Here is a 54,737-nt window from a genome sequence, read left to right on the forward strand (position 1 = left end):
CCGCATTTGAAAAGATCACTGAAACGGAGGCCTTCGCGTCCTGACCGCCTTTCATTGGTCGTGACGATTTGGGGACCCGGACCCTTGAAGCGCGGGGACCGCAGGAGACGCCGCAAGACGGGGCGGAGTTTACCAATCGGGCAATGCTGAAATGTGCCTGCCAGAACGGCGTCACACTTGACTTCTCACGATCCGGCAAGCCGACCAACAACGCCTTTACCAAAGCGTTCAACTCCAAGTTCCGGGCCGCGTGCCTGAACGCGCAATGGTTCCTGTCGCTGTGGGATGCTTGCGAAAAGATGGAGATCTGGCGTAGATACTACAACGAGGAAAGACCGCACAGCGCGGTCGGGAATATCCCACCGATCCAGAAGACAAACTCAGTTGGCGATACCAGCCTGCCACGCTGAGACAGGGCGGAAAACTCCGGCCCTCGGCGGCAGAAGGCCGGGGAGCAGAGCAGGAGTACATTGTACCGCTGCCCTTGTTCTCCAACCGTCCGGCTATGTGTCTGCTATGTTTTTAACCTGTGGTTCTGCCGATGTCAGGGAAATCGCTCTTCGTCAAACGCCGTGCGACCCTTCCCCATATCCGTGGTCTTGAGGCCCCGCGTGCGGCGAGGATGCCTGCGCCGGAGAGCAAGGCGCCTGCCATGCCGCCGGTCAGGCCACCTACAAAGGCACCGTGGAGGCGGTCGAGCACGTCACCTTCGTCTTGACCTGCGCCCGAGAGCGCACCCGTTGCAACCCCGGTCGCCCCACCTACGATCTCGCTGCCGATGAAGTGGCCGGGGGTGGCGATGCGCCGCGCCTCCATGATCTGGCGATGGGCGGCAACGGCCTCCTCATAAGACCGGCCCGAGAACCAGCTGTCGAGCTGCGCCATGCCCTCTTCGCCAAAGCCGAAGGAGGCACCTTGCCCCGCGCCACCGCCGAGACTTTCCCATCTGGAGGCGTCGCGCGCGCAGGTCATCAGTTCGTAGTCGTGGAAACTGCGGGCGCGCTCTTCGAGATAGAATTCCCGCTGGGCCGCATCGCCATCGAAGCCGGAGAAGACATAGTCGAAAATACCCTGCCACCCGGCCCGCGTGCGTGCTGTCGCAGATTTTCTGTCAGAACTGGTCCACCGCAATGCAGCGAGCCTCGCAGGCTCTCGGCTGCACCCGTTGGACGACTGAAATGGACTGATATCATCAAACAAAAAGCAGTCCCTCGTTATAGGGTGGTCACGGGTCGCGCCATCGGCAGGCGCGCCAGAATTCTTGCGGGTGTTGCTTGGCCGCAAACAAAGAACCGTTTCCGCGGGGTCGTTCAACATCCGTCGTCGTATCATGCGGATTGGCTAATGTCGTGGTAACGTAGTTTTTCAGATCAAGTGGCGTTGCGGGGATTGGGCAAAACCCGGGGTTTATCGGTTAGGGTTTAACAGTTCAACGATTTTGGGGGATTGCTATGGATGGTCGGATGATCGTCGAAACGGCCTTTGAGAATGGAAACACCCGGATCCATGAGCTTGGCGGTTTCCGCCGATCCGTCGAAAATCCCAATCCCGAATTCTGGGCTCTTGCTCAAGGATGGCGGAGCCCTGCTGGGGCAGCTCCAGCGGGCCATGCTGCTCGACCAGATCGAAGAAATCTCTCACACAAGCCCTATCCTGTTCGATCAGCAAGGCGCGGATCTGACTGATCGCCGCTGTTCCGCGCGACACGGGGCGTGAACGAACGCGATGGGGCGCCGACAGGCCAAAATGATCCTGGCTCTTCTCGGAAACGGTTTGCAGGTTCGGGCGCAGAGCGACTGCGGCAATCGCTTCCGCGTCATTGCAGTCGTTCTTTGGCCCTTGGTGCAGCTCATAAAATGGGCGCCCAAGCAGGCCTCCATACCCACAATGCGGCGGGGCCGCTCTTCAAATGTTGCAACATGCGCAAATCGTTTGATTTGCTTGCGCAGAAATAGGCAGAGCCTAACCTGCTGGGTGAAGCAGCCGGTACATCCAATTACCAGACCTTGAGCTTGGTCTTCGGAGTGACATCCGCTTCGCAGACGTACTTTCACCCAGCAACCGACACTTTAATATAGCTCTTTCCAGTCATTTGCTGGACAGTCCGTTTACTTGAAGTGTTTGGGGTCGATACCGAGCGACTTGATCTTGGAATACGCCGTCGTTGGCGCAATGCCGAGCATGGCGGCTGCCCCTTTTTGCCCGGCAACCTTGCCACCGGCCCGGCGCAAGGCGTTCTGGAGATTTTCGCGCTCGAGATTGCGCAATTCTTCATGGGTCAGCACCACATCGGCCCCGGTGCCAAAGCTGCTGTCGGGGCGCTGAAAGTCGAACTTCAGCCGCCCCCCCTGCGCCAGAATCGCGGCGCGTTCGATCACGTTTTCAAGCTCCCGCACGTTTCCGGGCCAGTCATACTGCATGAGCGCATCGATGTTTGACTTGGACAGCCGCGTCGCAGGCAGACGCAGGCGGCGCGTCGTCCGGTCGAGGAAATGCTTGGCCAGATAGGGGATGTCTTCGGATCGGTCATGCAAAGGTTCGCAGGTGATCGAAAACACGTTGAGAGCAAAATAGAGGTCTTGCCGAAAGCGCCCAGACCGCAATTCGGCCATCAAGTCGCGCGAGGTGGTCGCAACCACGGTCAGGGAGACGGGTGTCTGGCTGCTGTCGCCCAGCCGCTGGAAATGGCCCCGTTGCAGCACGTCGTGCAGCTTGGCCTGCACGACCTTGGGCAGCTCCGCCACCTCATCAAGATGCAGCGTGCCATTGTGCGCCATGATCAGCTTGCCCGTGGTGTCGCGGGTGGCGCCCGCGAAGGCCCCGCGCCGATAGCCGAACAGCTCCGCCTCCAACTCCGATGCGGACATCTGGTCACAGCTGATGCGCACAAGCGGGCGGCGCTGGCGGTCGCTGGCCTCGTGGATGGCCGAGACGGTCAGGCTCTTGCCTGAGCCGGGCGGGCCGGAGACCAGCACATGCGCCTTGTTGCGCGCGGCCAGATCGATACGCGCGTTCAGCGATTTGATCGCAGGCGAGACGCCAACCACCCCGGTGTGCGAGCGGGCCGAGCGGATTTCGGTGAGCAGGTAGTCATTCTCCTGCTCCAGCTTGACCTTCAGCTCTTCGACCTGCGCCAGGGCTTCACGCAGCTTGCGTTCGTTTTCCTTACGCTCTGTCACATCGCGAAAGATCACCACCGCGCCCGCCAGCACGCCATGATCGTAAATCGGCGTCGAGACATATTCGACCAGAATGGGTTTGCCGTCCTTGCGCCAGAAGACGTCATCTTCCACGCGCATGGTCTCCTCGCGCCGGAAGGAGGCGTAGATGGGGCAGGTGTGGGCCGGGAAGTGCTCGCCGTTCAGATGTTTGTGGTGGATGGTGGCGTGCAGGTCACGGCCAATCAGATCGTCCGAGGACCAGCCCAGCATTTCCTGTGCGGCCCGGTTCACGAAGGTGGCCTGGCCCATGGCGTTGATGCCATAAATGCCTTCGCCTGCGGCTTCGAGGATCAGATGGTTTTGCGCCTCGACCTCGCGGAAGAAGCCATAGATGTTCTGCCATTGCGACAGACCCGCCCGTTGGTGCGCCTCCTGCTCTGCCATGCGAGTGCGATGGTCATGCTCGTCCAGATCCAGAAAGCTGAGCAAGACGAGATCGGGCCTGTACTGCACGCCATAACTCTGCAGCCGCAATGCTGTGCCATCTGTTCGGGAGAGCGACAGGCCACGGTCGATGTAGTTTCCGAAATGGGCCACGGCGTCGAAAAAAACCGCAGCGATTGAGAGATCGCACTGCAGCAGGTCCGAGAACGCAGCACCAAGGGCCTCCGGCCCAAGCAGGTGGTTTGCCGCCTGGTTTGCGGTGACCACGCGGTCCGTGCGCGTGTTGACGAGCACCGTGGGAAGCGGGTGATGGCAAACCAGCCGGTCAGAATCGAGAAGATCAAGCATCGCAGGCAGTCTGGCAGCTTCGGGCCGCATGCCCCTTATGAAAATTCGTAATTTACGAAAATTCGTGAGAAACGCACAGAAATTCATCAGTAAATTCAGCGTGGTGACCGTTTTCAGGCGATTGTCAGACCGCATTTTCAAGGCCTGTGCGCCATGGGACAGTTTTTCAAACGCTGACAGGAGATGGACATGACAATCAAAAGCCTAGGTAATCCGTTTTCGGAAAAGACCGATCTGAGGCATGGCGCGGATTGCGGTTGTGAGGGTTGCATGGCCGGTCACGGGCATGATCAGGATCATGTCGAGCCGCATCATATGTCCTCGGAGCAGATGATGGAGCGTGCGGTGGAAAGCGCCATTGTCCGCTCGGTCTTTGGTCAGAACGACATCGGGCGCAGGTCCTTCATGGGCATGATTGGTGGCACAACGGCGGCTGCGGCGCTCGCCTCTGTCTTCCCGCTGGAACAGGCCAAGGCGGCGCTGCTGGATGAGCTTGGACCGCCGGAGAAAACCGATCTGAACATCGGGTTCGTGCCGATCACCTGTGCGACGCCGATCATCATGGCGCAGCCTTTGGGCTTCTACGAGCGCTACGGGCTGAATGCCGAGGTGATCAAGACCGCGGGTTGGGCCGTGGCGCGCGACAAGTCGCTGTCAGGTGAGTATGACGCGAGCCACATGCTGACGCCGATGCCGCTGGCGATGACACTGGGCGCGGGGTCGGTGGCGGAGCCGTACATCATGCCCGCTGTGGAAAACATCAACGGGCAGGCGATTGTCCTTTCGAACGAGCACCTCGACAAGCGCGACCCGAAGCAGTGGAAGGGCTTTACCTTCGGCGTGCCATTTGAATACTCCATGCACAACTTCCTGCTGCGCTATTACGTGGCAGAGTTTGGTCTGGACCCCGACAAGGACATCCAGATCCGCGTTGTGCCGCCGCCGGAGATGGTGGCCAACCTGCGCGCAGGCAATCTCGACGGCTATCTCTCGCCTGACCCGTTCAACCAACGTGCGGTCTATGAGGGCATTGGCTTTATTCACATCCTGACCAAGGAGATCTGGGAGGGGCACCCCTGCTGCGCCTTTGCCGCTCCGTTGAGTTTTGCGCAGGAGCTGCCCAACACCTATGGCGCGCTGCTGAAATCGATCATCGATGCGACGCAATACGCCTCAAACCCGGACAACCGAGTGGAGATTGCCGCGGCGATTTCGCCCACCAACTACCTCAACCAACCGGTCACGGTGGTGCAGCAGGTGCTGACCGGGACCTATGCGGATGGTCTGGGCGAGGTGCAGCGCGTGCCTGACCGGATCGATTTTGACCCTTTCCCCTGGCATTCCATGGGCGTGTGGATCCTGACGCAGATGAAGCGTTGGGGCTATATCGAGGGGGATATCGATTACAAAGCGGTGGCCGAGCAGGTGTACCTCGCCTCCGACGCCAAGAAGGTCATGACCGATCTGGGCTATGACGCGCCGGATATCACCTACAAATCGCACACGATCATGGGCAAGACCTTCGACCCCGAGACGCCCGAGGCCTATGTCGACAGCTTTGCGATCAAGGCGGGCTGATGAAGGCACTCTCCGAAAACCGCAAGGCAGCCCTGCTCTCGATCCTGATCCTGGTCGTGGGCTGCCTGATCTGGGAAGCGTCGATCCCCGCGCAAAAGGCGGTGGGCGAGTTGACGGAATACGAATTGCTCACCGGCGGCGGACAGCCGAAAGCCGGTGTGCCGCCGCCAAGCCAGGTGCTGGTCAAAGCGTGGGAGCAGCTGTCGAACCCGTTCTATGATGCAGGCCCGAATGACAAGGGGATCGGCATTCAGATCGGTTATTCGATCTACCGGGTGCTGACGGGGTATCTGCTGGCGGCGGCTGTTGCGATCCCGCTGGGCTTTCTGATCGGGATGTCCTCTGTCGCCTACAAGGCGTTGAACCCGTTCATCCAGGTGCTGCGGCCCATCTCGCCGCTCGCATGGATGCCGCTTGCGCTGTTTGTCATTCAGGACAGCGAGATGAGTGCGATCTTCGTGATCTTCATTTGCTCGATCTGGCCGATGCTGATCAACACGGCCTTTGGCGTCGCCGGGGTGCGAGAGGATTGGGTCAATGTCGCCCGCACGCATGAACTGGGGCCGTTCAAGACGGCCTTCACCGTGATCCTGCCTGCCGCCGCGCCGACGATCGTGACTGGCATGCGCATCTCCATCGGGATCGCCTGGCTGGTGATTGTCGCGGCCGAGATGCTCGTGGGGGGCACAGGCATTGGCTATTACGTGTGGAACGAGTGGAACAATCTCGACCTGACCTCTGTCATCTTTTCCATCCTCATGATCGGCGTCGTTGGCATGCTGCTGGACTCTCTGTTCGGCCTGCTGCAGCGCACCGTCGCCTACACGGAATAGGAGCTTTTCGTGGCCAAACCTTTTCTGAGTATCGAGCAACTCACGCAGCGCTATCCCGACGGGCAGGGTGGGGAGTTTACCGTCTTCGAGAACGCCAGCTTCGGCATCGAGAAGGGCGAGTTCGTCTGCATCCTGGGCCATTCGGGCTGTGGCAAATCGACGATCATGAACATCCTGGCGGGGCTGGCTGAGCCCACCAGCGGGGTGGTCAAGATGGACGGGCAGCATGTCTCCGGCCCCAGTCTCGACCGGGGCGTGGTGTTCCAGAACTACTCGCTGCTGCCCTGGCTGACGGCACTCAAGAACGTGACCTTTGGCGTCTCGGCGCGCTTTCCGGCGTGGAGCAAGGAGAAGGTGATCGAGCATTCCACAGCCTTTCTCGCCAAGGTCGGCCTGACCGGCGATGCAATCCACCGCAAGCCCAGCCAGCTCTCGGGTGGTATGCGCCAACGCGTCTCCATCGCCCGGGCCTTTGCCAATGAGCCCAAGCTCTTGCTGCTGGACGAACCCTTCGGCGCGCTAGACGCGCTGACCCGAGGCACCATTCAGGATGAGCTGATCAAGGTCTGGAGCGACACGGATCAGACCGTCTTCATGATCACCCACGATATTGACGAGGCGATCCTGCTGGCGGACCGTATCCTGCTGATGACCAATGGGCCGATGGCGCAGGTGGCCGAAAGCGTGGAAATCACGATCCCGAGACCGCGCAACCGCACCACCATCGTGGAGCATCCGAACTACTACGCCATTCGCAACCATCTGGTGCATTTTCTTGGGCAGCGGTCCGAAGACCTCTCTGGCCAGCCCGGCGATGGTGTCAGTCGCCCCGAAACCGTCCGCATTGATCTGACAGACGCGCAGGAGAGCGAAGAGCCCGAGCCTGCCGCGCCGATCCTGCGCGCTGTGGAAGGCTGAGGCGATGGCTGGCACGCTGCCCCGCCCACCTCTGCCGCCGTTTTCCTATGAGGAGGCGGTGGCCAAGGTGCGCATGGCCGAAAACGCCTGGAACACGCGCGACCCCGCGAAGGTGGCGCAGGCCTATACGCCCGACACGCGCTGGCGCAACCGCTCGGTGTTTCCGCGTGGGCGGGCCGAGGTCGAAGATTTCCTGACCCGCAAATGGGCGACCGAGACCGGCTATCGCCTGATCAAGGAGATCTGGGCGCACGAAGGCCGCCGCATCGCTGTGCGCTTTTGCTACGAATGGCACGACGAGGCGGGCCAGTGGTACCGCGCCCATGGCAATGAGAACTGGGAGTTCGATGACCTGGGGTACATGGCCGTGCGCCACGCCTCGATAAATGATGTGCCCATCGCGGAACACGACCGCTTGTTTCACTGGCCGAAGGGCACCCCCCGGCCCGACAACCACCCCGGACTGACAGAGTTAGGATTATAAGATGAAGGATACGATCCCAATGACCGAGATGACCAAAGAGGACGTCACCGCGATGATCCTGTCTGCCAAGAAGCAGGCAGGCCTGACATGGGAAGAGATCGCGGAAAAGATCGACATGTCCCCGATCTGGACCCATTCTGCGGCGATGGGCATGAACGCCTTCCCGCCCGACAAGGCAGAGTTGATGGTCACCACCATGGGTCTGCCGCAGGAGGCCGCATCGGTGCTGGCGGAAAGCCCCACGAAGATCTGGGAACAGGCGGTGCCGACCGACCCTTGCATCTATCGGTTCTATGAGATCGTCGGCGTTTATGGTCCGACGCTCAAGGCGATCATTCAGGAGAAGTTCGGCGACGGCATCATGTCGGCCATCGATTTCGACATGTCTGTGACCCGGGTCGAGCATCCCAAGGGCGACCGCGTGAAGGTCGAGATGTCAGGTAAGTTTCTCGGTTACAACAGCTGGTGAGCTGACGCAATCCGCTCCAACATTATGGATTGGTTGCTGCTATCGCCGACGGCTTAATTCGACTGCTTCTGGACCATCATATTGGTGCGCTTGTGGCGAAAGAAGATCACAAGGCCACCCACTCAAAGCCGCACGAACAAAGATACGGTCCTTTGAGTGGATTTGCTCATAGACGAGAAAGCTTGGCCCAATGCCCGTGGATTTTGCCGCTTAGGCGCACCCCGGAAGTGTTGAGCGCCCAAACGAACTGACAAATCTGAAGATCCGCGATGTCTCTCACAATGGTGGAAAAGCCCTTGTCGATGGCAAAGGCAGCAAGGAGCGGATCGTCGTGAACCGACCTGGCTCGGGCGCAGTTGGGCAGATAGGGCTTGTGTCAGAGATTTCTCCGATCTGGTCGAGCAGCATGCCCCGCTGGAGCTGCCCCAGCAGGGCTCCGCCATCCTTGAGCAAGAGCTCAAAACTTTCGGGATTGGGATTTTCGACGGAGCGGCGGAGACCGCCAAGCTCATGGATACGGATGTTTCCATTCCCAAAGGCCGTTTCGACGATCATCCGACCATCCATAGCAATCCCCCAAAATCGTTGAACTGCTAAACCCTGGCCGATATCGCCGCCGGGGTTGCGCCTCCGCGACCAACATGCCCTGGCGCAGCTGGGCCGGGCTGTGCGGATAATCTGGCTCCGTCAGGCAAATCCTTCTTAAAACCCGGACATCCGGTCACACAGGTCATCGGTGGATGTCGCGTCTTCGACGATCCGCCGCAAGCGTCTCAGGAGCGGATCGTCGAACCAGTAGATGCCATGCACCAGCGCCGCCCCGACATAGGCGATCCGCTGTTGGGGATCGCGCAAAGCGTAGCCGCCCGCGTGCGCCAGGCTGGCGTCGGAAAAGGCCGCCCGGCGCGCAGGCGTGACGCCGAGGGCTGTCATATGTTTGAGGTAGAGATCGAAAAGGTCCTGACCCGTCTGCCGATCCCGGTCAGTGGCCGCCTTTGGTTCGATCCCAGTAAAGCGAAGGATAGCAGGACGGTGCTGCGTGCAAAAACAGGCTGGGAATTCCTTCCGCAGCCCGTCAGCTCACCCTCCGCGAAAGGCATAAAACTGTGGGCTGAATAGACCAACTTGGAAGTAATCGCTCAAAAAGACTGTCTCTTCCAAGCCGTGCCTGAAAGCAAAGCTTGCAGCGACAGACGCAAACACCAATTCTGTCCCGCGCAGCGCACGCTCCGCGGGCTTGTCAGGTCGGGATGTTACCGCAGGCGGACGGTCTTGGTGTTTGGATTCCAGCCGCCGGGCTTGTCACGGGCCTGCACCTGCACCTCCGTCGTGCCCTCAGGCACCCTCACCCCGGAGAGGGAGCGGGTAAAAGGTTGCTCCTGCACGTGCGGATGGGCCAGTTCGCGGATGCCCAGTTGATTGCCCTGCATGTCCAGCACCCGCCACGCATCGGCATAATGATCCCAGCCGGTGTCGGGGTGAGAGATCGTCACGTCGAACCGCCATGTCCCATTGGATAGCCGCTGGGCGGAAACATGATCTACGACAGGTGGCTCCGCAAGGGCTGGCGTCACCATGAGAACGAGGGAAAGACAGAGTTTTTTTAACATGATTGATCTTTAGATTGTGGTCTGCAACGAACGTAATCTAGGCGTTCAGGAGAACTTTGCGAGAGTGGGACGCGAACTCGCGGCGCCAGATGACTGTAAAGGTGATCAGAGCGGCCAGCGCAAGAGCCCAGGCGCCCACCAGCCAGGCGGCCGCCGCAAGCGCGAAATAGATGGACCGCAACCCCCGGTTAAAGCTGCGTGCCGCCGCGATGTTGATCTCGGCCGCTTGCTCGGCACGGTGATAGGCCTTGGGGTCATCGATATTGTTGGGTACGGCTGCCATCAAGACCGAGCAATAGCCAAAGAGCCTGTTTGCCCAGACAAATTTCAAAAACGCGTTTGTCAACAACAGCGCAAGCACCATCAGCTTGATCTGCCACACGATCGCAGGGCGGTCCGACTGGGTGATATCCTCGGCAACACCCGCCACACGATCCGCATTGCCAATCAGCGCGAGCGTTCCTCCCAGCGCAATAACGCAGGTCGACGCGAAAAAGGCCGTCCCTTGCCGCAGAGTTCCGAGGATCTGCGCGTCGAAGATACGCGGTTGCCGGGTGACCATCTCGCGCATCCACGCCTTGCGATACCCCGCGATCAGCATGGAGGTTGAGGGATGCCGGGCCGAGGGATGTTCGATCCGCCAGCCGATTCCCATCCACAGCAGGAAAAGCAAGGCGAGTGCGGCCAGATCAAAACTCGAAAAAAGCGTGATGCGGTCTATAATAATCATACCGTTACGCATGGCAGGTCGGATTATTCTTGCCAATGGGCGAAATTGGTAATATTACTTTACCAAATGGAGGCGATCACATGGAAATGCCAACTCCCGATGCAGGTATCATGGCGCGCAAAGGGCGTGTGGTAGAGCGGTTGCAAGCCGTTTTGCCAAAGGACGCGGTCATCCATGACGAACGACAGACCCGAGCCTATGAATGTGATGCGCTGACGGCGTACAAATGTCCTCCGATGGCGGCGGTGCTGCCCGCTTCGACCCGCGAGGTGGCGGATGTTTTGCGCATTTGCCATGAGGAAGGCGTGCCGGTCGTGCCGCGCGGGTCCGGAACGTCGCTGGCAGGAGGTGCCCTGCCCACGGCCGATAGCGTTATCCTTGGCATCGCGCGCATGAACGACGTGCTGGAGACCGATTACGAGAACCGCACCATCCGGGTGCAAAGCGGGCGCACCAATCTCAGCGTCACTGGCGCCGTCGAGGAAAATGGTTTTTTCTATGCGCCCGATCCGTCAAGCCAGCTGGCCTGCGCCATCGCGGGCAACATTGCGATGAACTCGGGTGGCGCGCATTGCCTCAAATACGGGGTAACGACAAACAATCTGATGGGCGTCACGATGGTAATGATGGACGGCGAGATTATCGAGATCGGCGGCGCGTACATGGATGCGGGTGGGCTGGACCTTTTGGGGTTGATCTGCGGCTCAGAAGGCCAGTTGGGTGTCGTGACCGAAGCGACCCTGCGTATTCTGCCCAAACCCGAAGGCGCGCGTCCCGTGCTCATGGGCTTTGACGACAATGAGGTGGCTGGGGCCTGTGTCAGTGATATCATCAAAGCAGGCGTCCTGCCCGTTGCCATTGAATTCATGGACCGTCCCTGCATCGAGGCCACCGAAGCCTTCGCCAAGGCGGGCTATCCGATGTGCGAGGCCCTGCTGATCGTGGAAGTGGAGGGCTCGGAAGCCGAGATCGATCACCAGCTGTCGCTCATCATGAAGATCGCGCGCCGTCACAACCCGGTGGAACTGCGGGAAAGCAAATCGGCCGAGGAAAGCGCTGCGATCTGGCTGGGTCGCAAATCCGCCTTTGGGGCGATGGGCCAGATCAACGACTACATGTGTCTCGACGGGACCATTCCTGTCTCTTCCCTGCCGATGGTGTTGCGGCGGATTGGTGAGATGTCGGAGCAGTTTGGCCTCAAGGTGGGCAATGTCTTTCACGCCGGTGACGGGAATATGCACCCGCTGATCCTTTTTGACGCCAACAAGCCCGGCGATCTGGAGCTATGCGAAGAGTTCGGAGCGGAAATCCTCAAGCTCTGCGTCGAGGCGGGCGGGTGTCTGACAGGAGAACACGGTGTCGGCATCGAAAAGCGCGACCTGATGGGATATCAGTACGCGCCTCAGGATCTTGAGGCGCAAATGGCGGTCAAGGATGTCTTTGATCCCGGCTGGCTGCTGAATCCGGCCAAGGTTTTTCCCTTGTCGGCGTCCGAGAGCCGCCGCCGCCTGCCGATGGCTGCAGAATGACAGGGGTGCTTGCATTTCCGTGCCACCTGCGCCCCTTTCGAAAGTAACGGCCAGACATCATGATCAAACCTGAGACAGAAGCGGCCCTGGCCGACGCCGTTAAATCCGCAACGGCCCCCTTGTGCATTCAGGGTGGTGGGACGCGTGGATTTGAGGTGGCGGGCGAGACGCTGAGCACGGCCGGTCTGTCGGGAATAACCCTCTATGAACCGGGGGCGTTGACCATCGTGGCCCAGGCGGGCACGCCGGTGTCGCAAATCGAAAAGGCGCTTGCCGCCGAAGGGCAGCGTCTCGCCTTTGAGCCGATGGATCACCGCCCGCTGCTGGGCACCGAAGGCGAGCCGACCATTGGCGGTGTTGTGGCGGCAAACGTCAGCGGGCCGCGCCGCATCCAGGGCGGTGCCGCGCGCGACTACGCCCTTGGCGTGCGGTTCGTGGATGGGGCCGGGAACATCGTCAAAAACGGGGGCCGGGTGATGAAGAACGTGACCGGCTACGATCTGGTCAAGCTGATGTCCGGTGCCTACGGCACGCTTGGCGTGCTGACCGAGGTGTCGCTCAAGGTTCTGCCGGTGCCGGAGACCGAGGGCACGTTGATGCTGCGCGGTCTGGATGACACGGCGGCGGTCGCGGCGATGGCGCGCGCGATGGGGTCTCCCTTTGAGGTGACGGGGGCCGCTCATTGCGCCAAAATCCTGGATGATGATCCGATCACGGCCCTGCGGGTCGAAGGGTTCGAAGCCTCCGTCGCCTACCGGCTGGAGCAGCTCAAGGGGCTCTTTGCGGAACAGGGCGTCGATATGCTGGTGGCAAGTGACGAGATGTCACTGTGGTTCTGGCAAGGGGTCCGGGACGCGGGCAAGTTTTCGGAGGTGGCGGGGGATGTCTGGCGCGTCTCTTGCAAACCCACCGACGGGCCGCGTCTGGTGGCCGCAAGCGATGCAGAGGAATGCTACTGCGATTGGGGGGGCGGGCTGATCTGGTTCCTGACGGCACCCGGTGTCGATTTGAGGGCGCGTCTGGGCCGGTATGACGGGCATGCGACGCTGGTGCGGGGCCGCTCCGAAGGCATCGCGCAGTTTGAACCGCAAGCACCGGGTGTGGAACGGATTTCAGAAGGGTTGCGGGCGCGGTTTGACCCGCGCGGAATTCTGAACCGCGGCCTCATGGGCGCTGCGTCCCGAGAGGTTGCGTAATGCAGACGACATTCACCGAAGCGCAGCTCAAGGACCCTGGCATTCAACGCAGCAACGAAATCCTGCGCTCTTGCGTGCATTGCGGGTTTTGCACCGCAACCTGCCCGACCTATCAGGTTTTGGGCGACGAACTCGACAGCCCGCGCGGGCGCATCTATCTCATCAAAGACATGCTGGAGAACGACCGTGAGCCAGATACGAAAACGGTCAAGCACATTGATCGCTGTCTTTCCTGTCTGGCTTGCATGACCACGTGCCCTTCGGGCGTGCACTACATGCATCTGGTGGATCATGCGCGGGACTACATAGAACGACGGTACAAGCGTCCCTTCAGCGACCGGGCCCTGCGCTGGATTCTGGCGCGCATTCTGCCCTATCCGATGCGGTTCCGGTTGGCTCTGCTGGCCGCCAAGATTGGCAAGCCCCTCGCCCCGCTGATGCCGGATGCGCGTTTGCGGGCCATGCTGGAGATGGCGCCAAAGGTGATCCCGCCTGTGAGCCGCAACGACGATCCGCAAAGCTTTGCGCCCCTGACGGCGCGCAAGATGCGCGTGGCGCTTATGACAGGCTGCGCGCAAAAGGCGCTTAACACGGATATCAACGATGCAACCATCCGCCTTTTGACACGGTTGGGGTGTGAGGTGGTCGTGGCCGAAGGGGCTGGCTGTTGTGGGGCACTGACCCACCACATGGGCAAAACCACCGAGAGCCACGAGACGGCGGCAAAGAATATCCGCGCCTGGGTGACGGAGATGGATGGCGACGGGCTTGATGCCATTGTCATCAACACCTCTGGGTGCGGGACCACGGTCAAGGACTACGGTCACATGTTCCGCAATGAGACCCTGGCGGCGGACGCCGCACGGGTGTCGGCGATCGCGATGGATGTCTCCGAGATTCTGATGAAGCTTGACCTGCCCGAAAGCGATGACAAGGAGATGGTCGTGGCCTATCACGCCGCCTGTTCCTTGCAGCACGGCCAGCAGATCAAAACCTATCCAAAAGAGCTGCTAAGGCGTGCAGGCTTCACCATCGTCGAGCCAAGCGATCCGCATCTGTGCTGCGGGTCTGCGGGGACCTATAACCTGATGCAGCCGGAGATTTCCAGGCAGCTCAAAGATCGCAAGGTCCGGACGCTGGAGGCCAAAAACCCCGACATCATCGCCGCAGGCAATATCGGCTGCATGATCCAGATCGGGTCCGGGACGGCGATTCCAATTGTGCACAGCGTGGAGCTGCTCGATTGGGCCACGGGCGGGCCAAAGCCGCCTGCTTTGGATGCAGAATTCAACCCCAGGTCTGAAATTCCGCAGTTGCGTTGACGAAATGGCGACGGTCTGTTCCCAAAACAGGCCCCAATAAGGTCAGGAAAGCCGCATTTCTGCCGCATCCTCTCGATATGTTGCTGAGAACTGAGCAGGGGATCACTGGTGCGAATTGGGTTACTGGCGACATATGTCATTGGTTTGCTGGCAAGCGGGGCCTTTGCGCAGGATGCAGGTTTGAAGTCGTTGCAAACCGGCGTGGATGCCAGCCCGTGGGAAGCGGTCGGGCGCCTTGATATTGGCGGCAACGGGTTTTGCACGGGGGCGCTGATCGCGCCAGATCTTGTTTTGACCGCCGCCCATTGTCTGTTTGACAAGACCTCCGGGGAACGTATCGACCACAATACCGTCGAATTTCTGGCCGGGTGGCGCAACGGGCGCGCTTCTGCCTACCGACAGGTGCGACGTGCGGTCGTGCATAAAAAATACACCTACAATCGCGATGTTTCCTCTGAACGGGTGCGCAATGATGTGGCGCTGCTCGAACTCGCGCACCCCATCCGCAACACCCGGATCGAGCCCTTTCACACCGCAGCGCAGCCTGAACAGGGGGACCGGGTCGGGGTTGTCAGCTATGCCCGCGACCGTGCCGAAGCGCCTTCGCTGCAAGAAGTCTGCGAAGTGCTCGGATTGCAGGATGGTGTGCTGGTGACCTCCTGTTCCGTTGATTTCGGCTCTTCCGGGGCCCCTATCTTCACCTTTTCCAACGGGATGGCGCATATCGTTTCGGTGGTCTCCGCCAAGGCCGAAATAGATGGGCACAAGGTCTCGCTGGGGACGGAGTTGAGCACCCCGCTGAGTGATTTGCGGGCCGAGCTTGAGAGCGGTGGCGGCGTTTTCCTCAAGTCGCTTCCAAAGACCAACCGTGTGTCGGTCGGGGAGGTCAGACGCGACACCGGCGCCAAGTTTATTCGTCCGGAGAATTGAGGATGAAGATTGTCTTTGTCACCGCTTTCATCGCGGCCTTAACGGCGACCGTCGCGTCCGCACAGCAGACGACGACGCTGCGCGGCATGGCGGGCGAAAATGATGCTCTGGCCTGGCAATCGGTAGGTCGGTTGGATGCCAAGGGGTCGGGTTTCTGCACCGCCACCCTCATTTCACCGGAGCTGGTTCTGACGGCGGCGCATTGCGTGTACGACCGCGATACAGGCAGTCTGTTCAAACCAGAAGACCTGACGTTTCGCGCAGGATTGCGGAAGGGGCGGGTGGCCGCCGCACGCCCGATCACTCAGATTGAGGCCCATTCCAAGTATAAGCCCGGTGCCGGGATGAGTATTCAGAACGTCCGGCATGATGTTGCTCTGCTTCGGCTGGCCAAACCCATTCCGACCAGCGAGCTTGATCCCTTTGTGCTCAAAAGCACAACCGTCTCCAGGGGGCCGGTCAGTGTTGTCTCTTATGGTCGTGACCGGGAAACCCTGCCCTCCCGGCAAGACGTCTGTCAGGTCGCGGCGACACAACAGGATATCATGCTGATGGACTGTGACATCACGTTCGGATCGTCCGGTGCCCCGGTTTTCAGTCATGAGAATGGCCGGGGACAGATCGTTTCGGTCATTTCGGGCATGGCGACTATCAATGGCCAAAAGCGCGCGCTCGGCATGACGCTGCCGGACATTGTCGCCGAATTACGCCATCGCATGTGGGCAAACAAGGAAAAGCCCGTCGCGCAGATCCGGCGCATCACGGTTGGGTGCGGTGCTGCAGGAACCACTGGCGGTGGCGCAAAATTCGTCCGGCCTTGAAGGTCTTGAAAGCATAAGAACTGTCCCCACATTAGCACTGTCAGGGTGCCTCATTCGGGCTCTGATGATCTAAAACGGGTGTGTCCAGACCAGGAGCATCCATAACAGTATCGCTCAATGAAAGAGGATAATGCTATGCGTACATATGACTTTGCACCACTTTACCGCGCCACCGTCGGCTTTGACCAGATTGCTGACCTGATGGACCGGGTGCTGACCACCGAAGGCTCGCAGCCTTCCTATCCGCCCTACAACATCGAAAAGCTGGAGGATGATTCTTACCGGATTTCGATTGCTGTTGCAGGTTTTTCCGAGCAGGATCTGAGTGTTGAGGTGCGGGAAAACGCGCTGATCGTCTCCGCCCGGAAGTCCGAGGAAAATGCCAAGCATGTCTATCTGCACCGCGGTATCGCGACCCGAGCGTTCGAGCGCCGCTTCCATCTGGCCGATCACGTGCATGTCACAGGCGCGAGCCATGTCGATGGCATGCTGCACATTGACCTGGTGCGCGAAGTGCCCGAAGCGCTGAAACCGCGCCAGATTTCCATCAGCTCGACCAAGCGCATCGAAAAAGACGTGGTTGACGCGAAATCCGTCAACTAAGGCGTATTGCGTGTTCGTTATGCAGGGCGCGGCCGTAGGGTCGCGCCTTTTTTGCTGTCTTGCGTGTGGGGAGGCGTTCGTTCCGCTCAGCTCTTCGGCGCCGTTTCGGGGAAATTCCGAAAGGCAGCGGCGATCAGATCAAGCATATGGCTCCGGGCCACATCGGGGCTGATCATCACGATGCTTGGGCGGCACGCCAGCGATACCAGCCCATGCACCGAGGCCCAGAGCAGCAGAAAGAACTGCCGGTGCTGTTGGTTGCCGGGATCGCCGTCGCCGGCGCGGATCAGCATTTCCAGCAGACCCTCCTGCAATTCGGCTGTCTTGACGTCCAACTCCAGATCACTGTCGCGTTCGAAAAGCATGTACCAGCGCCGCGGCTCCGAACGGGCAAAGTCGAAGTAGGCTTCTCCGATCGCAATGACCCGCGCCCGCGCGTCAGCGGGGGCAGCTTCCAGGGCCGCGCGCAGGGCCTTGGCCAACCGGTCAGAGCAGCGCGTATTCACCGCCCGCACCACCCCGTCGAGATCGCCAAACGCGTTGTAAAGAGACCCCACGGAGATCCCCAGTTCCTTGGCCAACCCGCGCGCGTTCAGCGCACCGCCCCCTTGTTCAAGAACGATGCGCTCTGCCACGGTCGTTGCGCGTTCGCGGATATCAGCGAGATTTCGGTCGCGGCGTGACAGGGTTTCATTGGTGTTCATATGACCATGTCATGTGGGACTGGTTTCGCTTTGTCAATTTCAGAAGGGCTGCGCGCCTCCCGGCGCAGAGCGGCAGACCCGATCCAAGTGGTCATTTGACGGCGTGAAGCGCGCGATTGCGCCAAAGATGGCGGTCCTGATCCGCGGTGGTGGGGACTAGGGAGGCTGCAGGAGCCCGCAGGCGGTTCATGCCACCGGTCCTAATCGGCGGGAGGTCAAAATGCGAGCCGATGTTCGCCTTGATTGACCCCTGATTGGCGGTGCTACAGAAGCTGGCCACCTCAGAATATCTACGATGGCCCGTTGGGTCTGGCTGTTCTTGGGCGTCAGACAGACATACAGACGTATTTCATCTCGAGGAAATCTTCGATCCCGTGGTGTGAACCTTCGCGCCCAAGACCGGATTGCTTCACACCGCCAAAGGGGCCGAGCTCCGTCGATATGATGCCGGTGTTGACCCCAACGATCCCGTATTCGAGCGCCTCCGCCACTTTGTAGACCCGGCTGAGGTCCTTGGCGTAGAAATAGGAAGCCAGGCCAAAGATCGTGTCGTTGGCCATCGCGATGACCTCATCCTCGTCGTCGAACTTGAAAAGCGGGGCAAGCGGGCCAAAGGTTTCCTCCTGCGCGACCTGCATGTCTTGCGTCACACCTGTCAGGATCGTGGGGGCGAAAAAGGTACCGTCCATGTCGTTCTGTGCGGAACCGAGGATCGCTTCGGCGCCTTTGCCGATGGCATCCTTGATATGTTCCTGCACCTTCGTGGCCGCATCCGTACTGATGAGCGGGCCCAGATCGGTGCCGTCTTCGAGGCCATCACCGACTTTCATCTCGGCCACACGGACTTTGAGCTTGTCCGCGAAGGCGTCGTAGACACCGGCCTGCACATAGATGCGATTGGCGCAGACGCAGGTCTGACCATTGTTGCGGAACTTGCACAGGATTGCGCCCTCGACGGCGGCATCGAGATCGGCGTCGTCAAAGACGATGAAGGGCGCATTGCCGCCGAGCTCCATGGAGCATTTCATCACCTGATCGGCCGCCTGTTTGAGCAGGATGCGCCCAACCTCCGTCGACCCTGTAAAGGTCAGCTTCCGCACGGTGGGGTTTTCGCAGAACTCCTTGCCGACTTCGGAGGCGGAGGCGGAGGGCACCACGTTGAAGACCCCGGCCGGGATACCCGCACGTTCCGCCAATACCCCCATGACGAGCGCTGAGAGCGGCGTTTCCATCGCCGGGCGGGCCACAAAGGAGCATCCGACCGCCAGCGCCGGTGCCGCCTTGCGCGTGATCATGGCGTTGGGGAAATTCCACGGTGTGATGGAGGCGGCCACCCCGATGGGCTGCTTGAGAACAGTGATCCGCTTATCGCGTTGGTGGCCCGGAATGGTCTCGCCGTAGACCCGCTTGGCCTGTTCGCCCATAAACTCGATGAAGCTCGCCCCATAGGTGATTTCGCCCTTGGCCTCGGCCAGCGGCTTGCCTTGTTCTGCGGTCAGGATGGTTGCCAGATCATCGGCATTTTCCATCATCAGGTCGAACCATTTGCGCAACACGCCGGCGCGCTCCTTGCCGGTCCAGCTGGCCCAGTCCTTCTGGGCGCTTTCCGCCTGTGCGATGGCCCCTGCCACTTGCGCGCGGCTGACGTTTGCCACCTGTGCGATGACGTCGCCACGGGCCGGGTTGGTCACATCAAAGGTGCCATCCTCGCCGTCGACCCAAGCGCCACCAATGTAGGCGCGGGTTTCCAGCAGGCTGGGATCCTTGAGCAGGGATTTGAGGTTGGTTGCCGGAAAATCTTTCATGCCATGTCCTTTGCAAAAACACTTCTGTCTGAATTTCAACTCTGGCCCTGTTTGTCCAGTTCCATCGCGGGGGGGAAGATTGATGATGCTTTTGCGGATGAAACCTACTCCCAAATCGGGCTGCGGCGGCGGGGGCTTGTCGGGCAGGGCACGCCGCCAGTGCGGTGCCGGGTTTTTTATGCGCCAAACCCGCGCCTCAGACGACCGTGTCTTTGGGCGGGGGTAAACGGGCACCCCGCCTTCCTGCAACGCGCAGAGGCCTTGGGTCATGTCTCAAGCGTCCAGAAGTGGCGGCGCCTCTTTGACGTCCTTGACGCGTTTCAGGACCCCAAGAGCGCTTCGGTCCGTTTTCTCATCCACCAATAAGGCTTGATTGGTCGGCCACTTTGGGCCAAGAGGCGGGTAGGCTGCGGGCGATGGCGTCGCCCGTGCATGCTGGCCTTGATTGTCCTGAACGCCGGGACCTTTCTGCAAAGGAGGGTCTGACATGACCGCCCCATCCAACGACGCCCGCCCTGACATGTACCGCTATCATAATGGCGAAAAGTCTCCGCTGCCCTTCGAGGCGGTGGAATACGAATCCCGGCTCACCGAGCTGCGCGAGCGGATGCAGGCAGCAGGTGCCACCGCTGCCGTGTTCACATCGATGCATAACACCGCCTATTATTCGGGGTTTCTCTATTGTGCGTTCGGGCGGCCTTACGGGTTGGTCGTGACGGAAACCGATGCCGTGACCATCAGTGCCGGCATTGACGCAGGCCAGCCCTGGCGGCGCAGCTTTGCGGACAATATCACCTATACCGACTGGCAGCGGGATAACTTCTGGCGGGCGGTGGCCAGCGTGACGGGCAAGAACCAGATCGTGGGCTATGAGGGGGATCACCTGACATGTATGCAGCGCGACAAGCTGGAGGATTTTCTGAGCCCGCTGACCATGGTCGACCTGTTCGAGACAACGATGCGCCAGAGGATGCATAAATCCGAGGCCGAGATCGCGCTCATCCGGCAGGGCGCAGAGGTGGCGGATGTGGGCGGTTACGCCATCCGCGAGGCGATCAGACCGGGCGTGCGCGAGATTGATGTCGCGATGGCCGGGCGCGACGCGATGGAGCTGGAGATTGCAAAGCGGTTTCCCGATGCCGAATACCGTGACACCTGGGTCTGGTTCCAGTCGGGCCTGAACACGGACGGCGCGCATAACCCCGTCACTGCGCGGGCTTTGGAGCGGGGCGATATCCTCAGTCTCAACGCCTTTCCGATGATTTCAGGGTATTACACGGCACTGGAACGGACGCTTTTCGTGCAGGAGTGCGATACTGCCAGTCTGAAGATCTGGGAAGCCAATGTCGCGGCGCATGAATATGGGATGCGCCTGCTGAAACCGGGGTCTTCCTGCGCGCAGATCACCCACAAGATCAACAGCTTCTTCGAAGAACGGGACCTGCTTCAGTACCGCACCTTCGGATACGGCCATTCCTTTGGCGTGCTGAGCCACTACTACGGGCGCGAGGCCGGGCTGGAGCTGCGCGAGGATATCGACACGGTGCTCGAGCCCGGCATGGTCATCTCGATGGAGCCGATGCTGACCATTGCCCAAGGCCAGCCCGGTGCCGGGGGGTACCGTGAACACGATATTCTGGTCATCATCGAAGAGGGGGCCGAAAACATCACCGGTTACCCTTACGGTCCGGCGTTCAACATCATAGGCTAGGGCGGTGCCGCCGGGGGCAGGATTAATCCTGCCCCGCGCTGATGCAAGCGCGCGCAATCTTCCTATATCAAGTCCTGCACGGGCAGAAGAAAGGCTTCGGATATGGTACTTGCGCGTATAATGGCACTGGCCCTGGTGGCGCTGTCAGTTGTTTTTGTCTCCCTGTGGTTTTACGCTCGTGCGGCGCGGCGCGAGAAGCTCGAAGCGCAGTGGGATGAAAATCAGGGCCCGGGGCGGCGTGAAAGCTTTGTCAAAGCGGAGCTGCACGCGTATGAAGGTCCCCTGAAGCGCAAGCTGATCTGGGGTGTCTATGTGATCCCGCTCTGTCTGATCGCGCTGCTGATCTATGTGACCAACACCGTCTGAAGGGGTTGAGAGATGTTTTACGTAAAGTGGTTTTTCATCCTGAGTTTCTGGCTGCTGATCGGCGGCTTCTTTCACTATACCCTGCCGCAGGTCGATATCGCGCGGATCACGGATACCTATGAAAAACGCGAAAATCCGGGCGCGAACAGCATCTTCTGGGCGCGTGGTGATGCGGGCAGTGCCTCGGATGTCACGGGCCGGGATGTGTTCTTCATCCAGACCCGTCTCGCGAACGACCGGGTGATGGTCTACCGCAACGAGGATACCGGCTGGGGCTGGCCGCCCTATTTCAAGTTCGATACGTCAAATTTGCAGGCCGAGGCGGCCGATTTGCGGTCCACTGCGGCAACCCCGGAGTATGTGGCGATCAAGCATTACGGCTGGCGCCTGGAATTCCTGTCGATCTTTCCCAACGCGCTTTCTGTCTGGCCGGTCGAGGGGCCGGAAGCAAGCAAGCCCGTTCCTTGGGTCAATATCCTCATCCTGACGCTTTTTGCTGCGGTCTTCTATGGGCTTTGGGTGCGCTGGCGGCGATTCCGCGAAGCCCGGATCGACCCGAAGCTTGAAGAGATACAGGACAGCTGGGAAGCGACCGAGGACGCCATGGCGGAAAAGCGGGGCAAGCTGCGCCGGTGGTGGGCCAGACAGCGCAGTTAGGCGCTTAATCCGCCTTGGGCACCATCCGGCCCATGGGGCGTCCGCCCAGGATGTGGACATGCAGATGCGGTACCTCCTGCACCCCGTGCTCGCCTGCGTTCGAGATCAGCCGGAAGCCGTCTCCGGCAGGCAGGTCGACCCCCTCGCAGCGGCAAACCTCGCCGATGGCGCGGGTGTAATCCACGATCTCGGCCTCAGAGGCTTCGGCGGCAAAGTGATCGTAGCTCACATAAGGTCCCTTCGGGATCACCAGCACATGGGTCGGGGCCTTGGGGTAGAGATCGCGAAAGGCAAGGCTGTGTTCCGTTTCCAACACCGTGGTGTTGGGAATTTCACCGCGCAGGATTTTGGCAAATATGTTCTGGTCGTCGTACGAATAGCCCATCGGACTTCCCCTTTTAGTCTGAAAACAGGTCTTCACTGGTGGCGATATCCAAAGCCGTCGATTGAGGAACGGAGAGGAACGCCGCGAGCGCATGCGCATTCTCTGCCGGGTCCGAGTGCTGCCGGATGCGCGCGTAATGTTCAAATCCGGCGTCCCGCAGCCGGTCACTTTCAAATAGCATGTCATTGCGGATGGTGGGCAGCAGCCGGTCAAAGGTTTCTGCCGCGGTCTGCTCACCGGCCAGCCCGACGCGCATCGCGTGACCTTTGAGGTCGTCATCGGTGAAGCTGCAATCCACTTCGAGAACCCGTGTCACCGAGCGGTCCGCCGCAAAGTCCTGCAAAAGCTCAAAGTTCGACGGGTCCATGCAGACAATCATGCGGTCGGTCTCGTAGTAGTCAAACAGCATTCGCATCAGGGCGCGACGATGGCGCGTACGCTTTTCCAGCGAGGTCTGGATGCCCCCCAGATCGGGCAGTGGCGTGTTTTCCTCGTTAAAGAGGTACTCGACAGAGGGCAGGTTTGTGCGTTGCCGCATCCGGTCCAGCAATCGTTTGGCCACATGCCACTTTTTACACACGATCACCATCAGTTCCCGCTCGCGGCCCAGGGTCGATTCAGCCTCCCAGAACCGGGTGGCAAAACGACGCCCGATGCGGCCCTGCCCGGTGAGAAACTTGAACAGCGCGGGCCCTTCGGCAGAGATGGTAAACGACACATCCGAGGCAGAATAAAGCAGGCCGAGGCGGCGTTTGAGCTCCAATGCTGCGGGGCTTATCTTGCGGGCAAAGAGATAATCCTGATTGAGCAGCATATCATAGTGGTCATTGTAGAAAGTGACCGGCATGCCGTAGTCCGTGAACATCAGAAAGGTCAGCGTTCGGCTGCGGATCTCGGTATCCGGGATGAGGTGCGGGACAATCGTTTGAAAGAATGTCTCATCCGGGATCCATGTTGTGGAAAAGAACCGTATGACGTCGCGGCGCTCCCGGATGAAAGCCAGCACCTTTTCCACCGTCTGGCGGCGCAAGCACCACCACTGGCTGCCGATCCTGATCTCGATATCCTGCGGGAGCTGCCGTTTCAGCCCCAGTTTCTGTTGCAGTCCCAGCGCGCCGTAGAACAGGGCCTTGTTCTTGCGCTCGTTGAAGTAATGGCGGTAGATCAACCGCTCTTCCTTCATGCCGGTCTTGATCCAATTGCTTTGGAAATAATCGAAAACTTCGATGAAATCCGCGTCATTCTCATCCAGGTAGGCGTGAGTGTACTCAGCCGATTTGATGGCCATGCAATCGCCGGACAGCATGTAGAAATGTGTGGCGCGTGGGTAGGCCTCCAGCGCCGCATCGACCGCGTTGAGGGTCGCCTGCACAAGCGACCACTCCCCCCAGCCGCATTTCACCCGCTTTGCGGCAAACGTCACATTGGGGTTGTCGGCCAGCGCTGCGCGTATCCGGGCGTGGTGGTCGGCATCCGCGTTGGCATCAAAATGGATCGCCATGTAATCGCCGGCGGCGGTCAACCGCTCCGCCTGCTGAATGATGGCGTCGGGGTCCTTGTGGCACAGCAGGATATAGGCGATTTTGGCCAAGGCGGTCTCTACTGCTCTTTGTTGTTGCCGATCTCTCGTTGATAGGCGCGATGGTTCATTGAATAAACCTCAATTATTTGCTTTTTAGGGTGGGACGGCACCCCAAGGCCGCAATTGAGGCAAGAGCAGGAGAGCGCCCGAATGGGTTTTCCCGGAACATGGATGACCGAGAGTGAAAGCGCGGTCTATCGCGTGGTGCCGAAATGTGCCTGCTCCACCATTGGTCAGATCCTGTATTATTCCGACCACGGGCAGTTCTTTGACGGCGACATCCATGATGCGAAACACGGGTTGCACAAATGGGCGCTGGAGCAAAGCCAGACCCCAATCACGGACAACGTGCGGCAGCATAAATCCTACGCCTTCACCTGCGTGCGAAACCCCTACACGCGGATTCTAAGCTCTTTTTTTGACAAGATTTGCGGCATTCAGCGCAATGGCAATCGGTATCGCGGCAATCTGGTGCCACAGCTTGTGCAAAAATACGGGATCGAGGTGGGCGGTGACGATGGTCAGGAGGCCTTCGACCAGATCGCCTCGTTCCGGCGGTTCCTGCTTTTTGCACGCGACACCATCAAATTCCGCAAGCCCATGGACCCTGACATCCACTGGTCGGCCATGTCCGGCCATGTGAGCACCTTCATCGTAAACGGCGGCAGCTACGACAGCATTTTCTGGACCGAAAACTTTAATGACGGCATGCAGAGCGTACTCGATGCGATTGAGACACCGCATGAGATCACCTTGACAGAGGTACCGCGGTTCAACGAAAGCGAGGGGCATGGCCCCAAACGCGCGCATCCGGTCGAGGCCTATTTCGACGATCTGTCGATGCATCTGGTTTACGAGATCTACAAGCGTGATTTCGAGCTTTTCAAATACGACTTTGAAAACCCGGGGAACAAGATGCCGCTCGCAGAGATTGATCTGGACGAAGTACACGCCAAACTTGGCGACTAGTCACGCTTGCTTGTCACCGCCCGTGAAACTGCCTACATCACGCAGATGGCCCAGGTGAAATCATCCTCCAAATCGGACCCCAATTACAAGGTGGTCGCTGAAAACCGCCGCGCGCGGTTTGACTACGCGATCGAGGAAGACGTGGAATGCGGCATCATCCTCGAAGGTTCCGAGGTGAAATCCCTGCGCGAGGGGGGAGCCAATATCGCGGAAAGCTATGCGGCTGTAGAGGACGGCGAACTTTGGCTGGTGAACAGCTACATCGCGCCCTACAAACAGGCCAAAACCTTTCAGCATGAGGAGCGCCGCCGCCGCAAGTTGCTGGTGAGCAAAAAGCAGCTCTCTGATTTTTGGAATGCGACGCAGCGCAAGGGCATGACGCTGGTGCCGCTGGTGCTCTATTTCAACCACCGGGGCATGGCCAAAATCAAGATCGGTGTGGCCAAAGGTAAAAAGCTGCATGACAAGCGCGAGACCGCCGCCAAGCGCGACTGGTCGCGGCAGAAGTCGCGCCTGATGAAAGATCACGGCTGACCCAAGCGGGCTTGCCAGCCCTGGCCAGTGGCGTTACCCAGAGATGGCTCTACACCGCAGGGAAAATATGATGTCTGACGATCCCAAAACACTTGTGTCCACTGATTGGCTTGTACAGCATCTCAAAGACCCAGATCTGCGGATACTGGATGCCTCGTGGTATCTGCCCGAAGCGGGGCGCAACGCCAGGCAGGAGTATGAGGCAGCCCATATCCGGGGGGCGCGCTTCTTTGATATCGACGAGATTTCCGATAGCCGGTCCGACCTGCCGCATATGGCCCCCCCGATTGAAAAGTTCATGTCGCGGATGCGGGCCATGGGCGTGGGCGATGGCCACCAGATCGTGGTCTACGACGGGGCAGGGCTTTTGTCGGCCGCCCGCGTCTGGTGGCTTTTCAAGCTGATGGGCCAGGAAAACATCGCCGTACTGGACGGTGGCCTGCCCAAGTGGCAGGCCGAGGGGCATGAGACCGAAGATATGCCCCCCGTGATCCGGGATCGACACATGACGGTGCGGTTCCAGAACCATCTGGTACGGGATGTCACACAGGTCTCGGCGGCCTCGAAACTCAAGGACCATGTGGTGGTTGATGCGCGCGCGGCCAACCGTTTCCGCGGTGATGCGCCCGAGCCACGTGAGGGGCTGCGGTCGGGTCATATTCCGGGCGCGCGCTCCGTGCCGTTCAGTACCCTACTGCACGAAGACAAAACCATGAAATCGCCGGAGGAGTGCCGGACTGTGTTCGAAGCCGCAGGCGTGGACCTTTCCAAACCGATTATCACCTCCTGTGGTTCTGGCGTAACGGCCGCTATTCTGACGCTGGCACTGGAACGCATGGGGCACCACCGATGGTCCCTCTATGATGGGTCTTGGGCCGAGTGGGGGATGTTCCCAACCGTGCCTGTTGCAACAGGAGAAGCCTAGTGTTTGAAAGACTCCAAACCCGCCCCGCTGACGCCATTCTGGCGCTGGCACAGATGTACCGCGCCGACCCGCGCAGCACCAAGATCGACCTTGGCGTAGGCGTCTACAAGGATGCCAATGGCCATACACCTGTGATGCGAGCGGTCAAATCGGCGGAACACAAGCTGTGGGAGACGCAGGACACCAAGGTCTATACCAGCCTCGCGGGGGACCCGGCTTTCTCTGACGCCATGATCGCGCTGGTTCTGGGCGATGCCGTTGCCCGCGACAGCGTCGCATCGGTGGCCACACCGGGGGGCACCGGTGCCGTCCGTCAGGCCTTCGAGTTGATCCGGATGGCGCAACCCGGCGCCCGGTTTTTCGTCTCAGATCCCACCTGGCCGAACCACATCTCGATCCTGAACTATCTTGAGATGAACGTGGAACGCTATCGCTATTTCAGCGAAGAGACGCGCGGTGTGGATTTCGATGGGATGCTGGCGGACCTCAAGACCGCTCGCGCCGGCGATGTCGTCTTGCTGCACGGATGCTGTCACAATCCGACCGGGGCAAACCTGAACCTGACCGAATGGCAGGCAGTGATCGATGTGCTGCTGGAAACCGGTGCTGTGCCGATGATCGACATTGCGTATCAAGGCTTTGGCGATGGGCTGGAGGAAGACGCAGCCGCCACCCGACTGGTCGCCGCCTCGGTGCCGGAATGTATAATCGCGGCGAGTTGCTCCAAGAACTTTGGCATCTACCGCGAGCGGACGGGCATTCTGATGGCCATCAGCCACAATACCGAAGCGCGCAAGCTGCATCAGGACACGCTGGCGTTTCTCAACCGGCAGAACTACAGCTTTCCGCCCGATCATGGGGCGCGTCTGGTGACGATGATCCTGACGGATGATGAGCTGCGGGCCGATTGGAAGGCCGAGCTTGAAGCGGTGCGCACCAGCATGCTGGACCTGCGCCAGCAGTTGGCGGATGAACTGCAACGCCTCTCCGGCTCTGACCGCTTTGGGTTTCTGGCGCAACACCGGGGCATGTTCTCGCGGCTTGGTACGACACCGGACAAGGTCGAAACCATGCGCGAGAAAAACGGGATTTACATGATCGGCGACAGCCGGATGAATATTGCCGGGTTGAACGCAGAAACCGTGCCGGTGCTCGCCAAAGCGATTGTGGATGCTGGGGTCTAGGTAAGGAACATGGTTTCCAGTGAAAAGATACGTCACCAATACAACATATGAGTGCGTTTATTATTCAAAATTCCCTGTTTCAACTTCTGAGTTGCTCGCTCAACACAGGTTAACTGTTAATCCACCGTTTTTGATGTTCATTTTACCAAGGAAATAAAAGTGTTTTTGACCAATTCTCTTTCGAAAAAAAGAGCGAAATTGCTAGTGCTGTGCTGCACTGTGTTGGCTGCCTGCACAGATGCTAAAGAAGTTTCGGGAAGTCAGTCGTATCTGGATACGATGGCTGGAAAAGAGTTCCAATTGCGCGAAGGGCTTGCACTTCTGGAGGACGCATGTTTGCGCAGACCGGTCACATTCGACAATGCCGAAGAATTGGCGCATGAAAAGCTGATCGACTACGATGAGGTAAGAGCCGGTCCGACCGGTGGATTGCGTTATAAACCCTACGTGCCATTGCTTAAGGTCGAGACAGTTCCAAGATCTCTGACCTACAGCCAGCGGGCAGAGCTTCCGGTTTCGCCCAAGGGGACTGAGTACAAACAGTATCTTTGCGAGATGTCGTTTCGTGGCACATGGGCTGATCAAATGGTTGGCGATGTGCGGGCTCTTTTTGCAGATAACAGTTTTGACGTGGTCAGGCCGCTCGAAAGACGAGATGGCGTATCTCGGGCAGGTACAGCTGCAGTCGGATACTCCGGTGTCTACCGTCGTGACGGAATTAACTTTTTGGTCTTAGTGGAGCATGCTGGAGGAGATGTTCAGCGGTCAAGAAATATCGAGACGCACTACATATCTGGAACACGCATCACGCTCGATGGATTTCGTTTGGAGTAACTTAGGGCTCTAATGGGCGCTTCGCGTTCGACTGGCTTACCAAGGTACCATTCGGCAATCCAATAAGAAGGGCGATATCAGCTAAAGAAAAACCCGGGCGCGAACGCCCGGGCCAGTCAAACCCCTTGGGAGGAAAGGGATTATCCTTTGGAGAACTCGGGGTAGGCTTCCATCCCCAGTTCTGATGTATCGAGGCCGTTGATTTCGTCCTCTTCGCTCACACGGATACCGATGACTGCCTTGAGGATGAACCAGACCACCAGCGAGCCGACGAAGGTGAACACACCGTAAGCCACGATCCCTGTGATTTGAGCGCCCAGTGTGGCACTGCCGCTGAAGGTGACCGCGATGGTGCCCCAGATCCCTGCAAAGAGGTGTACCGGGATCGCACCAACAACGTCGTCGATCTTGAGCTTGTCGAGCAGGGGCACGGTGAACACAACAATCACACCACCAACAGCACCGATCAGCAGCGCGCCAAGGAGGGACGGTGCCAGCGGTTCTGCCGTGATCGACACCAGCCCAGCCAGCGCGCCGTTCAGCACCATGGTGAGGTCAGGTTTCTTGTAGACCAATTGTGTCAGGATCAGCGCGGTGACCGCGCCGGCTGCCGCCGCCATGTTGGTGTTGGCAAAGATGCGCGAGACGTCAGAGACATCGCCAACCGTGCCCATCGCCAGCTGCGAGCCACCGTTGAAACCGAACCAACCGAGCCACAGGATGAATGTCCCCAGAGTGGCCAGCGCAAGGTTGGAGCCCGGCATCGGGTTTACTTTGCCATCCTTGTATTTGCCCAGACGTGGCCCAAGCACGATGGCGCCTGCCAGAGCGGCCCAGCCACCGACCGAATGCACCACGGTGGAGCCTGCGAAGTCGGAGAAGCCTGCCTGTGCCAACCAGCCCGTTCCCCACTGCCAGGAGCCGGAGATCGGGTACATCACGCCGGTCAGAACGATGACGAAGAACAGGAACGGCCAAAGCTTGATCCGCTCTGCCAGCGCGCCCGAGACGATTGATGCCGTGGCAGCCACAAAGACCAACTGGAAGAAGAAATCCGACCCGATGGACGCATAATCCAGCGCCGCATCAGCCGCCGCCACACCCACAGGATCAAGCGTCGTGGTAGAGAAAAACGGCCCGACCCAGCCTGGAATGATCCAGCCATCGGGGTAGGCCATCAGTTCTTCGTCAAAGGCGCCCGGATACATCAGGTTGAAGCCGATGAGCCAATACATGATCGCCGCGAAGGAATAGAGCGCGATGTTCTTGGTCATCTGCATGGTGACGTTCTTGGACCGCACCAGCCCGCCTTCGAGCATCGCAAAGCCTGCCGCCATGAAGAAGACGAGGAAACCTGCCATGCAGAACAGCAGTGTCGTCATGATATAAGGGCCGATTTCGTCAAACCCCGGTGCCGCATCTTGTGCGAACGCCAGCGACGGCAGCGCGATTAGCGCCGCTGCGGTGGCGAATGTCTTTAAGTGTGTCATAATGAGTATCCCTAAGTTATCGCAGCTTCAGAGCGCGTCTTCGTTGGTTTCGCCGGTGCGTACGCGCACCGCTTGATCGACGCTCAGGACAAAAATCTTGCCGTCGCCGATTTTGCCGGTCTGCGCGGTTTTTGTGATTGTGTCGACGATCTGGTCCACGGCCGCTTCGGGCACGACGATCTCGATTTTGACTTTTGGCACAAAATTCACGGCGTATTCCGCACCGCGATAAATCTCAGTGTGGCCGGATTGAGAGCCGAAACCCTTGATCTCCGTGACCATCATGCCGCGAACACCGGCTTCGGTCAGCGCTTCGCGGACCTCTTCCAGTTTGAAGGGCTTGATTGTTGCAATGATGAGTTTCACCTCGTGTCCCCTTAACTTTTGGCAGGTTGCCCTGCGATGGTTGCGGAGGCAGATAACGACAGAGCCTTCGGGCTTTGGAAGTTTCCGCCCCGGCAATGCAGCGGTTAATGACCGATTAAGATTAAAAATTATGCATATAGTGAAAAATGACTAAATAATGTGCAAATAATAGATGGTTATGATGTGCCGCAGCGGCTCAACAATCCTGAAAAAGGCAGGTAGAGTACCCAAAACAACATCGGGCCGGGCAGGTTCTTCATGAGTGATTCATCCAAAGGTAAAAAGCCCTTGGTCGCCGAAAGGCGCTATGCGGCGAATAAGACAAAACCGGCGAAGCCGAAGCCAAAACCGCGCGCGCGCAAGAAAGCGCCGCGCAAGGCCAGAAAGGCGCGCGGTGGGATCATCGGGTTTTTTCAGCGGATTATCCGGTGGGTGCTGCGCCTGATCTGGCGGATCACCTGGCGTTTGGGTTTTGTTGCGGGTGTCGCGGTGGCACTTATGGTGGGCTATTACTACACGACTTTGCCGCCGGTGGATGATCTGCTCGACGCGCGGGCACGGGGGTCCGTGACGCTGCTGGACCGGGACGCGCAGGTGTTCGCCTGGCGTGGGGACCAATTTGGCGGCGTTGTGACCGCCCAGACGGTCTCTCCCCATCTCAAGAACGCGATTGTCGCGACAGAGGACCGACGGTTCTATAGTCACTTTGGTCTGAGCCCCCGGGGTATTGCAAGTGCCATGCGGATCAATCTGAGCGAAGGGCGCGGGCCGCTGTCCGGTCATGGTGGTTCGACCATCACCCAGCAGGTTGCAAAGCTCTTGTGCCTTGGCGTGCCCTTTGATCCCGAGGTTCAGACCGAGGAAGAGTACGAGCGCGAGTGCCGCCGCGGCACGATCCAGCGCAAGGCCAAGGAAGCGATCTACGCAATGGCCATGGAAGCGAAATACTCAAAGGACGAAATCCTTACCATTTATATGAACCGCGCCTTTCTGGGCGCGGGCGCGCGGGGGTTTGAGGCGGCCAGCGAGCGCTACTTTGGGAAATCGGCTGCGAATGTGACCCCGGCGGAGGCGGCAATGCTCGCCGGGCTTTTGGTGGCACCAACCCGCTTTGCGCCGACAAACGATCTGACGCGGTCGCAGGGCCGCGCGGCGACCATCGTGCGCCTGATGAACGAACAGGGGTATCTGAGTGATGCCGAAGCGCAGGCCGCGCAGGCCAACCCGGCAGAACTGTCAGTGGCAGCGGAAGCACGCGCAGGGGGATATTTCGCCGATTGGGTCATGTCATCGGGGCCGGAGTTTTTTACCCGCAAGACGACCGAGGATGTGATTATCAAAACCACCTTGGATCAGCGCATTCAGCGCGGTGCCGAAGAAGCGATGCAGTGGGTCTTTGCCAATAAAGTGCGCGAGGGCAGCACCGCGCAGGCTGCAATCGTGGTGATGTCTGCCGATGGGGCCGTGCGCGCGATGGTCGGTGGCCGTAACACGAAAGTGTCAGGTGCCTTCAACCGTGCGGTGCAGGCCAAACGGCAAACCGGGTCCGCGTTCAAGCCCTTTGTCTTTGCCGCCGCCCTTGATCTTGGCTATTCGCCGAATGACACGGTGACCGATGAGCCGTTGACCATCAACATTCCCGGATCGGGTCCATGGTCGCCGCGCAACTACACCAACAAGCATTACGGCAAGGTGACAATGACCCGCGCGCTGCGTGACAGCCTGAATATCCCGGCGGTTAAGATTTCAGAATTCGTGGGGCGCGAACTTGTCCGGCAGGTCGCCACCGATTTTGGGCTTGAAAGCGACCTTGCGGCAGGTCCGGCTCTGGCCCTTGGCGCGTCCGAAAGCACCCTGATCGAAATGACCGGTGCTTACGCCGGTATCCTGAATGGCGGCTCGTCGGTGGAACCTTACGGTCTGGTGGAGCTCAGGCTGATGGGGGATTCCGAACCCCTGATGGGGACGGGGGGCGGGATCGGCGAGCGCGTCATTCAGGAGAATGCCGCGCAGCAGCTGATCTACATGATGGAAAAAGTTGTGTCCGAAGGGACCGGGCAGCGCGCGCAATTCGGCGGCAGGCAGTTGGCAGGTAAAACCGGCACGACACAGGCGGCCCGGGATGCTTGGTTCGTGGGTTTCTCTGCGGACTACGTGGCGGGTGTCTGGATGGGCTACGATGACAATACACCGCTGACCGGTGTCACCGGTAGCGGCCTGCCGGCGGAAATCTGGCGCGAAACCATGGTGCGGGTGCATGAAGGCGTTCCGGCCAGACCCCTGCCCATGGCCCTGCCGGATAACAATGGTCGGGCGCGGCAAGAGGATGCTGCCGCCGGGCGCGGCGCGAGTGGTGGCGGTGCGGTTGGACTGCTTGAGGGGCTGCTGCGTGACATCCTAGGCGGCGGCGACGGCAGAGCCCCGCCGCCCAATGTCAGCGGATCAGACCGCTAGCAGGGGGAGGCGTCCGGTCCGGGTCTTTTGCCGTCAGCCCGCAGATTTCAAATCTGCCACAACCGCATTGATGTCACCGCCGCGACGATCCAGCATGGAGCCGATCTCGGTGCGTTCGGTCAGCAGCAGATTCACGCCTTCAATATAGATATTGAAGAACTTATTGGTGCCGGAGCGATCCGAGACGTGGAAATTCACCTCGTATGGGCTTTGCCCGCGCAGGTAGGCTGTTGTGCTGATCTCATAGCCGGAACGAATTGCGCGCGCTGAATTGACCTCGACACGGCCGCCGATAAAGTCGCGGAACTGTTTGCCGTATTTGCGTGCGATATAGCCTTTGAACGCCTCTGAAAACGCACGTTTTTCTGCCGCAGAAGCGCTGCGCCCATCATTGCCCAATGCATATTGCGCCATGATATTCACGTCGGCATAGCGCACAAAAAGGTTTTCCAAATCGCCCAGAATCGCGCTTTCCGATTTGCCGGAATTGATGACAACTTGAATCTCATCCACAACCTGATCCACCAACGCTCTGGCTGCGGATTCAGTCAAAGCGACAGCAGGAGAGGCCAACAGCGCGGCAGAAGCAGCCGAACCGATACCAAATGCACGGCGGGTTAATTTAAAAGGCATAACGTCCTCTTCGAATCTCTAGTTGTCGTATGGGTCAAGGAACGGGTCAACTTCATCAGATGCGTCACCACCTTCAAGCTCAAAGCGGCGGTTTTGCAAGTAAATGGATCGTGATAGCGCGTAGCTGTCGGCGCTTTCATACAAGATCGAATCGATTGTACCGCTGAGCCTGTCCCGATCATTCAGGACCGCCCCCGCCATGGCAGTGGGCGGAATGTACTGCTCCGGGCTGGTGTTCAGTGTCACAACAGTCAGCGGGTTGGTCAGCACATCCGTGACAAAACCAACCGCATCGCGTTGCGTCGAGGGGCCGATCACCGGAAGCTCTACATAGGCCCCCTCTCCGACACCCCAAACTGCAAGCGTCTCGCCAAAGTCGGTGTCGTGCTGGGGGATGTTTAGTTCCGTCGCCGCATCAACAAATCCGGCAAGGCCGATGGTCGTATTCATCACAAAGCGTGTGCTTGCAAGCCCCGCGCCGCGCAGATCGCCCTGCAGCAGGCTGTTCAGCGCCACCCCCGGCATTGACAGGTTGGTCGAGAAGTTATTGACGGTGTCGCGGATCTCGGGCGGTACAACCGCTGCATATCCTTTGGACACCGGGCGTACCAAGTTCCTGTCCAGGCCTTTGTTGAAGGCATGCACCTGGCGATTTTCAGCTTCATAAGGGTCATTGATCCCGGCGGTACGTGTGGCCGGGTCTTGATATGTGCTGCAAGCCGTCAGGACTGCAGCCGCAACAAGCGCCTGTGCAATCTTGGCGGACGACTGGAGGGAAGATATGAGGGGCAAAGGATTTATCCTGTCAAGCTGATCGGGTTCTAAGTAGGCTATTTCTCTGAGATGCCCATAGGGCAAATGTATTGAAAAACTGTGTTGTGGCAGCTGAGAGACAGATTGAGCACCGGCAGACGAGGATAGCGGATCACCAGCTATCTTTGTGAAACCTGAGCACTTGATCGCCATCGAGACGGCACAGGTGCAAAATGCCGATACCGATGTGAAACGTCAAGAACGGTGGCATAATATTGCTGGAATCCGCTTGCTTTCTGAAGGCACCGGTCGGGTTCTGCGCATCAAGGGATCTCGCGGAGCGCAAAACACCGCAGATCTGTCTGGCGCGCGGGCTAAAAAACTGCGCAAATCCGTGGTTGTCATTTCGCAAATGTCGGTAGAATGATGCGGCAACACTGCCGGCCCGGTCGTGCGGTCATTGGGATGTAAACCTCCAGATGTGATCGACGCTTTGTGGCTGGCGATGGATACAAAGGAGATTGAGATGACGATTACTGCCCGCCTTGCTGATCTTGGCGTCACCCTGCCGGACGCTCCCGCCCCTGCCGCCAACTATGTGCCCTTCGTAACAGTCGGCAACACCGTCTATGTCTCCGGTCAGATATCAAACGGCCCCGAGGGTTTCATTGTCGGCAAGCTGGGCGACACGATGGGTGTCGATGCCGGTGCTGCAGCTGCAAAGACCTGCGCGATCAGCCTGCTGGCACAGGTCAAAGCGGCCTGTGGCGGAGATATCGAACGGCTGGTCAAGGTGGTCAAGCTGACGGGGTTTGTAAACTCCACCCTTGATTTCACGGATCAGCCCAAGGTGATAAACGGTGCGTCGGATTTCCTGGTTGAGGCCTTGGGGGAAAAGGGCCGTCATGCGCGGTCTGCGGTTTCTGCAGCGTCCCTGCCCTTTGGTGTGGCGGTCGAAATCGAAGGCATTTTCGAGATCGCATGACGCCCTCGCTTGACCCCGCTTTTCTGAAAGCGCCCCTTGCCCATCGCGCCTTGCACGATGTGCGTGATGGGCGGCCCGAAAACAGCCGGGCCGCGATCCGGGCCGCGATTGCTGCAGGCTACGGGATAGAGATTGATGTGCAGGTCAGCGCAGATGGGCAGGCAATGGTGTTTCACGACTACGATCTGGCGCGGCTTACCCCTGCGGAGGGCCCTGTACAGGGCCGCTCTGCCAAAGCGCTGGCGAATATCCAATTGCGCGGCGGAGACGAGGGGGTGCCGGGCCTTCCCGAGGTGCTCGACCTGGTGGCAGGCCAGGTCCCGCTGCTGGTGGAGATCAAGGATCAGGATGGGGCCATGGGTCCGGCCATCGGCCCGCTCGAAGCAAGCGTTGCGGCAGCGCTGACCCCGTACCGGGGTGCTGTGGCGGTGATGTCCTTCAACCCCCACTCCGTGATGGAAATGGCCAGACTGGCTCCGACGGTCGCCCGTGGTCTCGTCACCGCTGCCTATGACCCGCAAAAGGTGCGCCTGCCAGATGCTGTCTGCGATCAGCTGCGTATGATCCCCGACTACGACCGTGCCGGGTGCAGCTTCATCAGCCATGAGGTCTCGGATCTGTCGCGGCCTCGGGTCGCCGAGCTGAAGGCGCAGGGAGCCCACATCCTGTGCTGGACCGTCAAATCGCCGCAACAAGAGGCAGAAGCCCGGACAATTGCGGATAATGTCACGTTCGAGCAGTATCTTGCTGCGGTTCCGGCTTGATCCCCCAGCACCCCGCCACAAGTAGCCTTTCATGAGCGAAGAGACGAACATGCAAGAACATGAAGTGGAAATCCGCGTGGTATCGTCCTTGCGGGATATCGACGCTGTGTCCTGGGACGCCTGCGCCTGCCCTGAGGCAACAGGTGGTGCGCGCGCCAACGATCCTTTCACCACCCATCGTTTTCTCAGCGCCCTGGAAAAGAGCGGGTCCGTTGGCACGGGCACCGGATGGCAGCCCCAGTATCTGACGGCACGCATCGGGGGTGATCTGATCGGCGTGGCCCCGATGTATGTCAAATCGCACAGCCAGGGCGAATATATCTTTGACCACAACTGGGCCCATGCCTTTGAACGCGCGGGCGGGCGATATTATCCCAAACTGCAAATCGCGGTGCCGCACACGCCTGCAACCGGACGCCGGTTTCTGGTCAGGCCGGGTTTTGAGGAAACGGGGACCGCCGCCTTGGCGCAGGGGGCGGTGCAGCTTGCCTCAAACAATCGCGTCTCCTCGCTGCATGTGACGTTTTGCACCCAAGAGGAAGCGCACTGCGGTGAGGCGTTGGGCCTCTTGCTGCGCAAGACCCAACAGTTTCACTGGCTCAACAACGGCTACGAGCATTTCGGTGATTTCCTGAACAGCCTGAGTTCGCGCAAACGCAAGAACATGCGCAAGGAGCGCGCGGCGGCGCAGGGTTTTGGCGGCACCATTCAGACCTTTTCCGGGGATGCGCTGCAACCCGAGCACTGGGATGCGTTTTGGACATTTTATCAGGACACCGGCGCGCGCAAATGGGGCACGCCCTACCTTACGCGGGCCTTTTTCGATATCGCCCAGGACACGCTGCGCGAGGACATGGCGCTGGTGCTGGCGGAACGCGAGGGGCGCTGGGTCGCGGGGGCTTTGAACTTCATCGGGGCCGAAACGCTTTATGGCCGGTACTGGGGCTGCAGTGAACATCATCCGTTTTTACACTTTGAACTTTGCTATTATCAGGCCATTGATATTGCGATCGCGCGGGGCCTGGCCCGTGTCGAAGCCGGCGCGCAGGGAGAACATAAGCTGGCTCGCGGATACTTGCCGACGCCAACTTGGTCATTGCATTGGATTGCAGACCGGGGTTTTAGAGATGCCATCGCCAGCTATCTGCGCGCCGAACGTGAAGCAGTAGAAGAAGAGATTGACGTGCTGACGGACTATGGTCCTTTTAGGCGCGTCGAGGTGGAGGAACAACAATGACCGAAAAGCTGAGCACTGAAACCCGTGGCCCCTTGCTGGAACCGCTTTTTGCAGACGGATGGGAAATGGTCGAAGACCGGGATGCGATTGTAAAGACTTTCGTCTTCGACAACTTCGTGGAGGCCTTTGGATGGATGACCCGCGTGGCCATCTGGGCCGAGAAATGGAACCACCACCCTGAGTGGGACAACGTTTACAAGACCGTGAAAGTCGTTCTGACGACACATGATGTGGGCGGGCTGAGCACGCTGGATGCGAAACTGGCCCGCAAGATGGACAGCTTGGCTGGGTCGTAGATGCAGGACCTCCTTCAAATCGAAATCTGGCAGGGCAAAACCGTTGCGGATGTTCTGACACTTGATTTTCTGATTTCGGCTGCGGGATCGGTCTTTGCGGCGGCCGGTATTCTTGTTCTTGGCTGGATCATTTCCGCATGGTTGCAGGGCCGGATACGCGCGCTTGGCCGCAAGCACAAAAACCTCGACGACATGCTCTTTGACTTTCTGTCAGCGGTTGTACGTTATGTTGTTCTGGGATTTGCCTTTCTCTTTGTTCTGAACACCTTCGGGGTGCAGACCACATCTGTTGTGGCGGTCATCGGTGCGGCGGGTCTGGCCATTGGTCTGGCGCTGCAGGGCACCTTGTCGAATATCGCTGCGGGGGTGATGCTGATCCTCTTTCGCCCGATCAAGCTGGGGGATTTCGTCGATGTCGGCGGCAAGATGGGCACGGTGAATTCCATCACGCTGAATTTCACCGAACTGGCAGATCTGAGCAACGCGCAGGTCATCATCCCCAACGCCGAAGTCTGGGGGAATGTCATCACCAACTATTCCGCCAATCCGACGCGACGCGCCGAATGGACCTTTGGCGTGGGCTACGGGGTCAACCTCGCCGCTGCCGAGAAGATCATCCGCGAGACGATCATGGCTGATCCCCGCTCCAAGAGCGACCCCGAACCCTTTGTCCAGGTGAACAACCTCGGCGACAGCTCGGTGGATTTTCTGGTGCGGGTCTGGGTCGAGGCCGGTGAATACTTCGTCTACCAGGCGGATATGAAGCGCAAGGTCAAAGAGGCGCTGGATGCGGGCGGTATCGACATTCCGTTTCCCACCACAACCATTGTCCAGGCCACGGCCTAGGCGCTCCCGGGATCACAAAGGCCCGGTCGCAGAACGCGCCGGGCCTTTTGTCAGATTTGAGCAGGCATCACATATTCGCCAGCAGCGCCTCTCCGGCGGAGACCTCGCAGGCACCGGGGCTTTCCTCTTCCTGCAGAAGCGTGACCTTGCCATCCTCAACCAGCATTGCATAGCGCTTGGACCGATCCGTCAGGCCCGCGGGTGGGGCGCTGAATTCCATCCCAAGCGCCTTGGTAAAGGCGCTGTCGGCGTCACCCAGCATGGTGATGCCCGCCGCCGTGGCCCCCGTGGCCTCGCCCCAGGCTTGCATCACGAAGGGGTCATTGACGGACACGCAGATGATCTCGTCGACGCCCTTGGCGTCAAACTGATCCTTGGTCCGCACAAAGCTGGGCACATGGGCGGAATGGCAGGTGGGCGTGTAGGCCCCGGGCACGGCAAAGATCACAACCTTGCGGCCTTTGGTTTTGTCTGTGATCGACACCGGTGCCGGGCCTTCCGCGCCCATTGCAACCAGGGTCGCTTCGGGGAGCTGGTCGCCTTGTGAAATCGTCATGTGCTGGGCCTTTCTTTTAATTGCGTTTGGTCTTGGCAGAGATATAGGGTGCGGTCTTGGAACAAACCACCATTTTCCAGCCGGGAGTGAACAAGAATGGGCCATGTGATCGTCGTGGGCGCAGGGCAGGCCGGAGCGTCCTGCGTGGCGAGATTGCGCAACGGCGGATTTGACGGGGCCGTCACGCTGATCGGGGCGGAGCCGGTGGCCCCTTACCAACGTCCGCCCTTGTCCAAAACCTACCTGATGGGCGACATGACGCTGGAGCGGTTGTTTCTGCGCCCTGAAAGCTTTTATGCGGAAAACGATATCACCCTGCGTACCGATCTGCGTGTTGAGGCTATCGATCCTGCCGCCCGGACGATTACGGCAGCGGGGGAGACGCTGCGCTACAGTGATCTGGTGCTGACCACGGGGTCTGCCCCGCGCCGTCTGCCCGCCGCCATGGGGGGCGATCTAAAGGGTGTGTTTCTGGTGCGTGATCTGGGCGATGCGGACGCGATGGCGCCGCTCTTTCGAAAAGGCGCGCGTGTGCTGGTCGTGGGGGGCGGCTATATCGGTCTTGAGGCCGCAGCCGTGGCGGCCAAACAGGGCCTGCGGGTCACCGTGGTCGAGATGGCAGACCGCATCCTGCAACGCGTCGCGGCCCCGCAGACCAGCGACTATTTCCGGGCGCTGCACAAGGCGCACGGGGTCGATCTGCGCGAAGGGGTGGGTCTCGATCACCTTGTGGGCGAGGGTATGGTCACGGGTGCAAAGCTGAGCGATGGATCAGAGCTCGATCTGGATTTCGTGATCGTGGGCGTGGGTATCGCACCCGCCACGGGGCTGGCGGAGGCGGCGGGTCTGGTGATTGACAATGGCATTGCAACCGATGCCCAGGGCCGCACATCCGATCCACACATCTGGGCCGCGGGCGATTGTGCGTCCTTTCCCCACCAGGGCGCGCGCATCCGTCTGGAAAGCGTCCCCAACGCGATTGATCAGGCTGAAACGGTCGCGGACAACATTATGGGCGCCGGGCAGGAGTATGTCGCCAAACCGTGGTTCTGGTCCGATCAGTATGACGTCAAGCTGCAGATCGCGGGCCTGAACACCGGCTACACGCGGGTCGTCAGCCGCGTGGGGCAGGGGCAGACGGCGTCTTTCTGGTATTACCGCGAGGCTGAATTGCTGGCGGTGGATGCGATGAACGATCCGCGCGCCTATATGGTCGGCAAACGGCTGATCGAGGCCGGTAAAACAGCAGACCCCGAGATTGTCGCCGATCCGGAGGCTGATCTGAAGCCGCTGCTTCGGTCATGAGGATCATTGCGGGCCGGTACCGCAGTGTAGCGCTCGCCAGTGTTGGTAAGGGCGATGTCGGCGCGCATCTTCGGCCCACAACAGACCGGGTGCGCGAGAGTCTGTTCAACGTGCTTGCACATCAGGATGTTCTGACCGGCGCGCGGGTGCTCGATCTCTTTGCCGGGACCGGCGCGCTGGGGCTGGAGGCGCTGTCGCGCGGGGCGGAACATGTGACGTTTGTCGATGACGGGCGTGTGGCGGGGCGGCTGATACGTGAGAATATCGCCAAGCTGCGCGCGCAGGAGGTCACGCGGCTGCTGGCGCGTGATGCGCGTCACCTGCCGGTTTGCGAGGCCGCGCCCTGCACGCTGGTGTTCATCGACCCTCCCTATGGCAAGGGCCTTGGTGCGACGGCACTTGCGGTCGCAGAGGCAGGCGGCTGGCTGGCACAGGATGCTTTCATCGTCTGGGAGGAAGCAGCCCCAATGCCTGTGCCTGAGGGCTACACGTTGGTCGACCGGCGCAAGTATGGCGATACCCACGTCACCTTGGTGTCGAAATTGCCGCTCTGATGTGATAGAATCACGGTATGATCGCTACAGCATTCGCCCAGTTCTGGACCTTGCCACCCTGCGAAAAGAGCACGCCGGCGCCACCCAGAAAGGGCCGCGGCACCCTTTTCATTGGCGACGCGGTACAGCCCTGGGGACAAGAGACGTTGCTTTTGGCACTCCTGCGTCGCGATGCCGCGAAAGACGATCAGTCTGTGCGGTAGGTCGGTTGGAACTTACCCCCCGGTGACAGGGTAAAGATGTCTGCCCCGTCTGCCGTTACACCAATCGAATGCTCAAACTGCGCCGAGAGGGATTTGTCGCGGGTCACGGCCGTCCAGTCGTCGGCCAGTGTTTTGGTCTCGGGGCGGCCCAGATTGACCATCGGCTCAATGGTAAAGAACATCCCCTCTTCCAGCACAGCCCCGGTACCGCGTCGGCCATAGTGCAGCACGTTAGGAGGTGCATGAAACACCCGACCCAGCCCGTGGCCGCAGAAATCCCGAACCACGGACATCCGGTGACTTTCGACATAGGATTGGATCGCGTAGCCGATGTCGCCAAAGGTATTGCCCGGCTTGACCGCCTCAATGCCCAGCATCAGCGCGTCATGGGTCACCTGGATGAGCCGCTCCGCCTTGCGTGGCAGCTTGCCCGCAACATACATGCGGCTGGTATCACCGAACCAGCCCTCCACGATCACGGTGACGTCGATGTTCAGGATGTCACCGTCTTTCAGCGTCTTGTCGCCCGGGATGCCGTGGCAGACCACGTGGTTGACCGAGATACAGCTTGCGTGTTTATAGCCCTTGTACCCGATGGTCGCAGAGGTCGCGCCCGCTTCCTCCACAAGCTCGGTGATCCGCCTGTCGATGGCCCCGGTGGTCTGCCCGACAAAGACAATATCCGCGACATCATCAAGGATGCGTGCAGCCAAAGCACCGGCCTTGCGCATGCCGGCAAAGTCCGCAGCTTCGTAAATTCGGATACCGTCCTTGGTCTGGCGGCCTTTCAGGTCTTGGGTCACGTGGCTCTCCATCGTGCGTGTTTCGCGGCCTTCTAACCCGCATTGCGTGTCAGGGCCAGTCGGTGTCAGACAGAAACCGCAAGCAGGTCTGCAACCTCAACACCTTGCGGGGTGATATTGGTGCCAAAACAATAAGTTTCAACGCCAGCCTCCCGTGCGGCGCGATATGCCGCGGCGTAAGCAGGGTCAATATCCTCTGCGAGGGTAAAGACACTGCAATCTGTTCGCTGCACCAGATAGAGCATGATGGCGCGATGCCCAAGCTCTGCCATGCGGGCCAGTTCCGTCAGGTGTTTGGCGCCGCGCGTGGTCACGCTGTCGGGAAACTCGGCCTGACCCTGCAGGCGGCTCAGTGTCACACTTTTCACCTCGATATAGGCATCCGGCATTCCGGCCTCGCTCAGCAGAAAGTCGATGCGGCTGTTTTGGCCGTATTTCACCTCGGCGCGCACAAGGCCGTAGTCCGCGAAGGTGGCGATGCTGCGGGACATCAGCGCGGTTTTCAGCGCCCGGTTGGGCAGCGAGGTATCCACGCCGGTGAAATGGCCGTTTTGATGATCCACCAACCGCCAGCCGTACTTGAGCTTCTTTTTCGGGTCGTCATTGGGTTCCAGCCAGACCCGCGTGCCGGGCGCTGCCAGTCCCATCATCGAGCCGGGGTTCGCGCAGTGCGCCGTGATCTCGGCACCTGTGCTTTCCAGCACGCAATCGGCCAGAAAGCGTTTGTAGCGGCGGGTCAGGCGGGCGGATACAAGTTCGGTTTGAAAGCGCATGATCGCAGGTCTATACCTCGGACAAAGACAGACGCAAGGAACGTTGCAGAATGCCGAACCCTACCGCCGCCATGCTGGTGATTGGCGATGAAATCCTTTCCGGTCGGACGCGCGATGCCAATATGTATCACCTTGCCGGTGAATTGACCGAGGCCGGGATCGACCTGGCCGAAGTGCGCGTGGTCAGCGACCGGCCCGAAGCGATCATTTCAGCGGTTCAGGCGCTTGCGGGGACTTACGCGCATGTTTTTACCAGCGGCGGGATTGGTCCGACCCATGATGACATCACCGCAGACTGCATTGCGGCGGCCTTTGGGCGGCCCATCGACATCCGCGCAGACGCTCGCGACCTGCTGGCGGCGCATTATGAAAAGGCGGGGATCGAACTGAACGCCGCGCGCCTGCGCATGGCCCGAATCCCCGAAGGTGCGGAGTTGATCGACAACCCGGTTTCGGTGGCCCCCGGTTTCATCCTGGAGAACGTCTATGTCATGGCGGGCGTGCCCTCTGTTTTTCGGGCCATGGTTGCTTCGGTTTTGCCGCAGCTGACGGCCGGAGCGCCGCTGATTTCGGAAACCTTGCAGATCGACCGGGGTGAGGGCGACATCGCAGGGCCCCTCGGCGACCTGGCAGAGCAATACCCGACGCTGAGCATGGGGTCCTACCCGTTTCAAAACAAGAGCGGTAAATTCGGTGCCAACGTCGTAATCCGGGGGACGGATGGGGCTGAAGTCCGCCGCGCCATTGAGCAGCTGGCCGCAGCGTTCGAGCCATGACGCCAACGGCTGCCGCGCTTTATGCTGCCGTGGACGCCACATGGCCTGCGGCCCGGATGACCCATGCCGGGCCCTGGCTGCTGCGGGACGGGCAGGGTGGCGGAAAGCGTGTTTCTGCCGCCACCGCGGAGCAAGAAGTGAGCGACGCGGATATTGTTCGCGCCGAACAGGAGATGCAGGCGATGGGGCAGCCCGCGCTATTCATGGTACGCGCGGGAGAGGCTCCGCTTGATACCGCCTTGGCCGCGCGCGGATACGAGATAATCGACCCTGTTGAGATGCTGACCTGTCCCGTGACCCGGTTGACGGATATTCCCGTGCCGCCCCTGACCACTTTCGTGATCTGGGAGCCACTGGCGATCATGGCTGACATCTGGGCCAAGGGGGGCATCGGGCCGGCCCGGCTGGAAGTGATGAAACGCGCTAAAATCAAAACAGCCGTGCTGGCCCGCTGGAACCAGAAACCGGCAGGGGTGGCCTTTGTCGCGCTGGAGGGACCGATTGCAATGGTGCATGCGGTTGAGGTCCTGCCCGCGCATCGCCGTCAGGGGGTCGCGCAATGGATCATGCGCCAAGCGGCGTTCTGGGCGAGAGACCACGGGGCAGAGACCATGGCGGTTCTTTGCACAACTGCGAACACAGCTGCTTTACAGCTTTATTCCGGCCTAGGCTTTCACCCGGCTGCGCAGTACCATTATCGACAAATTCCCGCATCCGGAGACCCGCGCGATGGCTGAACCCGACCTTCCGACCGCTCTTGATCTGCCCATGGTCGATCCGTTGCCGGCGGCCACGCAAAAGTACTTTGATGTCTGCCTTGAGAAACTGGGTATGGTGCCGAATGTTTTGCGGGCCTATGCGTTTGATATCGACAAGCTTGATGCGTTCACGGGCATCTACAACAACCTGATGCTGGCCCCTTCGGGCCTCAGCAAGCTGGAGCGCGAGATGATCGCGGTGGTCGTCTCATCGATCAACAGGTGCTTTTACTGCCTCGTGGCGCATGGGGCAGCAGTGCGCGCGCTCTCGGGCGATCCCATACTGGGCGAGGCGCTGGTGATGAATTACCGCGTAGCGGATCTGGATGGTCGTCAAAGAGCGATGCTGGATTTTGCCGCCAAGATGACGACGGCCAGTGCCAAAATCGAAGAACCCGACCGCCAGGCGCTGCGGCATGTGGGTTTCACGGATGCCGATATCTGGGACATCGCTAATGTGGCGGGCTTTTTCAACATGACCAACAGGGTGGCCAGCGCGACAGATATGCGGCCCAATGACGACTATCACGCGCAGGCAAGATGACCGGTTTTCGCAGCGTTTTTATTCTGTCGGCACTGCTGACGGCCGGGCTGACGGCTCCCGGCTGGGCGCTTGATCTGCAATTGCCCGTCGGGGCCGAGCTGACGGCCGAACGGCCCAGCGAACTTGATAGTTTTGCAGCCCCCATCGCGCCCTTTGACGGGGCTGGTGTGCCTGCCGTGACACTTGAAGGCGCGATCACCCGCCGGGCGTGGCGCATTCCGTCGCCCGGTCTGACACCTTTGCAGATCATCGTGCCGTTGCGCGCTCAATTGGAAGAGGCGGGCTACGACCTCGCCTTTGAATGTGCCTCTGACATTTGTGGTGGTTTTGACTTCCGCTTCAACACCGAAGTGTTACCGGGCCCCAACATGTACGTGAATATCTCGCGCTTTCGCTACCTGACAGCACTGCGTGGTCCGCGCGAGGCTCCGACCCAGGCCGTGGGTGTTTTCGTCAGCGTCACGGCGGCCTCGGCCTACGTGCAGATCATCTTTGCCGACACGGGCGTTGACGTCGAAGACATGCTGCCGGAGCGGACAGTCGCGCCGGTCGATCCTGACCAGGGTACGGTCGGAGACAGCATTGAAATGCATCCGCTGCTGACTGAGGGACATGTCGCCCTGAGCGATCTCGATTTTGCCACGGGCACGACCGACCTTGGCCCGGGTCCGTTTGCCTCCCTTCAAGCTCTGGCGGAGGTGCTGCGGGCCCGCCCGGATTTGCGCATCGCGCTGGTGGGTCACACTGACACCGTCGGTGGGTTGGAGCCAAACGTAGTGGTCTCCCGCGAACGGGCCCGTTCCGTGCGGGCCCGATTGATAAGCGAATTCCGCATCGCCGCAGGCCGCCTCGATGCGGAAGGCATGGGATACCTCGCCCCGATCGCCTCCAATCTGACGGCCGAAGGCCGTGATCGGAACCGCCGGGTGGAAGCGATCCTTCTGAATGTGGAGTAAAAAGGCCCTGACGCTTCAAAACGCGTTCAACCGGGCGCTGGATTTCTTACCAGTCCGAAGGCCCTTTTTCGGCAAAGGAATGGACCAGAAAATCGATGAAAGCGCGGACCTTGGGCTGGGTAAAGCGGCCCGGGGGATAGACCGCGTAGATGCCTTGCGTTTCCATCGGCAAATCGGGAATGGCGTCCTCCACCAGTCCTTTGTCCATCGCGTCTGCATAGAGAAAGCTGGGCAGATAGGCGATGCCCAGTCCTGAAATCGCGGCGTTGAGAAGGGATTGACCGTCGTTTACGCTCAGCCATCCGGCGGTGCGCACCTGACGTTTTTCGCCTGAGGGCGCGGTCAGTTTCCACACATTGCCAGAGGATTGGTTGGAATAATGCAGAAGCTTGTGTTCGTTCAGGTCATCGATCTTTTCAGGCCGCCCGTATTTCTCGAAGTAAGCAGGGCTGGCGATCATACGTTTTGTGGTTTCGGTCAGCTTGCGGGCGCGCAATGTGCTGTCTTCCAGCTCACCGATCCGCACGGCCATGTCGAACCCTTCGGAGATCAGCTCCACATAGCGGTTGTTGAGCACCATGTTCACCGTGATGTCCGGAAAGTCAGACAGAAATTCGCTGAGCACGGGCGACAGGTGGTTCACACCAAAGTCCGTCGCCACCGAAATGCGCAACAGGCCTGAAGGCGCGCTCTGCATTGAGGTGACAAGCGCATCCGCTTCGCCGGCGTCATTCAGCACGCGGCGGGCCCGGTCATAGTAAGCCAGACCAATCTCTGTCGGGCTGACGCGGCGGGTTGTCCTGTTCAGCAGACGGGCCCCCAGGCGTGCTTCCAGAGAAGAGACATGTTTAGAGACGGCGGATTTGGAAATCCCCATCTTTTTGGCGGCATCGGTAAAGCCGCCCTGGTCCACGACCGTCGCAAATGCTTCCATTTCTGTCAGACGGTCCATCGCCATATCCTTCTAAACTTCACACTTTGTATGTCAGTCAAATCGGGCAGGAACGCGGCACATCTGAGACAGTATCGCGGTTTTTGCATGTATCGTTGAGGACGCGGAAACGCTGAAATCCCTAAGATTCGAGTTAAATGTATCTTATTTATGCATCTTTTGGTTGTATTTCGGACGGCCACCATAATGTGTGCCGGTCACATTTTGTTTAGTAAAGCATAGAGTATTAAAGTCTCTGCGAATTATTTATCTTGTTTTTGCAGAGATAGATAGCAGTTTACGCCGAGAAGATAATCACACCGCCGAGGTCTTGGAAAAACACCTATAGGTTGATCTTTGACCTGTACAAAACGGCTTTCACCGGAGGGGACAGCGTCATAATTGCGCCGCCAGTCGTGTGCCCTGATCAATTGCGCGCTTTGCATCCAGTTCCGCGGCCACGTCAGCCCCGCCAATCACGTGACAGGCCGTCCCGCCTTCAGCCAGGGCGTCGGCGAGCGTTCGTTCGGGCAGTTGCCCGGCGCATAGAACAATCGTATCGGCCTCGATCAGGGTTGGGGTTTCGCGCCCCTCCCCGAAGGACACCAGCAGCCCGCCATCCTCCACCCGCTCGTAGTTCACGCCCGCGATCATCTTGACGCCCTTCATGGTCAGGGCCGCGCGGTGAATCCAGCCGGTGGTCTTGCCCAGACGTTTGCCCGGTTTTTCCGCCTTGCGCTGGAGCAGGGTCACCTGTCGTGCCGCCGGTTCAGGTTGGGGGCCTTCGGGGGCGAGGCCCGCGCGATGCTCTGCCGGGTCCGTCACTCCCCATTCGCGCATCCAGTCCGGCAGGCTTTCGGTGGGGCTGACGCCCTTATGGACCAGAAACTCCGCGACATCGAAACCGATGCCACCGGCCCCGACGATGGCGACCCGCGGCCCCACCTCGACCTTGCCGCGCAACACGTCGATGTAGCTGACAACGGTCGGGGCCGTCTGACCTTTGATGCCCGGATCGCGGGGCACGACGCCGGTGGCGATGACCACCTCGTCATAGCCGGCAAGGTCCTCTGCGCGCACCGTCTTGCCCAAAGACAGTTTGATCCCTGTGGTGTCGACCCTGGTGCGGTACCAGTCCACAAGACCCCAGAATTCCTCCTTGCCGGGGACCTGCTTGGCCATGTTGAGTTGACCGCCGATCTCCTCGGCCTGATCGAAGAGCGTTACCTGATGCCCCCGCTCTGCAGCAGTGATGGCGGTTGACAGACCGGCGGGGCCCGCGCCCACGACAGCCACCGATTTGGGCGTTGTTGTCGGGGTGATGCGCAGCTCCGTTTCATAGCAGGCGCGCGGGTTCACCAGGCAGCTTGAGATCTTGCCGCTGAAGGTATGATCGAGGCAGGCCTGATTGCAGGCGATACAGGGGGCGATCTGATTGGATTTCCCCTGCATGGCTTTCACGACGAAATCCGCATCGGCCAGCATCGGCCGCGCCATGGAGACCATGTCGGCGCAGCCCGTCGCGAGAACCTCTTCGGCAACTTCGGGCGTGTTGATCCGGTTCGACGTGATCACCGGGATGCCGACCTTGCCCATCAGCTTTTTGGTCACCCAGGCAAAGGCCGCGCGCGGCACGGAGGTGGCGATGGTGGGGATACGCGCCTCATGCCAACCGATGCCGGTGTTGATGATCGTGGTGCCCGCTTTCTCGATTTCTTGGGCCAGTTGGACCACCTCATCATGGGTGGAGCCATTTGGCACCAGATCGATCATCGAGAGCCGGTAGATCAGGATGAAATCGGTGCCGACGGCGGCGCGCACCCGGCGGACCACCTCAATCGGCAGCCGCATGCGGTTCTCATAGGAGCCCCCCCAGCAGTCCTGGCGTTTATTGGTGTGCGTGACAAGGAACTGGTTGAGAAAGTAGCCTTCCGACCCCATGATCTCGACCCCGTCATAGCCCGCCTCGCGGGCGCGGGCGGCACAGGTGACAATATCGCTGATTTGTTTTTCGATGCCCGCCTCGTCCAGCTCTGCCGGGGCAAAGGGCGAGATCGGGGATTTGATGGCGGATGGGGCCACACACTTTGGCCCGTAAGCGTAACGGCCCGCATGCAGGATCTGCATGGCTATTTTACCACCCGCGGCGTGCACGCGGTCTGTCACGATGCGATGGTTCGCCACGTCCTGGTCGCTGACCATCATCGCCGCCCCCGGCAGCACGGAGCCTTCCAGGTTGGGGCCGATCCCGCCCGTGACCATCAGCGCGACCTCTCCGCGGGCGCGGGCGGCGTAGAATTCAGCAACGCGGTTCCAGTCCTTGGTTTCTTCCAGCCCGGTGTGCATGGAGCCCATCAGCACACGGTTTTTCAGGGTGGTGAACCCCAGATCAAGCGGTGCCAGCAGATGCGGATACTCGGCCAATTTCAAACCCTCCCCGGTCGTGGTTGAAACGACATGGCATTTTCACGTAAAGCCTGTCACGCGCAACGCAGCGTCACAACCTGAAAGCAACAGATGACCATAAGATGGGCAACAGAGGCCGATACCCCGGGTCTTGCGAAGGTGTTCCATGCGGCGATCCGCGAAGGGCCAAGCCCCTATAGTCAGGCCCAGCGGGTCGCCTGGATGTCGGATCGCCCTGACCCGCGTCATTTCGCACAACGGATTTCCGGTCTGAATGTTGTATTGGCTGAGCGTGCGGGTGATCTTGTGGGCTTTATGGGGGTAGAGCCGACGGGATACATTGATCTGGCCTATATTCTCCACGCACACCGCGCGCGGGGTCTCTTTCGGCAGCTTTATCAGGTCGTGGAGAACCAGGCGCGTGACACCGGCCTGACACGGCTTTGGACCCACGCGAGCCTGATGGCGCAACCGGCCTTTCGGGCGATGGGCTTTTTGGTTATCCATCACGAGGTGGTGGCGCGCAACGGCGAAGAACTGGCCCGCGCCCTGATGGAGAAGAAACTGCAATGACCCCCGAAGAGATCGAAAAGCTGCCCTACCGCCCTTGTGTGGGGGTCATGCTGGTGAACGTGCGGGGTGAGGTCTTTGTGGGGCAGCGGCGCGACAGCGAATACGATGCCTGGCAGATGCCGCAAGGCGGGATCGACGCGGGCGAAGAGCCGCGCACCGCCGCCCTGCGTGAGCTTTGGGAAGAGACCGGCGTGCGCGCCGATCTGGTCGATGTCGAGGCGGAAAGCGCGCATTGGCTGCCTTATGAATTGCCGCATGACCTGGTGCCGAAACTGTGGAAGGGGCGCTTTCGCGGGCAAAGGCAGAAATGGTTCCTGATGCGGTTTCAAGGAGACGACAGTCAGATCGACATTGCCACGGAACACCCGGAGTTCTCCAGATGGCGCTGGCTGGCGGCGGATGCGCTGGTCGAGAACATCGTGCCCTTCAAGCGCGATGTCTACGCGGCGGTGATGAAGGAGTTCGGCGCGCGGCTCTAGGGGCGGATCAGCGGCACAAGCGGCCCTGCCGTTTCCGGCAAAATGCCAAGGGCGCGCGGGTCGTCGGCAATCTGCACCTCCTGTTTCACAACCGAAAAGCCGTTGCGCCGATAGAAGGCCAACGCCTGCGGGCTGTCGAGCGTGCAGGTGTGTACGTGAAACCGCGAGATCGGTTTATCCCATGCCCGCGTGATGGCTTCATTGATCAGGTAACGCCCGGATCCGGTTCCGATCAGATCCGATGTGAGCCCGAAGTAAGACAGCTCGCATTCGCCCTCGTCGCTGAAATCAAGCTCCATCAGCGCCATGTCGCGACCGCTCTGCGACAGCGTGTAAATCTCCACCTTTGGATCGGCGACGACCTCCGACAGCGCGTCGTCGTCCAGCAGCAGGCGCCCGTACCACAGCCAGTCCTGCGATCCGACCCGCCTGAAGATATCGCGGTACCAGGCGACATCCGGCTCTACCCGTCGGAACCTAAGCCCTTCCTTGAGCGGCACGTCTTTGACATGCGGTTTGCTCCTCATCTCGAGGTAAGTGACGACCGTCGCAATCTTGCCCGCGGGCACGCCGTGCAACCCATCCGTCAGCATGATCAGACCAGCCCTTCCTTTTGGAAAACGGTCATCATGTCGGTCTGCGGGCGCGGGCCCACATGGCTGATGACCTCGGCGGCACAGAGGTTGCCCATGCGCGCGCAGATCTCCAGATCGCGCTGCGTGGCCAGGCCGTAAAGGAAGCCGGCGGCGAACTGATCGCCTGCCCCTGTGGCATCCACCGGGGTGATCTTGTTCACGGGGACATCCACGCGTTTGCCGTCCTTGAGCACCGTGACGCCGTCACCGGACCGGGTGCAGACGACCAGCGGACAGATCTCGGCGGTCTTGGCCAGCGCGGTTTCGAGGTCCGTTTCAAAGAGAGATTCGATTTCGTGTTGGTTCCCGATGACGTAATCCAGATCATGCGCGATCAGAGACAGGAAATCCGCGCGGTGCCGCTCCACGCAGAACGGGTCGGAAATGGCGATGCCTGCGATGCCGTTGCCCGCCTTGGTGGCCCGCGCGGCTTCGCGGAAGGCGGTTTTGCCGGCGTCATGGTCAAAGAGATAGCCTTCGAGGAACATGATTTTGGCCCTCCCCGAGACTGTTTCCGGCACGTCATCCGATGTCAGACCCGTGGAAATGCCCAGATAGGTGTTCATCGAGCGTTCGCCATCGGGGGCGACAAAGATCATGCTGCGCGAGGTCGGGGTCGCACCATTCACAACCGGCGGGTTTACAAAGTCGATCCCGTTATCTGTCATCGCACTTGCATAAAACCGGCCCAAAGCATCATCCCGCACCCGTCCGATAAAGGCGGTTTGCAACCCAAGAGAACCTGCGCCCGCGACGGTATTGGCGACGGCGCCACCGGGGGTTTGCAGCCGGTCGTTCATCGAGGCAAAGAGCTTTTCCGAGCGTTCCTGATCCACCAGTTGCATGATCCCTTTCTCGATCCCCATGTGGTCGAGAAAAGTGTCATCGGCATGGGTGATCACATCGACCACCGCATTGCCGATCCCGACGACGTCATAGTGCTTCATAAAGTCTTTTCCTCAAATGGGCATAGATCACGGATAATGCAGGTGGGGCACATCGGCTTGCGTGCCTTGCAATGATAACGCCCGTGCAGGATCATCCAATGGTGCGCGTGCAGCTGGAAATCGGCCGGGATGTTGTCTTCGATGGCGCGTTCGACCGCCTCGACGGTCTTGCCGGGCGCGATGCCGGTCCGGTTGCCGAGACGAAAGATATGGGTGTCCACGGCCTGTGCGGGGTACTGCCACCACATGTTCAGCACGACATTGGCGGTCTTGCGCCCGACGCCGGGCAGGCTTTGCAGGGCGGCACGGCTGTTGGGCACCTCGCCGCCATAGTCGTCCACGAGAATCTGGCTGAGCTTCATGACGTTCTTGGCCTTCTGGCGAAACAGCCCGATGGTCTTGATATGCTCGGTCAGCCCGTCAAGCCCGAGGTCCAGCATCTTTTGCGGGGTGTCCGCCATCTGAAACAGCTTTCTGGTTGCTTTGTTGACACCCGCATCGGTGGCTTGCGCGCTCAACGCCACGGCCACAACCAGGGTGTAGACGTTCACATGCTCCAGTTCCCCCTTGGGTTCCGGATCCGCGTCACGAAAGCGGGTGAAAATTTCGCGAATGTGATGATAGCCAAGCTGTTTTGCCATGTGCCCGGTATGCGAAGTTTCCTCTCCGGAGGCAAGGCCATCCAAGCGGGATTGCAGAAATGCCGCAAAAAAGAAAGTGGGTTTTTAGCGGTATTTTAAGGCACCTCTGCGAGGATCATGACCGTATTGGTTTTTAATGAGGGACGTATGCCGACGTCTTCGTTCTATGGCTATTCTTCCAGCGCGCTGGTCTTTAATCCCGACAACAGGACCGTCACGCTGGACCCGCAGTATGATTACCGAACGGACCGTGTTCTGTTCAACGTGACAGATGATGATGCCTTTCTGGACGGTGACAGAGGCAGCAACGAGGTGGGCGAGGACAGCAACCAGACCGGCGTGGTCACCACCAGTGACGGGACGCTGGTCGGATCTGGTCTGATCTATGGTGAGCAATTCGCCGTTTTGCGGGCACCGGACGGGTCCTATGTGACCATCGACCGGATTGAGATTGACGGTGTCAGCATGGGGTATGTGCCGTCAGAACCTCTGCAGCCGGGGGTGAGCTATACCTACGTCGGTAGCCGTAACATCGACGACCAGATGGGCGGCTCGGGTGGCAGTGACACACGCTTGTCCTATGCTGCCTATGAACAGAACAGTGTGCCGTGTTTCGGCCCGGGTACAATGGTCAAAACCAAGGATGGCGAAATCCCGGTTGAATGGCTGGACAGCTCTGATTTGATCCTGACGCGGGACCACGGCTTTCAGCCGATCCAGTGGATTGGCAGGACGAAAATCGCCCCTTCCCATTTCAGGCAATATCCGAGCGCCTGCCCGGTCCGCATTCCTGCCGGTGCTTTGGGACCTGATTGCCCCTCCCACGATCTGTTTCTCACAGGTGATCACCGCGTCATGATCCGGTCCGCCCGTGCCGAGCTTTTGTATTTCTCGCCTGAGGTTCTTGCCCCGGCAAAATCATGGGTCGACGCCGGTATTGCCTCCGTGATCGTTCCTTCAAGACCCTACACCCTGACGCATATTCTCTGCGCATCACACGAGGTCATCCTGGCGCAGGGGACTTGGGTCGAAAGCCTGTTTACCGGTGCAGAAACGCTCAGACGTCTTGGACCCGAAATAACGTCGGTGCTGGAGCAGAAGCTGGGCGACACCCTCCATACGATGCAGGCGGCCCGGCCTTGCCTGTCCCGCAGGGAGGCGGCGCTTCTGCTGGAGAAAGATCAACAGTCAAAACGCTGTGATTTGGCCCCCGAAAACCTCCTCGTGCGAGCTTAGAGTTTTCCACTAGATTTGCCTTGGCCGGGAGAGGAGCGGAAACGCATGAAGGCATCGAAGTTTGGCACGGTGCCAAGACACCTACCTATCTCGCGCTCAACATGGGTTCCCTGACCAACTATGGCCAACTGTATCGCAAGGGATTGCCGATCTCCACCTCTCGTGCCGAGGGCTGTGTTGATGACACCGGGAACATTCGCATGGGCAAGCGTCGTCGCATGAGATGGTCACCGAGAGGTGTCCACACCGTGGCAGTCACCCGCGCCACCGTCCTCAACGGGTCTCTGTCAGTTGCCAATCCGAAGCCGGCTGCATGAGACCCACAGCTTTTGACCACTTTCGAGACTTAGTAGAAGCTGATTGATTAGGGTACAGTGACAATCGGGTATCGAACTGCTGCTCGCACCCTAAGGAACGCTTGTCGCGGAAAGTATACAAGATATTGTTTTATAATGATTTTAAGCGCCTGCCCCAACGTGATCGGCCAGGTTGGCAAAGAACTTTCCCGCGAGCTTTTTCGCCGTTCCCTGAACCAGCCGACTGCCAAGCTGCGCGAGCTTTCCGCCGATATCCGCATGGGCATCATAGCGCAGCAAGGTGCCCTCTTCGTGCTCTTCCAGGGTCACGTCAGCACCGCCCTTGGCAAAGCCCGCAGCGCCACCATTGCCCTCCCCGGTCAGGGAAAAATGCTCCGGCGGGTTGTCCGGTGCGAGGGTCACATTGCCTTTGAACTTAGCCTTGACCGGGCCGATCTTGAGCACAACACGCGCTTCAAGCTCCGTGTCCGAATGCTTGGTCAGCTCTTCGCAGCCGGGAATGCATTGCTGCAGAACCTCCGGGTCGTTCAGCGCCTGATAGACCACATCCCGAGGGGCATTGATCACGATTTCGTCTTTGAGATCCATGGCACTGTCCTTTGTTCCTACCAGTCCTGATTTTTAGATGACCACAGACAGGGCCAAATTGGAATGGACGTCGCTCACAAACAGAAAAGCCGCGATCAGAGCTTGTTGACCGGAATTTTCAGAACCATGTCCCCGTCTTCGTCCCGCGGCACCTCGCCCGCGCGCATGTTGACCTGCAAGGATGGGATGATCAGCGAAGGCATCGCCAATTGCGCATCACGGGTTTCGCGCATTTTCACAAAATCTTCACGCGAGATGCCGCCACCCACGTGGATATTCGCTTTCTTCTGCGTGCCTACT

At 59.7% G+C, this 54,737-nt stretch carries 61 protein-coding genes and 3 pseudogenes (1 of these 64 running past the window's edge); 39 read left to right on the plus strand and 25 right to left on the minus strand.

Going from position 1 to position 54,737, the window contains the following annotated elements:
- Window positions 1-119: 119 nt before the first annotated feature.
- Window positions 120-410 (plus strand): annotated as a pseudogene (locus H7847_RS23035) (integrase core domain-containing protein); the annotation flags it as partial.
- A 112-nt stretch (window positions 411-522) separates the two neighbouring features.
- Here H7847_RS23035 and H7847_RS23040 read toward each other — a convergent pair.
- Window positions 523-1,131 carry a hypothetical protein gene (locus H7847_RS23040; RefSeq protein WP_227271842.1) on the minus strand — a complete coding sequence of 203 codons (609 nt, stop codon included), beginning with the start codon at window positions 1,129-1,131 and terminating at the stop codon, window positions 523-525.
- Window positions 1,132-1,506: 375 nt separating this feature from the next.
- Between H7847_RS23040 and H7847_RS23045 the strand changes: the two genes are divergently transcribed.
- Window positions 1,507-1,716: a hypothetical protein gene (locus tag H7847_RS23045; protein ID WP_227271905.1), complete on the plus strand. Its 210-nt coding sequence runs from the start codon at window positions 1,507-1,509 to the stop codon at window positions 1,714-1,716.
- Here the strand turns inward: H7847_RS23045 and H7847_RS23050 are convergent.
- A pseudogene (locus tag H7847_RS23050) lies at window positions 1,654-1,949 on the minus strand (IS110 family transposase); the annotation flags it as partial. The gene H7847_RS23045 and the pseudogene H7847_RS23050 sit on opposite strands and share 63 nt — an antisense overlap.
- A gap of 159 nt (window positions 1,950-2,108) precedes the next feature.
- Window positions 2,109-3,953 carry a sigma 54-interacting transcriptional regulator gene (locus tag H7847_RS23055; protein ID WP_227271843.1) on the minus strand — a complete coding sequence of 615 codons (1,845 nt, stop codon included), beginning with the start codon at window positions 3,951-3,953 and terminating at the stop codon, window positions 2,109-2,111.
- A gap of 189 nt (window positions 3,954-4,142) precedes the next feature.
- On the opposite strand from H7847_RS23055, the gene H7847_RS23060 reads away from it, so the two are divergent.
- Genes H7847_RS23060 through cynS form a run of 5 tightly spaced genes read left to right on the plus strand, consistent with a single transcriptional unit; the run spans window position 4,143 to window position 8,235 of the window.
- Window positions 4,143-5,531 carry a CmpA/NrtA family ABC transporter substrate-binding protein gene (locus H7847_RS23060; protein WP_227271844.1) on the plus strand — a complete coding sequence of 463 codons (1,389 nt, stop codon included), beginning with the start codon at window positions 4,143-4,145 and terminating at the stop codon, window positions 5,529-5,531.
- A complete protein-coding gene (gene ntrB / locus H7847_RS23065; RefSeq protein WP_227271845.1) occupies window positions 5,531-6,364 on the plus strand; it encodes a nitrate ABC transporter permease in 834 nt (277 codons plus the stop codon). The genes H7847_RS23060 and ntrB overlap by 1 nt, the downstream gene beginning before the upstream one ends.
- Window positions 6,365-6,373: 9 nt before the next feature.
- Window positions 6,374-7,282 (plus strand): ABC transporter ATP-binding protein, encoded by a 909-nt coding sequence (locus tag H7847_RS23070; RefSeq protein WP_227271846.1) that lies wholly within the window; start codon window positions 6,374-6,376, stop codon window positions 7,280-7,282.
- A 4-nt stretch (window positions 7,283-7,286) separates the two neighbouring features.
- Complete coding sequence (locus tag H7847_RS23075) at window positions 7,287-7,766, plus strand: nuclear transport factor 2 family protein (RefSeq protein ID WP_227271847.1); 480 nt, start codon at window positions 7,287-7,289, stop codon at window positions 7,764-7,766.
- A gap of 1 nt (window position 7,767) precedes the next feature.
- A complete protein-coding gene (cynS, locus tag H7847_RS23080; RefSeq protein WP_227271848.1) occupies window positions 7,768-8,235 on the plus strand; it encodes a cyanase in 468 nt (155 codons plus the stop codon).
- A 276-nt stretch (window positions 8,236-8,511) separates the two neighbouring features.
- Here the strand turns inward: cynS and H7847_RS23085 are convergent, their stop codons facing one another.
- Window positions 8,512-8,790 carry a hypothetical protein gene (locus H7847_RS23085; RefSeq protein ID WP_227271849.1) on the minus strand — a complete coding sequence of 93 codons (279 nt, stop codon included), beginning with the start codon at window positions 8,788-8,790 and terminating at the stop codon, window positions 8,512-8,514.
- A 147-nt stretch (window positions 8,791-8,937) separates the two neighbouring features.
- A complete protein-coding gene (locus H7847_RS23090; RefSeq protein ID WP_227271850.1) occupies window positions 8,938-9,168 on the minus strand; it encodes a hypothetical protein in 231 nt (76 codons plus the stop codon).
- Here H7847_RS23090 and H7847_RS23095 point away from each other — a divergent pair, their 5' ends adjacent.
- A complete protein-coding gene (locus H7847_RS23095; RefSeq protein ID WP_227271851.1) occupies window positions 9,169-9,354 on the plus strand; it encodes a hypothetical protein in 186 nt (61 codons plus the stop codon). It abuts the gene before it with no gap.
- A gap of 134 nt (window positions 9,355-9,488) precedes the next feature.
- Here H7847_RS23095 and H7847_RS23100 read toward each other — a convergent pair whose 3' ends face one another.
- Window positions 9,489-9,845 (minus strand): hypothetical protein, encoded by a 357-nt coding sequence (locus H7847_RS23100; protein WP_227271852.1) that lies wholly within the window; start codon window positions 9,843-9,845, stop codon window positions 9,489-9,491.
- Between the two features lie 37 nt (window positions 9,846-9,882).
- Window positions 9,883-10,575 carry a DUF599 domain-containing protein gene (locus H7847_RS23105; protein WP_227271853.1) on the minus strand — a complete coding sequence of 231 codons (693 nt, stop codon included), beginning with the start codon at window positions 10,573-10,575 and terminating at the stop codon, window positions 9,883-9,885.
- 80 nt (window positions 10,576-10,655) lie between these two features.
- Between H7847_RS23105 and H7847_RS23110 the strand changes: the two genes are divergently transcribed.
- From H7847_RS23110 to H7847_RS23135, 6 genes are all read left to right on the plus strand, one after another.
- Window positions 10,656-12,104, plus strand: coding sequence for an FAD-linked oxidase C-terminal domain-containing protein (locus H7847_RS23110; RefSeq protein ID WP_227271854.1), 1,449 nt, complete (start codon window positions 10,656-10,658; stop codon window positions 12,102-12,104).
- Between the two features lie 59 nt (window positions 12,105-12,163).
- Window positions 12,164-13,300 carry an FAD-binding protein gene (locus H7847_RS23115; protein WP_227271855.1) on the plus strand — a complete coding sequence of 379 codons (1,137 nt, stop codon included), beginning with the start codon at window positions 12,164-12,166 and terminating at the stop codon, window positions 13,298-13,300.
- A complete protein-coding gene (gene glcF / locus H7847_RS23120; RefSeq protein WP_227271856.1) occupies window positions 13,300-14,622 on the plus strand; it encodes a glycolate oxidase subunit GlcF in 1,323 nt (440 codons plus the stop codon). The genes H7847_RS23115 and glcF overlap by 1 nt, the downstream gene beginning before the upstream one ends.
- A gap of 108 nt (window positions 14,623-14,730) precedes the next feature.
- On the plus strand, window positions 14,731-15,552 hold the full coding sequence (locus H7847_RS23125) for a trypsin-like serine peptidase (RefSeq protein ID WP_406676035.1): 822 nt from the start codon (window positions 14,731-14,733) through the stop codon (window positions 15,550-15,552).
- Window positions 15,553-15,554: 2 nt separating this feature from the next.
- Window positions 15,555-16,373, plus strand: coding sequence for a trypsin-like serine peptidase (locus H7847_RS23130; protein ID WP_227271857.1), 819 nt, complete (start codon window positions 15,555-15,557; stop codon window positions 16,371-16,373).
- A 135-nt stretch (window positions 16,374-16,508) separates the two neighbouring features.
- Window positions 16,509-16,976, plus strand: coding sequence for an Hsp20 family protein (locus H7847_RS23135; protein WP_227271858.1), 468 nt, complete (start codon window positions 16,509-16,511; stop codon window positions 16,974-16,976).
- An 86-nt stretch (window positions 16,977-17,062) separates the two neighbouring features.
- Here the strand turns inward: H7847_RS23135 and H7847_RS23140 are convergent, their stop codons facing one another.
- Both H7847_RS23140 and H7847_RS23145 read right to left on the minus strand, forming a co-directional pair.
- Complete coding sequence (locus tag H7847_RS23140; RefSeq protein ID WP_227271859.1) at window positions 17,063-17,680, minus strand: TetR/AcrR family transcriptional regulator; 618 nt, start codon at window positions 17,678-17,680, stop codon at window positions 17,063-17,065.
- 326 nt (window positions 17,681-18,006) lie between these two features.
- A complete protein-coding gene (locus tag H7847_RS23145) occupies window positions 18,007-19,485 on the minus strand; it encodes an NAD-dependent succinate-semialdehyde dehydrogenase (protein ID WP_227271860.1) in 1,479 nt (492 codons plus the stop codon).
- Between the two features lie 487 nt (window positions 19,486-19,972).
- Here H7847_RS23145 and H7847_RS23150 point away from each other — a divergent pair, with 487 nt between their 5' ends.
- From H7847_RS23150 to H7847_RS23160, 3 genes are all read left to right on the plus strand, one after another.
- Window positions 19,973-21,196 carry a M24 family metallopeptidase gene (locus H7847_RS23150; RefSeq protein WP_227271861.1) on the plus strand — a complete coding sequence of 408 codons (1,224 nt, stop codon included), beginning with the start codon at window positions 19,973-19,975 and terminating at the stop codon, window positions 21,194-21,196.
- A gap of 102 nt (window positions 21,197-21,298) precedes the next feature.
- A complete protein-coding gene (locus H7847_RS23155; RefSeq protein WP_227271862.1) occupies window positions 21,299-21,562 on the plus strand; it encodes a hypothetical protein in 264 nt (87 codons plus the stop codon).
- 12 nt (window positions 21,563-21,574) lie between these two features.
- The gene (locus H7847_RS23160) at window positions 21,575-22,219 is read left to right on the plus strand and encodes a DUF1523 family protein (protein WP_227271863.1); all 645 of its coding nucleotides are present in this window, start codon (window positions 21,575-21,577) and stop codon (window positions 22,217-22,219) included.
- A 4-nt stretch (window positions 22,220-22,223) separates the two neighbouring features.
- On the opposite strand, the gene H7847_RS23165 is transcribed toward H7847_RS23160, so the two are convergent.
- Together H7847_RS23165 and H7847_RS23170 are read right to left on the minus strand one after the other, a co-directional pair.
- Window positions 22,224-22,604, minus strand: coding sequence for a histidine triad nucleotide-binding protein (locus tag H7847_RS23165; protein WP_227271864.1), 381 nt, complete (start codon window positions 22,602-22,604; stop codon window positions 22,224-22,226).
- A 13-nt stretch (window positions 22,605-22,617) separates the two neighbouring features.
- On the minus strand, window positions 22,618-24,195 hold the full coding sequence (locus H7847_RS23170) for a DUF5928 domain-containing protein (protein ID WP_227271865.1): 1,578 nt from the start codon (window positions 24,193-24,195) through the stop codon (window positions 22,618-22,620).
- Between the two features lie 141 nt (window positions 24,196-24,336).
- Here H7847_RS23170 and H7847_RS23175 point away from each other — a divergent pair, with 141 nt between their 5' ends.
- From H7847_RS23175 to H7847_RS23195, 5 genes are all read left to right on the plus strand, one after another.
- On the plus strand, window positions 24,337-25,155 hold the full coding sequence (locus H7847_RS23175) for a sulfotransferase family protein (RefSeq protein WP_227271866.1): 819 nt from the start codon (window positions 24,337-24,339) through the stop codon (window positions 25,153-25,155).
- A 45-nt stretch (window positions 25,156-25,200) separates the two neighbouring features.
- Complete coding sequence (gene smpB / locus H7847_RS23180) at window positions 25,201-25,689, plus strand: SsrA-binding protein SmpB (RefSeq protein WP_227271902.1); 489 nt, start codon at window positions 25,201-25,203, stop codon at window positions 25,687-25,689.
- A 70-nt stretch (window positions 25,690-25,759) separates the two neighbouring features.
- Window positions 25,760-26,614, plus strand: a complete 855-nt coding sequence (gene sseA / locus H7847_RS23185) for a 3-mercaptopyruvate sulfurtransferase (protein ID WP_227271867.1) — start codon at window positions 25,760-25,762, stop codon at window positions 26,612-26,614.
- Window positions 26,614-27,798, plus strand: a complete 1,185-nt coding sequence (locus tag H7847_RS23190; RefSeq protein WP_227271868.1) for an amino acid aminotransferase — start codon at window positions 26,614-26,616, stop codon at window positions 27,796-27,798. The genes sseA and H7847_RS23190 overlap by 1 nt, the downstream gene beginning before the upstream one ends.
- Before the next feature lie 159 nt (window positions 27,799-27,957).
- Window positions 27,958-28,632: a hypothetical protein gene (locus H7847_RS23195; protein ID WP_227271869.1), complete on the plus strand. Its 675-nt coding sequence runs from the start codon at window positions 27,958-27,960 to the stop codon at window positions 28,630-28,632.
- A gap of 140 nt (window positions 28,633-28,772) precedes the next feature.
- Here H7847_RS23195 and H7847_RS23200 read toward each other — a convergent pair whose 3' ends face one another.
- Together H7847_RS23200 and H7847_RS23205 are read right to left on the minus strand one after the other, a co-directional pair.
- A complete protein-coding gene (locus tag H7847_RS23200) occupies window positions 28,773-30,122 on the minus strand; it encodes an ammonium transporter (protein ID WP_227271870.1) in 1,350 nt (449 codons plus the stop codon).
- A gap of 27 nt (window positions 30,123-30,149) precedes the next feature.
- Entirely contained in the window at window positions 30,150-30,488 is a 339-nt protein-coding gene (locus H7847_RS23205) for a P-II family nitrogen regulator (RefSeq protein WP_227271871.1), read from the minus strand.
- Window positions 30,489-30,746: 258 nt separating this feature from the next.
- On the opposite strand from H7847_RS23205, the gene H7847_RS23210 reads away from it, so the two are divergent.
- Window positions 30,747-32,942, plus strand: a complete 2,196-nt coding sequence (locus H7847_RS23210; protein WP_227271872.1) for a transglycosylase domain-containing protein — start codon at window positions 30,747-30,749, stop codon at window positions 32,940-32,942.
- A 33-nt stretch (window positions 32,943-32,975) separates the two neighbouring features.
- On the opposite strand, the gene H7847_RS23215 is transcribed toward H7847_RS23210, so the two are convergent.
- Window positions 32,976-33,575: an MlaC/ttg2D family ABC transporter substrate-binding protein gene (locus H7847_RS23215; protein ID WP_227271873.1), complete on the minus strand. Its 600-nt coding sequence runs from the start codon at window positions 33,573-33,575 to the stop codon at window positions 32,976-32,978.
- A gap of 18 nt (window positions 33,576-33,593) precedes the next feature.
- Window positions 33,594-34,358, minus strand: a complete 765-nt coding sequence (locus tag H7847_RS23220; protein ID WP_227271903.1) for an MlaA family lipoprotein — start codon at window positions 34,356-34,358, stop codon at window positions 33,594-33,596.
- A 172-nt stretch (window positions 34,359-34,530) separates the two neighbouring features.
- On the opposite strand from H7847_RS23220, the gene H7847_RS23225 reads away from it, so the two are divergent.
- The 6 genes from H7847_RS23225 to H7847_RS23250 all read left to right on the plus strand — a co-directional run bounded on the left by H7847_RS23225 (window position 34,531) and on the right by H7847_RS23250 (window position 38,456).
- The gene (locus H7847_RS23225) at window positions 34,531-34,755 is read left to right on the plus strand and encodes a hypothetical protein (RefSeq protein WP_227271874.1); all 225 of its coding nucleotides are present in this window, start codon (window positions 34,531-34,533) and stop codon (window positions 34,753-34,755) included.
- 99 nt (window positions 34,756-34,854) lie between these two features.
- Window positions 34,855-35,313 carry a RidA family protein gene (locus tag H7847_RS23230; RefSeq protein ID WP_227271875.1) on the plus strand — a complete coding sequence of 153 codons (459 nt, stop codon included), beginning with the start codon at window positions 34,855-34,857 and terminating at the stop codon, window positions 35,311-35,313.
- The gene (locus tag H7847_RS23235; RefSeq protein ID WP_227271876.1) at window positions 35,310-36,077 is read left to right on the plus strand and encodes a glycerophosphodiester phosphodiesterase family protein; all 768 of its coding nucleotides are present in this window, start codon (window positions 35,310-35,312) and stop codon (window positions 36,075-36,077) included. Before H7847_RS23230 ends, H7847_RS23235 begins: the two co-directional genes overlap by 4 nt.
- A gap of 49 nt (window positions 36,078-36,126) precedes the next feature.
- Window positions 36,127-37,314: a GNAT family N-acetyltransferase gene (locus tag H7847_RS23240; RefSeq protein ID WP_227271877.1), complete on the plus strand. Its 1,188-nt coding sequence runs from the start codon at window positions 36,127-36,129 to the stop codon at window positions 37,312-37,314.
- Window positions 37,311-37,610 (plus strand): 4a-hydroxytetrahydrobiopterin dehydratase, encoded by a 300-nt coding sequence (locus H7847_RS23245; RefSeq protein WP_227271878.1) that lies wholly within the window; start codon window positions 37,311-37,313, stop codon window positions 37,608-37,610. Before H7847_RS23240 ends, H7847_RS23245 begins: the two co-directional genes overlap by 4 nt.
- Complete coding sequence (locus H7847_RS23250) at window positions 37,611-38,456, plus strand: mechanosensitive ion channel family protein (RefSeq protein ID WP_227271879.1); 846 nt, start codon at window positions 37,611-37,613, stop codon at window positions 38,454-38,456.
- A 67-nt stretch (window positions 38,457-38,523) separates the two neighbouring features.
- Here H7847_RS23250 and H7847_RS23255 read toward each other — a convergent pair whose 3' ends face one another.
- A complete protein-coding gene (locus tag H7847_RS23255; protein WP_227271880.1) occupies window positions 38,524-39,012 on the minus strand; it encodes a peroxiredoxin in 489 nt (162 codons plus the stop codon).
- 96 nt (window positions 39,013-39,108) lie between these two features.
- Here H7847_RS23255 and H7847_RS23260 point away from each other — a divergent pair, with 96 nt between their 5' ends.
- The gene (locus H7847_RS23260) at window positions 39,109-40,317 is read left to right on the plus strand and encodes an NAD(P)/FAD-dependent oxidoreductase (RefSeq protein ID WP_227271881.1); all 1,209 of its coding nucleotides are present in this window, start codon (window positions 39,109-39,111) and stop codon (window positions 40,315-40,317) included.
- Window positions 40,314-40,871 carry a 16S rRNA (guanine(966)-N(2))-methyltransferase RsmD gene (rsmD, locus tag H7847_RS23265; RefSeq protein WP_227271882.1) on the plus strand — a complete coding sequence of 186 codons (558 nt, stop codon included), beginning with the start codon at window positions 40,314-40,316 and terminating at the stop codon, window positions 40,869-40,871. The genes H7847_RS23260 and rsmD overlap by 4 nt, the downstream gene beginning before the upstream one ends.
- A gap of 187 nt (window positions 40,872-41,058) precedes the next feature.
- Here rsmD and map read toward each other — a convergent pair whose 3' ends face one another.
- Both map and sfsA read right to left on the minus strand, forming a co-directional pair.
- Window positions 41,059-41,889 (minus strand): type I methionyl aminopeptidase, encoded by an 831-nt coding sequence (gene map, locus H7847_RS23270; RefSeq protein ID WP_227271883.1) that lies wholly within the window; start codon window positions 41,887-41,889, stop codon window positions 41,059-41,061.
- Between the two features lie 53 nt (window positions 41,890-41,942).
- Complete coding sequence (gene sfsA, locus H7847_RS23275; protein WP_227271884.1) at window positions 41,943-42,650, minus strand: DNA/RNA nuclease SfsA; 708 nt, start codon at window positions 42,648-42,650, stop codon at window positions 41,943-41,945.
- Window positions 42,651-42,700: 50 nt separating this feature from the next.
- On the opposite strand from sfsA, the gene H7847_RS23280 reads away from it, so the two are divergent.
- Genes H7847_RS23280 through H7847_RS23295 form a run of 4 tightly spaced genes read left to right on the plus strand, consistent with a single transcriptional unit; the run spans window position 42,701 to window position 45,684 of the window.
- On the plus strand, window positions 42,701-43,426 hold the full coding sequence (locus H7847_RS23280; RefSeq protein WP_227271885.1) for a competence/damage-inducible protein A: 726 nt from the start codon (window positions 42,701-42,703) through the stop codon (window positions 43,424-43,426).
- A complete protein-coding gene (locus tag H7847_RS23285) occupies window positions 43,423-44,163 on the plus strand; it encodes a GNAT family N-acetyltransferase (RefSeq protein WP_227271886.1) in 741 nt (246 codons plus the stop codon). The genes H7847_RS23280 and H7847_RS23285 overlap by 4 nt, the downstream gene beginning before the upstream one ends.
- Window positions 44,156-44,728, plus strand: a complete 573-nt coding sequence (locus H7847_RS23290) for a peroxidase-related enzyme (protein WP_227271887.1) — start codon at window positions 44,156-44,158, stop codon at window positions 44,726-44,728. The genes H7847_RS23285 and H7847_RS23290 overlap by 8 nt, the downstream gene beginning before the upstream one ends.
- A complete protein-coding gene (locus H7847_RS23295; protein WP_227271888.1) occupies window positions 44,725-45,684 on the plus strand; it encodes an OmpA family protein in 960 nt (319 codons plus the stop codon). The genes H7847_RS23290 and H7847_RS23295 overlap by 4 nt, the downstream gene beginning before the upstream one ends.
- Window positions 45,685-45,730: 46 nt before the next feature.
- Here the strand turns inward: H7847_RS23295 and H7847_RS23300 are convergent, their stop codons facing one another.
- Together H7847_RS23300 and H7847_RS23305 are read right to left on the minus strand one after the other, a co-directional pair.
- Window positions 45,731-46,636: a LysR family transcriptional regulator gene (locus H7847_RS23300; RefSeq protein ID WP_227271889.1), complete on the minus strand. Its 906-nt coding sequence runs from the start codon at window positions 46,634-46,636 to the stop codon at window positions 45,731-45,733.
- A gap of 375 nt (window positions 46,637-47,011) precedes the next feature.
- The gene (locus H7847_RS23305) at window positions 47,012-49,039 is read right to left on the minus strand and encodes an NADPH-dependent 2,4-dienoyl-CoA reductase (protein ID WP_227271904.1); all 2,028 of its coding nucleotides are present in this window, start codon (window positions 49,037-49,039) and stop codon (window positions 47,012-47,014) included.
- Window positions 49,040-49,132: 93 nt separating this feature from the next.
- Here H7847_RS23305 and H7847_RS23310 point away from each other — a divergent pair, with 93 nt between their 5' ends.
- Together H7847_RS23310 and H7847_RS23315 are read left to right on the plus strand one after the other, a co-directional pair.
- Window positions 49,133-49,594: a GNAT family N-acetyltransferase gene (locus H7847_RS23310; RefSeq protein ID WP_227271890.1), complete on the plus strand. Its 462-nt coding sequence runs from the start codon at window positions 49,133-49,135 to the stop codon at window positions 49,592-49,594.
- Complete coding sequence (locus tag H7847_RS23315; protein WP_227271891.1) at window positions 49,591-50,073, plus strand: RNA pyrophosphohydrolase; 483 nt, start codon at window positions 49,591-49,593, stop codon at window positions 50,071-50,073. The genes H7847_RS23310 and H7847_RS23315 overlap by 4 nt, the downstream gene beginning before the upstream one ends.
- Here the strand turns inward: H7847_RS23315 and H7847_RS23320 are convergent.
- From H7847_RS23320 to nth, 3 genes are read right to left on the minus strand one after another with little or no spacing between them, the layout of a single operon-like run.
- The gene (locus tag H7847_RS23320) at window positions 50,070-50,666 is read right to left on the minus strand and encodes a GNAT family N-acetyltransferase (RefSeq protein WP_227271892.1); all 597 of its coding nucleotides are present in this window, start codon (window positions 50,664-50,666) and stop codon (window positions 50,070-50,072) included. The two genes, H7847_RS23315 and H7847_RS23320, sit on opposite strands and share 4 nt — an antisense overlap.
- A 2-nt stretch (window positions 50,667-50,668) precedes the next feature.
- Window positions 50,669-51,655 (minus strand): adenosine kinase, encoded by a 987-nt coding sequence (locus H7847_RS23325; protein WP_227271893.1) that lies wholly within the window; start codon window positions 51,653-51,655, stop codon window positions 50,669-50,671.
- Window positions 51,652-52,296, minus strand: coding sequence for an endonuclease III (gene nth, locus H7847_RS23330; RefSeq protein WP_227271894.1), 645 nt, complete (start codon window positions 52,294-52,296; stop codon window positions 51,652-51,654). The genes H7847_RS23325 and nth overlap by 4 nt, the downstream gene beginning before the upstream one ends.
- A gap of 147 nt (window positions 52,297-52,443) precedes the next feature.
- Between nth and H7847_RS23335 the strand changes: the two genes are divergently transcribed.
- Complete coding sequence (locus tag H7847_RS23335) at window positions 52,444-53,532, plus strand: Hint domain-containing protein (protein WP_227271895.1); 1,089 nt, start codon at window positions 52,444-52,446, stop codon at window positions 53,530-53,532.
- A gap of 55 nt (window positions 53,533-53,587) precedes the next feature.
- Window positions 53,588-53,849: pseudogene (locus tag H7847_RS23340) on the plus strand (ISKra4 family transposase); the annotation flags it as partial.
- Between the two features lie 141 nt (window positions 53,850-53,990).
- On the opposite strand, the gene H7847_RS23345 reads toward H7847_RS23340, so the two are convergent.
- Window positions 53,991-54,437 (minus strand): SRPBCC family protein, encoded by a 447-nt coding sequence (locus tag H7847_RS23345; RefSeq protein ID WP_227271896.1) that lies wholly within the window; start codon window positions 54,435-54,437, stop codon window positions 53,991-53,993.
- 95 nt (window positions 54,438-54,532) lie between these two features.
- Window positions 54,533-54,737: the 3' portion of an MBL fold metallo-hydrolase gene (locus H7847_RS23350; protein ID WP_227271897.1), read on the minus strand. Its footprint extends 680 nt past the window's final position; the window shows 205 of its 885 coding nt (coding positions 681-885); the start codon falls outside the window, past its right edge; it ends in the stop codon at window positions 54,533-54,535.

The organism is Roseobacter weihaiensis (assembly GCF_020622345.1).
In the GTDB taxonomy this organism is placed as follows: Bacteria; Pseudomonadota; Alphaproteobacteria; order Rhodobacterales; family Rhodobacteraceae; genus Roseobacter; species Roseobacter weihaiensis.

Coding starts and splice junctions, on each gene's coding strand:
- H7847_RS23045 (WP_227271905.1), top strand. CDS start 1,507: ATGAGCTTGGCGGTTTCCGCCGATCCGTCGAAAATCCCAATCCCGAAT.
- H7847_RS23055 (WP_227271843.1), bottom strand. CDS start 3,953: ATGCTTGATCTTCTCGATTCTGACCGGCTGGTTTGCCATCACCCGCTT.
- H7847_RS23060 (WP_227271844.1), top strand. CDS start 4,143: ATGACAATCAAAAGCCTAGGTAATCCGTTTTCGGAAAAGACCGATCTG.
- ntrB (WP_227271845.1), top strand. CDS start 5,531: ATGAAGGCACTCTCCGAAAACCGCAAGGCAGCCCTGCTCTCGATCCTG.
- H7847_RS23075 (WP_227271847.1), top strand. CDS start 7,287: ATGGCTGGCACGCTGCCCCGCCCACCTCTGCCGCCGTTTTCCTATGAG.
- cynS (WP_227271848.1), top strand. CDS start 7,768: ATGAAGGATACGATCCCAATGACCGAGATGACCAAAGAGGACGTCACC.
- H7847_RS23085 (WP_227271849.1), bottom strand. CDS start 8,790: ATGATCGTCGAAACGGCCTTTGGGAATGGAAACATCCGTATCCATGAG.
- H7847_RS23090 (WP_227271850.1), bottom strand. CDS start 9,168: ATGACAGCCCTCGGCGTCACGCCTGCGCGCCGGGCGGCCTTTTCCGAC.
- H7847_RS23095 (WP_227271851.1), top strand. CDS start 9,169: ATGTTTGAGGTAGAGATCGAAAAGGTCCTGACCCGTCTGCCGATCCCG.
- H7847_RS23100 (WP_227271852.1), bottom strand. CDS start 9,845: ATGTTAAAAAAACTCTGTCTTTCCCTCGTTCTCATGGTGACGCCAGCC.
- H7847_RS23105 (WP_227271853.1), bottom strand. CDS start 10,575: ATGATTATTATAGACCGCATCACGCTTTTTTCGAGTTTTGATCTGGCC.
- H7847_RS23110 (WP_227271854.1), top strand. CDS start 10,656: ATGGAAATGCCAACTCCCGATGCAGGTATCATGGCGCGCAAAGGGCGT.
- H7847_RS23115 (WP_227271855.1), top strand. CDS start 12,164: ATGATCAAACCTGAGACAGAAGCGGCCCTGGCCGACGCCGTTAAATCC.
- glcF (WP_227271856.1), top strand. CDS start 13,300: ATGCAGACGACATTCACCGAAGCGCAGCTCAAGGACCCTGGCATTCAA.
- H7847_RS23130 (WP_227271857.1), top strand. CDS start 15,555: ATGAAGATTGTCTTTGTCACCGCTTTCATCGCGGCCTTAACGGCGACC.
- H7847_RS23135 (WP_227271858.1), top strand. CDS start 16,509: ATGCGTACATATGACTTTGCACCACTTTACCGCGCCACCGTCGGCTTT.
- H7847_RS23140 (WP_227271859.1), bottom strand. CDS start 17,680: ATGAACACCAATGAAACCCTGTCACGCCGCGACCGAAATCTCGCTGAT.
- H7847_RS23145 (WP_227271860.1), bottom strand. CDS start 19,485: ATGAAAGATTTTCCGGCAACCAACCTCAAATCCCTGCTCAAGGATCCC.
- H7847_RS23150 (WP_227271861.1), top strand. CDS start 19,973: ATGACCGCCCCATCCAACGACGCCCGCCCTGACATGTACCGCTATCAT.
- H7847_RS23155 (WP_227271862.1), top strand. CDS start 21,299: ATGGTACTTGCGCGTATAATGGCACTGGCCCTGGTGGCGCTGTCAGTT.
- H7847_RS23160 (WP_227271863.1), top strand. CDS start 21,575: ATGTTTTACGTAAAGTGGTTTTTCATCCTGAGTTTCTGGCTGCTGATC.
- H7847_RS23165 (WP_227271864.1), bottom strand. CDS start 22,604: ATGGGCTATTCGTACGACGACCAGAACATATTTGCCAAAATCCTGCGC.
- H7847_RS23175 (WP_227271866.1), top strand. CDS start 24,337: ATGGGTTTTCCCGGAACATGGATGACCGAGAGTGAAAGCGCGGTCTAT.
- smpB (WP_227271902.1), top strand. CDS start 25,201: ATGGCCCAGGTGAAATCATCCTCCAAATCGGACCCCAATTACAAGGTG.
- sseA (WP_227271867.1), top strand. CDS start 25,760: ATGTCTGACGATCCCAAAACACTTGTGTCCACTGATTGGCTTGTACAG.
- H7847_RS23200 (WP_227271870.1), bottom strand. CDS start 30,122: ATGACACACTTAAAGACATTCGCCACCGCAGCGGCGCTAATCGCGCTG.
- H7847_RS23210 (WP_227271872.1), top strand. CDS start 30,747: ATGAGTGATTCATCCAAAGGTAAAAAGCCCTTGGTCGCCGAAAGGCGC.
- H7847_RS23215 (WP_227271873.1), bottom strand. CDS start 33,575: ATGCCTTTTAAATTAACCCGCCGTGCATTTGGTATCGGTTCGGCTGCT.
- H7847_RS23230 (WP_227271875.1), top strand. CDS start 34,855: ATGACGATTACTGCCCGCCTTGCTGATCTTGGCGTCACCCTGCCGGAC.
- H7847_RS23235 (WP_227271876.1), top strand. CDS start 35,310: ATGACGCCCTCGCTTGACCCCGCTTTTCTGAAAGCGCCCCTTGCCCAT.
- H7847_RS23240 (WP_227271877.1), top strand. CDS start 36,127: ATGCAAGAACATGAAGTGGAAATCCGCGTGGTATCGTCCTTGCGGGAT.
- H7847_RS23245 (WP_227271878.1), top strand. CDS start 37,311: ATGACCGAAAAGCTGAGCACTGAAACCCGTGGCCCCTTGCTGGAACCG.
- H7847_RS23250 (WP_227271879.1), top strand. CDS start 37,611: ATGCAGGACCTCCTTCAAATCGAAATCTGGCAGGGCAAAACCGTTGCG.
- H7847_RS23255 (WP_227271880.1), bottom strand. CDS start 39,012: ATGACGATTTCACAAGGCGACCAGCTCCCCGAAGCGACCCTGGTTGCA.
- H7847_RS23260 (WP_227271881.1), top strand. CDS start 39,109: ATGGGCCATGTGATCGTCGTGGGCGCAGGGCAGGCCGGAGCGTCCTGC.
- rsmD (WP_227271882.1), top strand. CDS start 40,314: ATGAGGATCATTGCGGGCCGGTACCGCAGTGTAGCGCTCGCCAGTGTT.
- map (WP_227271883.1), bottom strand. CDS start 41,889: ATGGAGAGCCACGTGACCCAAGACCTGAAAGGCCGCCAGACCAAGGAC.
- sfsA (WP_227271884.1), bottom strand. CDS start 42,650: ATGCGCTTTCAAACCGAACTTGTATCCGCCCGCCTGACCCGCCGCTAC.
- H7847_RS23280 (WP_227271885.1), top strand. CDS start 42,701: ATGCCGAACCCTACCGCCGCCATGCTGGTGATTGGCGATGAAATCCTT.
- H7847_RS23285 (WP_227271886.1), top strand. CDS start 43,423: ATGACGCCAACGGCTGCCGCGCTTTATGCTGCCGTGGACGCCACATGG.
- H7847_RS23290 (WP_227271887.1), top strand. CDS start 44,156: ATGGCTGAACCCGACCTTCCGACCGCTCTTGATCTGCCCATGGTCGAT.
- H7847_RS23295 (WP_227271888.1), top strand. CDS start 44,725: ATGACCGGTTTTCGCAGCGTTTTTATTCTGTCGGCACTGCTGACGGCC.
- H7847_RS23300 (WP_227271889.1), bottom strand. CDS start 46,636: ATGGACCGTCTGACAGAAATGGAAGCATTTGCGACGGTCGTGGACCAG.
- H7847_RS23310 (WP_227271890.1), top strand. CDS start 49,133: ATGACCATAAGATGGGCAACAGAGGCCGATACCCCGGGTCTTGCGAAG.
- H7847_RS23315 (WP_227271891.1), top strand. CDS start 49,591: ATGACCCCCGAAGAGATCGAAAAGCTGCCCTACCGCCCTTGTGTGGGG.
- H7847_RS23320 (WP_227271892.1), bottom strand. CDS start 50,666: ATGCTGACGGATGGGTTGCACGGCGTGCCCGCGGGCAAGATTGCGACG.
- H7847_RS23325 (WP_227271893.1), bottom strand. CDS start 51,655: ATGAAGCACTATGACGTCGTCGGGATCGGCAATGCGGTGGTCGATGTG.
- nth (WP_227271894.1), bottom strand. CDS start 52,296: ATGGCAAAACAGCTTGGCTATCATCACATTCGCGAAATTTTCACCCGC.
- H7847_RS23335 (WP_227271895.1), top strand. CDS start 52,444: ATGCCGACGTCTTCGTTCTATGGCTATTCTTCCAGCGCGCTGGTCTTT.
- H7847_RS23345 (WP_227271896.1), bottom strand. CDS start 54,437: ATGGATCTCAAAGACGAAATCGTGATCAATGCCCCTCGGGATGTGGTC.